Source organism: Micromonospora sp. A3M-1-15, from assembly GCF_024213425.1.
GTDB lineage: Bacteria > Actinomycetota > Actinomycetes > Mycobacteriales > Micromonosporaceae > Micromonospora > Micromonospora chersina.
Window position 1 is genome coordinate 512,119 of record NZ_JANAVK010000001.1, and the last position, 57,671, is coordinate 569,789.

A 57,671-nucleotide genomic window follows, 5' to 3' on the forward strand; every position below is an offset into this window, starting at 1 on the left:
AGCTGCTCCGGGCGGTTGATCCGGTCCCAGTAGCGGGAGACCGGCCGCAGCGCGTCGGTGACGCTGACGTCGTAGGAGCGGGGGTCCTCCAGCTCCTGGAGCACCGGGTTCGCCACCCGGGTGGCGAAGATGTCGCCGGGCAGCAGCAGCACCGGCAGCCGGTTGATGGTGGCGCCGGCGGCGCCGGTGACCAGGTTCGTCGCGCCGGGGCCGATCGAGGTGGTGCAGGCCAGGGTGCTGAGCCGGTCGGTCATCCGGGCGTACGCCGCCGCCGTGTGCACCATCCCCTGCTCGGTGCGGCAGAGGTGGTACGGCAGGTCGGCGCCCGCGCCGGCCAGGGCCTCGCCCAGTCCGGCGACGTTGCCGTGGCCGAAGATGCCGAAGCAGGCGGGGATGAGCCGTTGCCGCCGCCCGTCGCGTTCGGAGAACTGCCGGGACAGGAACGCCACCAGCGCCTGCGCGACCGTCAACCTGGGCATCACGCCTCTTTCGTTCCGGGCCGGGTCAGCGGCAGCCGCGGGTCCACCGGCTGGGCGGCCCAGCTGCCCCGGATCCAGCCGTGCCGGGGATCGTCCACACAGGCCATGGTCCGGGTGGCGCCCGGCCCGGCCAGCACGTTCAGGTAGTACAGGTCGTAGCCGGGGGCGGCCATCGACGGCCCGTGGTAGCCGTACGGGACGAGCACCACGTCACCGGTGCGCACCTCGGCGAGCACGTCGACGGGCCGCTCGGCGGTGCCGTAGACCCGCTGGTAGCCGACCGGGCCCTCGCCCGGCTCACCGCCGGCCACCTCGAAGTAGTAGACCTCCTCCAGCGCGGCCTCCACCCGCCCGTCGTCGTACGTGCGGTCCTGCTCGTGCTTGTGCGGCGGGTACGACGACCAGTTCCCGCCCGGCGTGAGCACCTCCACGGCGACCAGCCGGTCGCAGTCGAAGGCGGCCGGCGCGCAGAAGTTGTTGACCTGCCGGCTGGCCGGCCCGGCGCCGCGCAGTTCCACCGGCACGTCCCGGGCCGCGCCGTAGCGCGGCGACAGCCGGCGGGTGGCCCGCGCCGACGGCAGCGCGAAGCGTCCCGCGCCGCGGATCGTCACGTCGGCGTCCCGGGGCAGGTAGGCGAAGTCGGTGACCGCGGCGAACACCGACTCCCGCCCGGTCAGCGCGAGCAGCAACCCGTCACAGTGCACGGTGGCGGCGCCGGCCAGTGGCAGGACCAGCATCTCCTCGTCGCCGGTGGCGAAGCTGACCTCGCCGCCGGCCGGCAGGGTGAGCACCCGCAGGCCGGCGTAGGTCCAGCCGGCCCGCTCGGGCGTGACCTCCAGCGCCCACGGCGCCCGGGCCGTGCCGCCCCAGGGCAGGTGCCCGTCGCCGGTCCTCACGCGTCCTGCCCGGTGGGCAGCAGCGAGCCGGCCAGGTCGACGGCGGCGGCCACGTCGTCGTCGGGCGGGTAGAGCAGCGCCCGGCCGACCACCAGGCCGCGCACGCCGGGCAGCCGCAGCGCCCGCGCCCACCGGGCGTAGACCACGTCGGGCGCCTCCACCGGGTCGCCGCCGAGCAGCAGGACCGGCAGCGTGGTCGCGGCCACGACCTGCTCCATCTCGTCGACGGCCGGCAGCTTCAGCCAGGTGTACGCGCTTGTCGCGCCGAGCGCCTGCCCGACGCTGACGCCCTTGATGACCGCCTCGGGGCGCAGGTCGGCGCTGACCCGGCGGCCGTCACGGGCCACCCAGAGCGGCTCGACCAGGGCCACGGTGCGGTGCGCGGCGAGGGCGGTGACCGCCTGGGCGCAGGCCTGGAGGGTGGAGGCGGTGCCCGGGTCGTCCGGGTCGATCCGGCAGAGCATCTTGCCGCCGTCGTAGCGCATGGCGGCGATGCTGTCGGCGTCGTAGGCGGTGAACCGGTCGTCGAGTTCGAAGGTGGCGCCGGAGAGGCCGCCGCGGTTCATCGAGCCGATGGCCAGGAGGTTCTCCAGCGCACCGAGCAGCAGCAGGTCCTCCAGGATGTCCGGGGTGCCGAGCACGCCGTCGACGCCGGGCCGGGACAGCGCCACGCGCAGGCGGTCGAGCAGGTCGGCCCGCCCGGCCATGGCCATCGGCCGGTCCCGCACCCCGAGGGCGCCGCGGGCCGGGTGGTCGGCGGCGATGACGAACAGCGGCCGTCCCGGTTCGGGCCAGGGCCGGCGGGTACGGCGGGCGGCGGCTTCGGCGATCGCCTGCGGCCGGTGCGCGCGGGTGCGGGTCAGCGCCTCGTACTCGGTGCTCACCGGTCTTCTCCTGTCAGGACGGCGGTCGACGACGCCGGACCCGGCGCGGCGTTCCCGGCCAGCGCCTCGGTCTCGGCGTAGTCGGGCATGGCGGCGGAGCAGGCCAGGCGGGAGGCCACGATCGCACCGGCGGCGTTGGCGAAGCGCAGGGTCCGCTCCAGCGGCCAGCCACGCAGCAGCCCGAGGCAGAGCGCGCCGCCGAACGCGTCGCCGGCGCCGAGCCCGTTGACCACGTCGACCGGGACCGGCGGCACCCGTACGCTCTGCTCCGCGGTGCGGGCGAGCACGCCCGCCGGTCCGAGCTTGACCACGGCGAGCCGGGGCCCGCGTTCGAGCAGCAGGTCGGCGGCCCGGTCCGGGTCGCGGGTGCCGACGGCGATCTCCACCTCGTCGAGGTTGCCGACGGCGACGGTGACCCGGGGCAGCGCCTCGGCGACGGCCGCGGTCGCGGCCGCAGGGTCGGGCCAGAACATCGGCCGGTAGTCCAGGTCCAGCACGGTGTGCGGGCGGCCGGCCCGGGCGGCCAGCGCGGCCGTGTGCGCGTCGCGGCTGGGCTGCTGGCACAGGCCGGTGCCGGTGAGCCAGAAGACGCGGGCCGAGACGATCGCGTCGAGGTCCAGTTCCTCGGGACGGATCTGGAGGTCCGGGGCGGTGGGGGTGCGGTAGAACCAGAGCGGGAAGTGATCCGGCGGGAAGATCTCGCAGAAGGTGATCGGGGTGGGCAGCCCGTCGACCGGGCGGACGTGGCTGTCGTCCACACCGAACTCGCGCAGCGCCCGGTGCACGTAGTCGGCGAACGCGTCGGCGCCGGTGCGGGTGATCACGCCGGCGCGCAGCCCCTGCCGGCTGGCCGCGACCGCCACGTTGGTGGGGCTGCCGCCGAGGAACCTGCCGAACGTCTCGACCTCGGCCAGCGGCGTGGCGACCTGCAACGGATAGATGTCCACCCCGACCCGGCCGATGGTGAGCACATCGAGCATGCGGCGCCCTCCGTTCCGGCCGGCGTCGGCGTTCCGCCAGCTCGATCCCGTCCCTGATTGGTAACAGTGCTTCATGAGTTGTGTCAATGTGTTGTCATGACATCTACCCTCTGCGCTGGGTGATCGCTTCGGTACAGTGACGCCCGTCAGCACGCCCGATCCCCGCAGCCGCAGCGAGGAGGTTTCCGTGACCGGCCCCGAGATCGCGGTCGACCGCAGCAGCCCGGTCCCGCTCTACTTCCAGGTCGCGGAGCAGTTCGCCGCGGCGATCCAGCGCGGTGACCTGGCCCCGGGTGACCGCCTGGACAGCGAGTTGCAACTGGCCGACCGGCTGGGGTTGTCCCGGCCCACCGTGCGGCAGGCGATCCAGCACCTGGTCGACAAGGGACTGATCGTGCGCCGGCGCGGCGTGGGCACCCAGGTGGTCCGGGGTGAGGTGCGCCGGGCCGTCGAGCTGACCAGCCTGCACGACGACCTGGTCCGCGCCGGCCAGCGGCCGTCCACCTCGGTGCTGGAACTGGCGACGGTGGCCTGCCCGCCGGCGGTCGCCGAGGCGCTCGGCCTGCCGCCCGGCGGCGAGGTGCAGCACCTGCGCCGGCTGCGCTTCTCCGACGGGGAGCCCCTCGCGCTCATGGAGAACTGGCTCCCGGTCGACCTGCCGCGGCTCACCATGGCGGCCCTCCAGGCCGACGGCCTCTACGCGATCCTGCGCGCCGGCGGGCGCCGGATCCGCGGTGCCCACCAGCGGATCGGGGCGCGGGCCGCCACCGCCGCCGAGGCGCAGATGCTCGGTGAGCGGCGCGGCGCGCCGCTGCTCACCATGACCCGCACGGCGTACGACGACCAGGGCCGCTACGTCGAGCACGGCGCGCACATCTACCGGGCCAGCCGCTACTCCCTCGAGGTCACCGTCGCCGAGCGGTGACGGTGGATGTTTCGCGCTCATTTCAGTGACAGGTATTTACGTCGTCAGGCTGTCATGACATTGTGGCCGCAAGCACCGCCGGCAGCGGACGTGCGGCCGGCGGGGCGACCCCGCGAGTCTCTTCGAAGTCACTCCTTGCGAAGGGAAACAGCCCATGTCAGCCATGTCGAGACGCGCGACGGGCGCGCTCGCCGCGCTCACCGCCGTCGCCCTCGCCGCCACGGCCTGCGGCGGCTCGGACGAGCCCGCCGCCAAGGACGCCAAGAACATCACCCTGACCATCTCCGCGAACTCCATCGTGGGCGGCAAGAACTCCGCCGGCGCCGAGTGGATCGAGAAGTGGGTCATCCCCAAGTTCGTCGAGGCGCAGAAGGCCAAGGGCGTCACCGCCAAGGTGACGTTCGTGCCCAGCGGCGTCGACGACGAGCAGTACAAGACCAAGCTCGCCCTGGACCTGCGTTCCAAGGGCGGCGCCGACGTGATCGCCGTGGACGGCATCTGGGTCGGCGAGTTCGTCCAGGCCGGTTACCTCAAGCCGCTGTCCGAGGTGGCCGGGAAGCAGGTCGACTCCTGGGAGGGCTGGTCCCAGATCCCGGAGACCGTGCAGGGCCTTGGCTCGTTCGAGGACAAGCGCTACGGCATCCCGCTCGGCACCGACGGGCGGGTCCTCTACTACAACAAGAAGCTCTTCGCCCAAGCCGGCCTGCCCGCGGACTGGCAGCCGAAGAGCTGGCAGGAGATCCTCGACGCCGGCACGAAGCTCAAGGCGCTGCCCGGCGTGACCCCGATCCAGATCAACGCCGGCACCGCGATGGGCGAGGCCACCTCCATGCAGGGCGCGCTGCCGCTGCTGGTGGGCGCGGGCGGCGAGATCTACAAGGACGGCAAGTGGGCCGGCGCCACCCAGCCGGTCAAGGACATGCTCGACTTCTACACCAAGGTCTACGGCGGTGGCCTGGGCGACCCGAAGCTCCAGCAGGAGGCCAAGGGACGCGACAAGTCGTTCGCCGAGTTCGCCGCCGGCAAGATCGGCATCCTTGGCGAGGGTGACTACTTCTGGCGCAGCGTCATCAACCCGAAGACCGGCATCGCCAAGATGGCCGACCGGGACACCACCGTCGGTTATGCGATGATCCCCGCCAAGCAGCCCGGCGCGGGCATCCGCGGCCAGGACTTCGTCAGCATGTCCGGTGGCGGCGTCCGGGTGCTCAACCCCAACTCCAAGTTCCCCTCGCAGGCGTGGGAACTGCTGTCGTTCATGCACTCCGCCGAGGCGGTCAAGGCCGAACTCGCCGGCGAGGCGCGCATCACCGCCCGGCAGGACGTCAACAAGGAGGTCCTCGCGGGCGACCCGATGCTCAGCTTCGTCACCGAGAAGGTGCTGCCGCTGACCGCGTACCGGCCGCCGCTGGCGGTGTACCCGCAGGTGTCCGTGGCGCTCCAGGAGGCGACCGCCGCGGCCGCCTCAGGCAAGAGCGCCGACGAGGCGGCCGCCGCGTACCAGAAGAAGGTCGAAGGGTTCGTCGGTGGTCCAGGTAACGTCACCTCCTGACGAGGTGGTCGAGGGAGCGCGCCCGGTCACGGGCGCCTCCCCCGCCCCCGACGCCGCCGGCCTCGGCCGGGCCCGGGCCACCGGATTCCTCGTCCCGGCCATGGTGCTCATCCTGGTCTTCCTCGTGGTGCCGGCCGCCTGGACGATCTACCTGGGCGTCACGAACTACCGGCTGACCGGCCTGGCCGCCGCCCACCCCGAGGTCGTCGGCCTGGACAACTACACCCAGGCCCTCGGCGACGAACGGTTCCGCACCTCGCTGCTGCTCACCCTGCAGTTCGTCCTCGGCTCGGCGGTCATCGGCCAGGCCGGGCTCGGCTTCGCCATCGCGTTCGCGCTGCGCGACCGCCGCGGCCCGCTGCGCCGGGTGGTCGAGGGGTTCGTCCTGCTCTCCTGGATCCTGCCCAGCTCGGTGGTCGCCTTCCTGTGGATCGCCCTGCTCGACCGGGACGCCGGCACGCTCAACGCGCTGCTCGGCATTCCCGGGACGGCCTGGCTGCTGGACCACCCGATGCTGTCGATCATCGTCTTCAACACCTGGCGCGGCACGGCGTTCTCGATGATGCTCTACGCGGCCGCACTGGAGAACGTCCCCCGCTCCCACCTGGAGACCGCCCGGCTGGCCGGCGCCTCGACCTGGCAGCAACTGCGCGACGTGGTCTTCCCCCGCATCCGCGGGCACGTGCTGACCAACCTGCTGCTGATCAGCCTCTGGACCTTCAACGACTTCGCGCCGTTCCTGATCACCGCCGGCGGGCCCGAGCAGCGCTCGGAGATCCTGCCGGTCTACGTCTACAAGGTGGCGCTCTCCGGCGGCGAACTCGGCTTCGGCGCCGCCATCTCGTTCATCATGCTGCTGATCAACCTGTTCATAGCGCTGGTCTACCTGCGCATGCTGGGCCGGCGGAAGGAGGCGGCGTGACCACCGACACGGCGCCCGCGCCCACCACCGGGCCGACCCGGCCCACCGTCGCCGTACGCCACCTGCTCGCGCAGATCGGCCGCTACACCTTCCTCTGCGTCGTACTGGGCTTCTTCGCGCTGCCGCTGCTGTGGCTGGCCACCGCCCCGTTCGACGACACCCCGACCGTCACGGCCTCGCTGCCGCGGTTCACCCTGGACAACTTCCGCGCGCTGCTCGACAACCCGTACGCGCTGAGCTCCCTGCTCAACTCGGTCTACCTGGCGGCCGGCACCGCGGCGCTGGTGGTGACGTTCGCCGCGCTCGCCGCGTACGCGCTGAGCCGGGTTCGGGTGCCGGGCCGCGACGCGCTGCTCTACGGGCTGCTGCTGCTGTCGTCGATCGTCACCGGCACGGCCACCATGGTGCCGCTGTTCGAGCTGGCCTTCCGGCTGAACCTGATCGACTCCCGGCTCGGCGTCATCCTGATCCTCAGCGGCGGGCTGCTGCCGGCGGCCATCTTCATCCTCAAGGACTTCATGGACTCGACCCCGACGTCCTACGAGGAGTCGGCCCGGGTCTTCGGCGCCAGCCCGTTGCAGATCATGCGGCACATCGTGGTGCCGCTGGTCCGGCCCGGCCTGGCCACCGTCGGGGTCTGGGCGGTGGCCAACGTCTGGGGCAACTTCCTGGTGCCGTTCCTGCTGCTGCGCGGGCCCGACAAGGCCCCCGCCGCCGTGATCATGTACACGCTCTACACCGAGGGCGGGCAGGCCGACCTGCGGCTGCTCTCCACCTTCTCGCTGCTCTACTCGCTGCCGGTGGCGCTCATGTTCGTCTTCGTCAGCAGCCGGTACGGGTTCCGCTTCCACGGAGGGATCAAGCGCTGATGTCCGCCATCACCATGCGCGAGCTGACCAAGGTCTACCCCAACGGGGTACGCGCCCTGGACGCCCTCGACCTGGAGATCGCCGACGGGGAGTTCTTCGCCCTGCTCGGCCCGTCCGGCTGCGGCAAGACCACCCTGCTGCGCACAATCGCCGGGCTGGAGGTCGCCTCCGGCGGCAGCGTGCGGATCGGCGAGCGCGACGTCACCTCCCTGCCGCCGGGCAAGCGGGACGTGGCCATGGTCTTCCAGGACTACGCCCTCTTCCCGCACATGACCGTGCGGGACAACATCGCCTACCCGCTGCGGATCAAGAAGGTCGACCGGCGCAGCCGCGCCGGCAAGGCCGCCGACACCGCCGAGGAACTCGGCCTCTCCGGGCTGCTGGAGCGCCGCCCGGGTCAGCTCTCCGGCGGCCAGCAGCAACGCGTCGCCCTGGCCCGGGCGATGGCCTGCCACCCGCAGGTGTTCCTGCTCGACGAGCCGCTGTCCAACCTGGACGCCCGGCTGCGGCTGGAGGCCCGGACCTTCCTCAAGCGCCTCCAGCGAGAACTCGGCGTCACGACCGTCTTCGTCACCCACGACCAGGCCGAGGCGCTCGCCCTGGCCGACCGGATCGCCGTGATGGAGGGCGGCCGGATCCGCCAGGTCGGCACCCCCACCGAGGTGTTCCGCCGCCCCGCCAACACCTTCGTGGCCGGCTTCATCGGCTCCACCCCGATGAACCTCGTCGACGCGCGGGTACACGGCGACGAGCTGGCCGTGGGCCCGGCCCGGCTGCCGCTGCCGGACGACGCGCAGGGCCAGGTCACCGACGGCGAGCGCCTGGTCTACGGCATCCGCCCCGAATACCTCGACTACTCCCCCACCGCGGTCCCGGGATCGCTGACCGGCGAGGTCGTCGTCGTGGAGAACCTGGGCAGCGTCTCCCTCGTCTCGTTGGACGTGCCCGCCGACGACACCGGCGCGGGCGACGCCGCCGGCGCGGAGCGGACCAGCGTGCAGGTCGTCGTGGCCGAGGGCGCCGAGCCCGAACCGGGCGACACCGGCTGGGTGGCGCCCCGCCCCGGCCGGTCGCTGCTCTACCGGGACGGGTCCCTGGTGACCGCCACCGCCACGGCCGAGGTCCCGGCCCCCCGCGCCGGCGCCGCCGTCCGGAGCTGAGCATGGTCGTGCACCGCGGCAGGTGGACCCTGCAGGACCGCGTCGACGGCGTGCTGCGCAGCCTGCCGGTCACCGTGGCGCCCGGCACCGCCGCGCTCACCGTCCGGCTGGACTACTCCCGCGAGGCCGGGGTGCTCGACCTCGGCTGCGTCGGACCGGACGGCTTCCGCGGCTGGTCGGGCGGGGCCCGCGACGGCTACACCGTGGCCGCCGACTGGGCCACCCCCGGCTACCTGCCGGGCGAGCTGGAGCCCGGCGAATGGCAGGTGCTGCTGCGGTTGCACCGCATCCCACCCGAGGGTCTGGACTACGAGGTCACCGCCACCACCAGCACCACGCCGCAGCCCGCGCCACCCGCCCCGGCGGCGCCACCCCGTCCCGACCGCCCACCGCGCCGCGACCTGCCCGACGTCGACGGCCGGCGCTGGCTCGCCGGTGACCTGCACGCGCACACCGTGCACAGCGACGGCGCGCAGACCATCGACGAGCTGGCCGCCCTCGCCGCCGGACGTGGCCTGGACTTCCTCGCCGTCACCGACCACAACACCGTGAGCCACCACCCGTGGCTGCCGGACGCCTCCGCCCGCTACGGCATCGCCCTGCTGCCCGGCCAGGAGGTGACCACCGACCGGGGGCACGCCAACGTGTTCGGCCCGGTGGGCTGGGTCGACTTCCGCCGGCCGCCGGACGAGTGGCTCGCCGCCGCCCGGCGCGACGGCGGGCTCATGTCGGTCAACCACCCCCTCGGCGGCGACTGCGCCTGGCGCCAGCCGCTGGCCGAACGCACCCGACTCGTCGAGGTGTGGCACTCCGGCTGGTGGGACCGCACCTGGGGCGCCCCCCTGTCCTGGGCGCGGGCGTGGCGGCCGGACGTCGTGCCGATCGGCGGCAGCGACTTCCACCGCCCCGGCGACGACGCGCCGCCCGGGTCCCCCACCACCTGGGTGCTCGCCGACCGCGACACCGCACCCGGCGACGCCGTGCTGGACGCACTGCGCGGCGGCCGTACCGCCGTCTCCGCCGACCCCGGCGGGCCGCTCCTGCTGCGCGTCGGCGACGAACTGCTGGCGCTCGACGCCGACGGCGCGCTGCTGGCCTACCCGGACGGGCGGCACCGGCTGGTCCGTGGCGACCGGTGCCTGCTGCCGGCCGGCGACGGACTGCACGTCCTGGAGTCCCACCGCATGGAGGTGATCGCACTGTGCAGCTGACCGGACGCACCCGGGTGGCCGGCGCCCCCGTCAACTACGGCATCTACCGGACCACCGACGCACCCGTCGGCCCCGACGACCTGCTCGCGGCACTGGCCCGCGACGGCTACACCGGGGTGGACTCCGGCCCCATCGGCTATCTCGGCACCGGCGAGACCCTCGCGCGACGACTGGCCACCAACGGCATCGGGCTCGCCGGCGGCTGGGTCGACCTGCGCTTCGCCGACCCGGCCGGCTTCGCCGCCGACCTGGTCCAGCTCGACGCCGCGCTCGACGTGTTCACCGCCGCGCCGGCCGACGACGCCCGGTTCGCGCCCCGGCCGACCCTGGCCTGCCCCGGCAACCCGGCCCGGATGGCCCGGCCGGGAACCCCGACCGACCTGCCGTCGGCGCTGCCCGCCGCGGCCTGGCCGGACTTCGCCGCCCGGGTGCAGCAGGCCGTCGACCGGTGCCGCGACCGGGGCCTGGAACCGGTGTTCCACTACCACCTGGGCACCGACGTGGAGACCGAGGCGGAGGCCGACCGGCTGCTCGACCTGACCGACATCGCCATCTGCCTGGACACCGGGCACCTGGCGCTGGCCGGCGGCGACCCGGTGGCCGCGGTGCACCGCTGGGCCGGCCGGATCGGCCAGGTGCACCTCAAGGACGCCGACCTCGCCGCCCACGCCCGGGTCCGCGCGGCCGGCGGCGGGCTGATGGACGTGGTCGCCGCCGGCGGCTTCTGCGCGCTGGGCCGCGGCGACGTCGACCTGGCCGGGGTGCTCGCGGGCCTCGACGAGATCGGCTACACCGGCTGGCTGGTGGTCGAGCAGGACGCCCCGGAGGACGGCCGGGACCTCGACCGGATCCGCGCCGACCAGCACGCCAACCGGCGGTGGCTCGAGGAGGCGCTGGGATGACCGAGCCGGGCAAGCGGATCCGGATCGCGGTGGCCGGGCTGGGCATCATCGCCCGCGCCGTACACCTGCCCTTGCTGCAACGCCGCGGCGACCTGTTCGAGATCGTCGCGCTGGCCGACCTGTCCCCGTCCCGGGTGACCGAGCTGGGCGAGCGGTACGGCGTCGAGCCCGCCCGCCGCTACACCGACGCGACGCGGATGGTGACCGACGGCGGCTGCGACGCCGTGCTGCTGGCCACCTCCGGCTCGCACGGCGAGCTGGCCGCCCTGGCGCTGCGCGCCGGCCTGCCGGTGCTCTGCGAGAAGCCGCTGGCCTACACGCTCGCCGAGACGGCCCGGCTGGCCGAGCCCGGCGCCGGCGGCGCCGCGCTGATGGTCGGCTACATGAAGCAGTACGACCCGGCGGTGGCGGAGGCCGCCCGGCTGCTGGCGGAACTCGGCGGCGCGGAGCGGGTGCACGCCGTGGAGGTGACCGTGCTGCACGCCGGCGGCGACCGGCAGCTGCGCTTCGCCAACCTGTCCCCGGCCGCCGGCGACGTGCCGGCCGAGGAGGTGGCCCGGCTGTCCGCCGACGACCGGCGGCTGCTCGACGCCGCCGTCGGCACCGACCCGGGCGCGCGCACCCTCTACCAGATCCTGATCAACAGCATCTCGCACGACCTGTCCCTGCTGCGGCTGTTCACCGGCGCACCGGCCACCGTGGACCAGGTCGCCACCTGGCCGCTGGCTCCCGACGGCCCGGCCGAGCCGTCGGTGGAGATCAGCGGGCGGCTGCCCGGCGGCGCCCGCTACGGCATCCGGTGGCTCAACCTGCCGGACTATCCCGCCTACCGGGAGACGGTCACCCTGCACCACGCCCGCGGCTCGCTGGAGCTGGTGTTCCCCTCGCCGTACCTGCTGAACGCGCCGACCACGCTGACCGTGGTGGACGAGCACGGCGGCGGCGAGCGGCGGGCCGCGTACCGGTCGGTGACCGAGGCGTTCGAGCAGGAGCTGGTCGCGTTCCACGCGATGGTCACGGCGGGCACCGCCCCGCTGACCGGCATCGCCGAGGGCGCGGCCGACGTACGGACCAGCCAGCAGGTGGTACGCCGCTACGGTGAGCTGACCGGGGCGGCGATCGGCGGAGAGGCGGCGAGCTGATGACGCGACCGACCGAGATCATCGTGGTGCCCCACACCCACTGGGACCGGGAGTGGTACGAGCCGTTCCAGCGGTTCCGGCTGCGGCTGGTGGCGCTGCTCGACGACGTCTTCGACCGGATGGCGCACGACCCGCGGCAGCGGTTCACCCTGGACGGGCAGCTCGCCGCGGTCGACGACTACCTGGAGGTCCGCCCGGAACGGCGGGAGCAGGTGATCGAGCTGGTCCGCGCCGGCCGGCTGTCGGTGGGCCCCTGGCAGATCCTGCTCGACGAGTTCCTCTGCTCCGGCGAGAACATCGTCCGCAACCTGGAACGGGGGCTGGCCCGCAGCGCCGACCTGGGCGGCGCCATGCCGGTCGGCTACCTGCCCGACATGTTCGGCCACATCGCCCAGATGCCGCAGATCCTGGCCGGCGCCGGGCTCGCCCACGCCTGCGTGTTCCGCGGCGTGCCCGAGCGAATGCACCAGCACGCCTTCGCCTGGCAGGCGCCCGACGGCACCACCGTCCGCACCCAGTACCTGCCCGGCGGCTACGGCAACGCGGCCGGCCTCATGGACGACGCCGCGCACGTCACCCGCCGGGCCGGCGACCTCGCCGACCGGCTGGCCGGGTGGCGCCCGGCCGGCGACGACACCCCGGTCCTGGCCATGTACGGCACCGACCACGCCGCCCCGGCGCCGGACGCCCCCGACCTGCTGGCCACCGCCGACCTCGACGGCACCCGGCTACGACTGGGCACCCTGGCCGAGTACTTCGCCACCCAGCCGGCCACTGTCGACGGCCTGCCGGTGGTCCGCGGCGAACTGCGCTCGCACGCCCGGGCCAACATCCTGCCCGGCGTGATCTCCGTCCGCGCCCACCTCAAGCAGGCCATGAACCGCGCCGAGCGGCGCGTCGAGCGGTACGCCGAACCGCTCGCCGCCCTGACCCACGACGGGTCGGTGCAGCGCTTCCTCGACATGGCCTGGACCCGGCTGATCGACGCGAGCTGCCACGACTCGGTGACCGGCTGCGGCTGCGACGAGACCGCCGAGCAGGTCGCCGCCCGGCTCGCCGAGGCCGACCAGCTCGGCCGGGCGGTCTGCGACCTGGTCGGCGCGCGGCTGTCCGCCGCCGTGCCCCGGGACGGCTACCTGCTGTTCAACCCGACCCCGGCGGCCCGTACCGCCCTGGTGCGCCTGGACGTCGAGGTGCCGGCCGACGGCGGCGTGGCGCTCACCGATGCCGCCGGCCGCAGCGTGGCCGCGCAGGTCCTCGACCGGAGCCGCACGGTGCTCGCCGACGACGTGGTGCCGGCGGCCGACCTGCCGGCCGTGCTCACCCGGGTGCACGGCCGGGAGCTCTACGGCCAGGAGGTCACCGCCTGGTCGGTGTCACCCGACGAGGCCACCCTCACCTTCGAGGTGGCCCGGCACGGCGACCCGGCCTTCGACGTGGCGGACGTGCAACTGGCGCTCGCCGCCGCCGGGCCGGCCGACCGGTGGCGGGTACGGATCCTCGCCGGTCCCCGGGCCACCGTCGCCGCGCTCGTCGACGTGCCACCGCTCGGGCACGCCGCGGTCCGCCCGGCGCCGCTCCCGGCGACCGCGACGCCCGCGTCCGACCCGGTCACGGTGGCCGGCCGCGGCCTCGACAACGGCCTGCTCCGGGTCGAGGTCGCCGAGGACGGCACCCTGGCGCTGTCCACCCCGGACGGGGTGACCGTGGACGGGGTGGGCCGGATCGTCGACGGCGGCGACGTGGGCGACAGCTACAACTACGCCCCGCCGGCCGCCGACGAACTGGTCGACAAGCCACGGGCGGTGCGGACCGTGGTGCGCCACGACGGCCCGCTCGTGGCCATCCTCGACGTGGTGCGCGAGTACCGGTGGCCGGTCGCCGCGGACGTCGACGCCGGCTCCCGCGCCGTGGACCGCGAGCCGATCACCGTGACCACCCGGGTCGAGCTGCGCCGCGGCGAGCCCTTCGTCCGGCTGCGCGTCGAGTTCGACAACCGCTGCGACGACCACCGGGTCCGGCTGCACCTGCCGCTGCCGTCACCGGCCGACACCTCGTACGCCGAGGGCCAGTTCGCCGTCGTGGCGCGCGGCCTGACCGCGGAGGGCGGTGGCGGTGAGGTGCCGCTGCCCACCTTCCCGGCCAACGGGTTCGTCGCCGCCGGCGGTCCGGACGGGGCGCTCGCCGTGCTGCTGACCCAGCCCACCGAGTACGAGCTGACCGACTCCGGCCGCGAGCTGGCGGTCACCGTGCTGCGGTCGATCGGGATGCTGTCGCGCAACCGGCACGCCCTGCGCGACGAGCCGGCCGGGCCGCAGCTACCGACGCCCGAGGCGCAGTGCCGCGGCGCCCGCAGCGTCGAGCTGGCGGTGCTGCCCTATCGGGGGGCCTGGCACGAGGCCGGGGTGCTGGCGGCGGCCGAGGCGTACCGGCACGAGCTGTTGGCATTCCCCGGCACCGCCGACCCGGACGCCGCGCTGCCCGCGCCGGCGGTCGGGCTCTCCGTGGACGGGGCCGGCGTCGCGCTGACCAGCGTCCGGGACCGGGCCGGCCGCACCGAGGTGCGGCTGGTGGCCCAGACCCCGGCGGACACCACGGCCGTGCTGGGCGGCGCGACCGTCCGGGGCGCATGGCGGGCCGACCTGCTCGGCCGGGCCGGCGAGCCGCTCGCGGTCGGCGGCGACGGGCTGGTCCGGCTGCCGCTGCGGGCCTGGGAGATCGCCACGGTGCAACTCGACAGGTCCTGACTCACCGCACCTCGAACAGGCCGCGGGCGCCGCGCTCGGCGTCGACCATCACGTGGCTGACGAAGGGGTAGTGCCCGGCGGCGGGGAACGTCAGCTCGACGAACCCCCCGGCCGCCGGGCCGAGCTGGAGCGCCTGGGCGCCGCCCGGGTCCGCCGGCCGGCTCTCCCAGCGGCCCTCGCGGTAGACGGTGTCGAACTGGGCACCCACCACGTGGAAGGAGCTGTCCCGGTTGGGCCCGGCGTCGAGCAGCCAGACGCGCACCCGTTCAGCGGTCCGGGCGGGCAGCGGCCGGTGGGCGTACTGGGCGACGTAGCCGTTGAAGACGACCGCGTCGGGCCGCTCGGCCTGCATCTTGGCGAGGTCGCCGGGCTCCCCGTCCGGACCCAGGTACAGCTCGGACTGCACGAGGACGTACTCGCGGTCGACCGGCGGCAGGTCGGGCGGGTCGATGATGACCGCTCCGTACATGCCGTTGCCGATGTGGTGCAGCATCGGCATGGTCGAGCAGTGGTACATCCAGATGCCGGCGCGGGTGGCGGTGAACCGGTAGGTGAGGCGCTGCCCCGGGTCGATGGGGCGCATCACCTCGTCGGGGGCGACGGCGCCGGCGTGGAAGTCGATGCCGTGGTCCACGGTGCCGTCGTTGACCAGGGTGATCTCGAAGGTGTCGCCGACCCGGCCGCGCAGCACCGGGCCGGGCACGGTGCCGTCGAAGGTCCACAGCCGCTGCCGTACGCCCGGCGCGACGTCCCGCTGGACCTCCCTGACGTGCAGCTCGCGCCGGTGCAGCCGGCCGGGTGGGACGGCCGGCGCGGCGGCGTCGCGGGCGGTGAACGCGGGCCCGGGGTCGGCCATCGCGTCGAAATGCGGCGTGGCCGCGGCGGGCGCGCCGGCGGAAGGGTCCGCTGCCACCGGTCCGGTGGGGACGATCCGGAGGGTCATGCCGCTCTGCCGGTGACCGGGCAGTGAACACCAGCCCTGGACCACCGCCCCGATGACGCCCGCGTCGAGCCGGGCGGTGCCGCCCGTCGCGACCCGTGCGGTCCTCGCCCCGGAGTCGAGGACGAGGTCGTGCCGGCGGTGGTCCCGGTTGGTCAGCTCGATGACCAGCCGGTCGCCCGGTGACACGTCGATCCGGTCGGGGTGGAAGCGCATCCCGTCGGCGACCACGGCGACCGTGGTGGTGTGCCCGGTGGGCGTGACGCCGGTCGCGGCGGCCGGGACCGGCGCGCCGTCGGAGGCGCTCTGCGCGGCGACCCCGGCGACGACCGCGACGAGGACGAGGGCGAGACCGGCGGCGACCCCGCGGAAGGGCCGGGCGCCGGCGGCCTCGCGGAGGGTGCGGGGATCGGCGGCCTCGGGGTGCGCGGCGCGGTCCGGGCTGCGGGCGGTGAGCAGGATCCGGGCCGCCGGCACGAGGAACTGCACCAGCGCGGCGAGGATCAGCAGCGAGGTGGTGATGCGGACGAAGGGTGGGCCGGGCAGGACGAAGACCGCGAGGGCGGCGTTGGCCGTCACGACCCGTTGCGCACCGTGCCGTTGCAGCAGGGCGGTGCGGCGGCGCACGGGCCCGGGTCCGCCGCCGAGCGCCATGGGCAGCAGGTGGCTCAGCGACCCGACGAGGACCTGCGCGACGAAACCGACGAGCAGGGGCAGCAGCACGGCGTCGAACCGGTCGGCGGCGGCGTTCGGATTGCCGGCGGACAGCAGCGTCACGGCGTCCACGGCGAGGGCGACCAGGAGCCAGCCGGAGGCCGCCGCGAGGGACCAGCCGGCGAAGGTGTCCGGTGGCCGGCGGCGCGCGACGGCCAGCGCGGGCCGCAGGGCGAGCAGCGCGGCGAGCACGAACAGGGCCAGCCCGGCCGCGGCGACGACGCGCCACCAGGCGAGCACGCCGACGCCGAGCAGGAGCAGACCGGCCACCGCCGGCGGGAGCGCGACGGTGGCGGCCCGGACCGCCCCGTCGGCCATCCGGGCGCGCAGCACGGTGGGCCAGAGGGTCAGCAGGGTGCCGAGGACGGTCAGCGTCACCCAGCCGAGCACGTTGACGTGCGCGTGGAACAGCAGCAGCCGGGGGCGCAGCGCGTCGTCGACCACCAGCATCCAGGCGCCGACCGGCACGCCGGCGAGCAGGGCGACGGCCGCCGCCAGGTAGTAGTGGACGGTGACGGCGAAGCGGGCCGGGAGGGCGCGCCGGAGCCGCCGGGCGAGGCCGGCGAGGTGCGCGGCGACCGCGGCGAAGACCAGCGCGGCGCCGCCCACGCCCAGCCACGGCCGGTCCGCCGTCCCGCCGGCGAGGACCGCCAGCACCCCCGCGTTGAGAACGCCGAGCCGGGCCGCCTCGGCGCGGCGACGGTCGGGAGCCGGGGAGCGCAGCACCGCCGCCGCGAAGTGGGCGCTCCACACCAGGACGGCGTTGCTGACCGCGCCGAGCAGCAGCAGGTGGATCGCCGTCCACCGCCAGGCCGGCAGCAACGGATGGGCGAGGCCCAGCACGACGAGCCCCGCGAGGTAGCCCAGCGGCAGCGCCGCGACCCTGCGGTGCCAGCCGGCCCGCCCGGTCGGCGTCCCCCCGGCGGCCGGCGGAGCGGAGCCCTCCGGCAACGCCCGGGCCGGCCCGGGGTTCATGCCGGTACGTCGGCGGTGGCCGGCAGGGTCAGCCGGACCACGCAGGCGTCGGGCGCGCCGAACGGCTCCAGCACCGCGCCGGCCGGCGGGGCGCCGGCCTGGTCGAGCACGCCGCGGACCACGCCGACGTGCAGCGCGCAGATCGCGTCGGGGTTGCGGTTGACCAGCTCCAGGAAGGGACAGGTGTGCAGGCGTACCTCGGTCGTCCCGTCGGCCGTCTCGTGCCGGCGGGGGTTGAAGCCCAGCCCGCGCAGCACGTCGAGCAGGGTGTCGACCGGGTTCCCGCCGGGGGGCGTGGCGGCGGCGAGGTGGCGTCCCCACTGGTGGCCGGCGCGGGTGGCCTCCGCCCGCGCGTCGCCGGGGTCGCGGCGGGACAGGTGGTCCAGCAGCGCGGCGGCGAGCGCCCGGTACGGCGCCGGGGCGGGGGCTTCGGTCGTGGCCGCCCGGTAGCGCCACGCCGGTCGGCCCGGCTGCCCGCCGCTGGCCCGCGCCTTGGCCAGCAGCCCGGCGTCGACCAGCCGGTCGAGGTGGGCGCGGGCGGTCGACGGGTGCAGCCCGGTCCGCTCCACCACGTCGGCGATGGTTGCGCCGGCGCCCGCGGTGCGCACGATCTCCAGGATCGAGGCCCGGCTCGCGGTGCCCAGCGCCCGGTGGCGGTGCAGGTCGATGGTCTCGCCGGTCGGCCCGGTTCTCGGGGTTTCCACGCTAGGCAACGTTACAACGTCGTTTGACCACAAAACCCGGCGCCCTGCCCCCCGCCGGGCCGTTCGGCCCTGCCCGCGGCGGTTACCGGGCCGCAGGCTGGAACCGTCACCAACGGAGGAGGAGCCGTGTGCAACTACTGCGGCTGTCGTGAGTTTCCCCTGATCGGCCGGCTCTCCGGCGAGCACGAGGCGATCACGGACGCCGCCGGCCGGCTGCGCTCGGCGGTACGCGGCGGCGGCGCCGACCCCCTGGTCGCGCTCGACGCCCTGCTCGCCCTGCTCCTGCCGCACACCAAGACGGAGGAGGACGGCCTCTTCGCGGAACTGCGTGCCGAGGGCAGCCTGGCCGAGGCGGTGCGGCGGCTCTGCGCCGAACACGACGACATCCACGGCGTGCTCGGCGCCGTCGACCGGGCCGCCCCGGACTGGCCGCCGGTGCTGGCCGCCCTCGACCGGCTGCACCGGCACGTCGACAACGAGGAGCACGGCCTCTTCCCCGCCGCGGTGATCGCGCTGCCGATCCCGGCCTGGGACCGGATCACCCCGACCGCCGACGCCGCCCGGTGAACCGTCCGGGGCGGCGGGTGCCGGGCCCGCCGATGATCTCGGGACCTTCGGCCCGGTTCGGCGGCGGTATCGCCCCGGCAGGATGACCGCGACGCCCCACTCCGGTTGCGCCCCGGCGCACCTGCCGAGAACGTAGGGCAACGGCAGAAGCTATCGAAGGAATGAGGCGTATGTCGCGAGCGACCGAGAGTGCGGAGCGGGCGCTGCTGGCGGTGGGCGGCCTGGTGCGCCGGGCCGAGGTGTCCGCCGACGGCCGGACGCTGCACCAGATCGGCGGCCGGGAGGCGGACGCCTTCTACCGGGACCGCTGGTCCTACGACAAGGTCGTGCGGTCCACGCACGGGGTCAACTGCACGGGCTCGTGCTCCTGGAAGGTGTACGTCAAGGACGGCATCATCACCTGGGAGCAGCAGCAGACCGACTACCCGAGCGTCGGGCCGGACCGGCCGGAGTACGAGCCGCGCGGCTGCCCCCGGGGCGCCGCCTTCTCCTGGTACACCTACTCCCCCACCCGGGTGCGCTACCCGTACGCGCGGGGCGTGCTGGTGGAGATGTACCGGGAGGCCAAGGGCCGCCTCGGCGACCCGGTGGCCGCGTGGGCGGACATCCAGGCCGACCCGGAACGCCGCCGCCGCTACCAGAAGGCGCGCGGCAAGGGCGGCCTGGTGCGGATCACCTGGGACGAGGCGCAGGAGATGATCGCCGCCGCCCACGTGCACACGATCGGCGCGTACGGCCCGGACCGGATCGCTGGCTTCTCCCCCATCCCGGCCATGTCGATGGTGTCGCACGCCGTGGGCGCGCGGTTCGTGTCGCTGCTCGGCGGGTCGATGCTGTCCTTCTACGACTGGTACGCCGACCTGCCCGTGGCCTCCCCGCAGGTGTTCGGGGACCAGACCGACGTGCCCGAGTCCGGCGACTGGTGGGACGCCTCCTACCTCGTCATGTGGGGCTCCAACGTCCCGGTGACCCGTACCCCGGACGCGCACTGGATGGCCGAGGCGCGCTACCGCGGGCAGAAGGTCGTGGTGGTCAGCCCCGACTTCGCCGACAACGTGAAGTTCGCCGACGAGTGGATGCCCGCCCAGCCCGGCACCGACGGCGCCCTCGCCATGGCGATGGGGCACGTCGTGCTCAAGGAGTTCTTCGTCGACCGGCGCACCCCGCGGTTCGTGGACTACGTGCGCCGCTTCACCGACCTGCCGTTCCTGGTGACCCTGGAGCCGGGCGCGGACGGCGCCTACCGGCCGGGCAAGTTCCTCACCGCGGCGGACCTCGGCGAGACCGGGAAGGAGTCGGCCTTCAAGACGGTGCTCTGGGACTCCGCCACCGACGCCCCGGCCGTGCCGCGCGGCAGCCTCGGCCACCGGTGGGGCGAGCAGGACGGCCAGTGGAACCTCGACCTCGGCGACCTGGAGCCGGCGCTGACCTGCCTCGGTGCCGGCGCGACGGTCGAGGTGGAGCTGCCCCGCTTCGACACCGACACCCCGGAGGTGCTGCGTCGTGGCGTGCCGACCCGGACGGTGGACGGCCAGCTGGTGACAAGCGTGTTCGACCTGCTGCTCGCCCAGTACGGGGTGGCCCGCGACGGACTGCCCGGCCAGTGGCCGACCGGATACGACGACGTCGCGACGCCGTACACGCCGGCCTGGCAGGAGCCGATCACCGGGGTGCCCGCGGCACAGGTGACCCGGGTGGCCCGGGAGTTCGCCGACAATGCCGAGCGCTCCGGCGGCCGGTCGATGATCCTGCTCGGCGCCGGCACGAACCACTGGTTCCACTCCGACGCCACCTACCGCGCGATCCTGGCCCTGGTGACGCTCACCGGCTGCCAGGGGGTCAACGGTGGCGGCTGGGCGCACTACGTCGGGCAGGAGAAGTGCCGGCCGGTGACCGGCTGGCAGCAGCTCGCGTTCGGGCTGGACTGGGTGCGCCCGCCACGGCAGATGATCGGCACCGCCTTCTGGTACGTGCACACCGACCAGTGGCGCTACGACACGTACTCGGCGGACGTGGTGGCCTCGCCGACCGGCACGGGCGCCTTCGCCGGGAAGCACACCATGGACCTGCTGGCCCAGTCGGCCCGCTCGGGCTGGATGCCGTCCATGCCGACCTTCGACCGCAGCCCGCTGGACCTGGCCGACGAGGCCCTGGCGGCCCGTCCGGACGACCCGGCCGGCTGGGTGGCCGAGCAGGTCGGGGCGGGGCGGGTGCGCTTCGCCTGCACCGACCCGGACGCGCCGGAGAACTGGCCGCGGGTGCTCACCGTGTGGCGGGCCAACCTGCTCGGCTCGTCGGCCAAGGGCAACGAGTACTTCCTGCGCCACCTGCTCGGCACCGACGCCAACCTGCGCGCGTCGGAGGCGCCGGAGGAACTGCGGCCCCGGGACGTGACCTGGCGGGACGAGGCGCCCGAGGGCAAGCTGGACCTGCTCCTGTCGCTGGACTTCCGGATGACCTCCACGACGCTCTTCTCCGACATCGTGCTGCCCGCCGCCACCTGGTACGAGAAGCACGACCTGAGCAGCACGGACATGCACCCGTTCGTGCACGCGTTCACCCCGGCCATCAACCCGCCGTGGCAGACCCGGACCGACTTCCAGGCGTTCCACGGCATCGCCAAGGCGTTCTCCGCGCTGGCCGCCACGCACCTGGGCGTCCGCAAGGACCTGGTCGCGGCGCCGCTGCTGCACGACACGCCGGACGCCATGGCCACCCCGCACGGCCGGGTGCGCGACTGGGCGGTGACCGGTGAGCCGCCGGTGCCCGGCCGCACCATGCCGAAGCTGCTGGTGGTGGAGCGGGACTACGGCGCGGTCGCCGACCGGATGGCGGCCCTCGGGCCGCTCATGGACACCCTGGGCACCACCGGCAAGGGGGTGGCGGTCGACGTCCGCCCCGAGGTGGCGTACCTGCGCGGCAAGAACGGCGAGGTGCGCGGCGGGACCGCCGCCGGGCGGCCGTCGCTGGCCACCGACGTGCACGCCTGCGAGGCGATCCTCGCCCTCTCCGGCACCACCAACGGCCGGGTGGCCACCGCCGGCTTCCACGACGTGGAGAAGCGCACCGGGGTACGCCTGGCCGACCTGGCCGCCGAGCACGAGGGCAAGCAGATCACCTTCGCCGACACCCAGGCCCGCCCGGTGCCGGTGATCACCAGTCCGGAGTGGTCGGGCAGCGAGCACGGCGGCCGCCGCTACTCGCCGTTCACCATCAACACCGAGCGGCTCAAGCCCTGGCACACGTTGACCGGCCGGCAGCACTTCTTCCTCGACCACGACTGGATGCACGAGGCGGGCGAGGCGCTGCCGATCTTCCGCCCGCCGCTGGACATGCACCGGCTCTTCGGCGAGCCGCGGCTGGGCCGCAACGGGGAGCTGGAGATCACCGTCCGGTACCTCACCCCGCACTCGAAGTGGTCCATCCACTCCGAGTACCAGGACAACCTGATCATGCTGACGCTGTCCCGCGGCGGGCCGACGATGTGGATGAGCGAGGCCGACGCGGCGAAGATCGGCGTGCGGGACAACGACTGGATCGAGGCGGTCAACCGCAACGGCGTGGTGGTCTGCCGGGCCGTGGTGACGCACAAGATGCCCGAGGGCACGGTCTACATGTACCACGCCCAGGAGCGGGTGATCGACGTGCCGAAGGCCGAGGTCAACGGCCGGCGCGGCGGCATCCACAACTCGCTGACCCGGCTGCTGGTCAAGCCCACCCACCTGATCGGCGGGTACGCGCAGCTGTCCTTCGCGTTCAACTACCTCGGCCCCACCGGCAACCAGCGCGACGAGGTCACCGTGATCCGCCGCCGCTCCCAGGAGGTGCAGTACTGATGCGGGTCATGGCGCAGGTCGCGATGGTCATGAACCTCGACAAGTGCATCGGCTGCCACACCTGCTCGGTCACCTGCAAGCAGGCGTGGACGAACCGGTCCGGCGTCGAGTACGTCTGGTTCAACAACGTGGAGACCCGCCCCGGGCAGGGCTACCCCCGCACGTACGAGGACCAGGACCGGTGGCAGGGCGGCTGGACGCGGACGCGCTCCGGCCGGCTCAAGCCCCGCTCGGGCGGCCGGGTGAAGAAGCTGTTCAGCATCTTCGCCAACCCGAAGCTGCCGTCCATGCAGGACTACTACGAGCCCTGGACGTACGACTACGAGCACCTGCTGACCGCGCCGGCCGGCGACGACATCCCGGTGGCCCGGCCGAAGTCGCTGCTCACCGGCCAGGACACGAAGATCACCTGGAGTGCCAACTGGGACGACTCGCTCGCCGGCGGCAACGAGATCGCCGCCGGGGACCCGGTGCTCGCCAAGGTCTCCGACCAGGTGAAGCAGGAGTTCGAGAAGACGTTCATGTTCTTCCTGCCGCGCATCTGCGAGCACTGCCTCAACCCGTCGTGCGCGGCCTCCTGCCCGTCCGGGGCGATCTACAAGCGGGCCGAGGACGGCATCGTGCTCGTCGACCAGGACCGCTGCCGCGGCTGGCGGATGTGCGTCACCGGCTGCCCGTACAAGAAGGTGTACTTCAACCACCGCACCGGCAAGGCGGAGAAGTGCACCTTCTGCTTCCCGCGCATCGAGATCGGCCAGCCGACCATCTGCTCCGAGACCTGCGTCGGTCGGCTGCGCTACCTCGGCCTGATGCTCTACGACGCCGACCGGGTCGCCGAGGCAGCCGCCGTCGAGGACGAGCACGACCTCTACGACGCGCAGCGGTCGGTCTTCCTCGACCCGCACGACCCGCAGGTGGTCGCCGCGGCACGCGAGGCGGGCATCCCCGACGACTGGATCGACGGGGCCCAGCGCTCGCCGATCTGGGACCTGGTCATGCGGTACGAGGTGGCGCTCCCCCTGCACCCGGAGTACCGGACCATGCCGATGGTCTGGTACATCCCGCCGCTGTCGCCGGTGGCCGACGTGCTCCGAGAGACCGGCCACGACGCGGAGGAGGCCGGCAACCTCTTCGGCGCCATCGACGCGCTGCGCATCCCCGTGGAGTACCTCGCCGAGCTGTTCACCGCGGGCGACCCGGAGCCGGTGCGCGGGGTGTTGAACCGCCTCGCCGCGATGCGCGCCTACCAGCGCCGGATCAACCTGGGCGAGGCCCGCGACGAGTCCATCGCCGCCGCCGTCGGCATGACCGGCGCCGAGATGGACGAGATGTACCGGCTGCTCGCCATCGCCAAGTACGAGCAGCGCTACGTCATCCCCGCCGCGCACGCCGAGGACGCTCACCGGCTGGAGCGGCTCGCCACCGAGTGCAGCCTCGACTACGAGGGCGGCCCGGGCATGGGCGGCGGCGGCCCGTACGGCCAGGGTCCCTTCGGGGAGTCCTCCGGCACGCCGGTGCCCGTGCAGGTGGAGACGTTCCACATGCTGCGCGACCGGCAGACCGCCGAGGGCTTCACCGATCCGGGCGACGAGCCGCGGCGGGTCAACCTGCTCAACTGGGACGGCAAGGGCAGCCCGAGAGGGCTCTTCCCGCCCCGCCGCCCCGAGTCCGACCACACCGACGGAGGTGCCCGGTGAGCCAGCCGACCTGGCGGCGGGTGGCCGCCCGCGCGGCGTCCCTGCTGCTGCGCTATCCCGACGACGAGGTGCTCGCCGCGCTGCCCACCGTGCGCGCCGCCCTCGACGGCCTGCCGGCCGAGGTGGCCGCCCCGCTGCGCGAGGTGGTCACCCACCGGGAGGCGACCGGGGCCGTCGAGCTGCGGGCCGCGTACGTGGAGCTGTTCGACTTCCGCCGCCGCTGCTGCCTGCACCTCACGTACTACACCTGCGGCGACACCCGCCGGCGCGGCGAGGCGCTCGTCGGCTTCTCCGGCGCCTACAAGCGGGCCGGGCTCGCCGTCGTCGACGGGGAACTGCCCGACTTCCTCCCCGCCGTGCTCGACCTGGCCGCCGCCGACGACGGTGGCTGGCGACTGCTGCGGGACAACCGCGTCGGCCTGGACCTGCTGGTCGAGGCGCTGGGGCGGGAGAGGTCGGTCTACCGGCACGCCGCGGTCGCCGTACGCGAGATGCTGCCGCCGGCCCAGCCGGCGGACCTCGCCGCCGCCGCCCGCCTGGCCCGCACCGGCCCGCCGGCGGAGCAGGTCGGCCTGGAACCGTTCGGACTCGTCGACACCACACCGGGAGGCCGCCGATGAACATCCTGCTGTGGGTCGTGTACCCGTACCTGGCCCTGGCCGTCCTGGTCGGTGGCCTGATCTGGCGCTACCGGTACGACAAGTTCGGCTGGACCACCCGCTCGTCCCAGCTCTACGAGAGCACGATCCTGCGGTGGGGCAGCCCGCTGTTCCACTTCGGGGTGCTGATGGTGCTGGTCGGTCACGTCGGTGGCCTGCTGGTGCCGAAGTCCTGGACCGAGGCGGTCGGCGTCACCGAGCACGCCTACCACCTGACGGCCGTGTTCGTCGGCACGGTGGCCGGGCTCTGCACGCTGATCGGGCTGGGCATCCTGATCGCCCGGCGGCGGCTGACCGGGCCGGTCTTCGCCGCCACCACCCGCAACGACAAGGCCATGTACGTGGTGCTCGCCGGGGTCATCGTGCTGGGGTTGCTGGCCACCGTGCGGGCCAACGTGGTCGGCGACGGCTACGACTACCGGGAGACCGTGTCCCCGTGGTTCCGGTCGCTGTTCTACCTCAGCCCGGACCCGGGGGTCATGGCGAACGTCCCGGTCGGCTTCCAGATCCACGTCCTGGCCGCCTTCGCGCTCTTCGCGTTCTGGCCGTTCACCCGGCTCGTCCACGCCTTCAGCGCCCCGGTCGGCTACGCCACCCGGCCGTACGTGGTCTACCGCAGCCGCGACGACCGGCCCGGCCTGCGGCCGACCCGGCCCGGCTGGGAGGGCCCGCCGCGGCTACCCACCCCGCGCGGCGACCGCAGCCGCTCGCGCCGCTGACATCACGACGACCCCACGGAGGGCAGCGATGAGTATCGCCCGTGACAGCACAGCATCCGACACCACGCCGGCGCCCGGTGCGGTCCGCGCCGGCACGGCCACCCCGGGCAGCTCGCGGGCGACGCTCCAACTCGCCCTGGCGACGCTCGGCTTCCTGGTCAACTTCTGGGCGTGGGCCCTGCTGGGTCCGCTCGGCCCTGGCATCAAGGAGCGCCTCGACCTCAGCTTCGCGGCGCAGTCGCTGCTGGTGGCCGTGCCGGTGGTGGTCGGTTCGCTGGGGCGCGTACCGGTCGGCGCCCTCACCGACCGGTACGGAGCGCGCGTGGTGTTCCCGCTGGTCACCCTCGCCACGATCGTGCCGGTGCTGACCTTGAGCGTGGTCTCCTCCTACTCCGCGCTGATCATCACGGGGTTCTTCCTCGGCATCGGAGGCACCGCCTTCGCCGTCGGGGTGCCCCTGGTCTCCGGCTGGTACCCGCCGGCGCGGCGCGGCTTCGCCATCGGTGTGTTCGGCGTCGGCATGGGCGGCACCGCGATCGCCAACTTCACCACGGTCCGGCTCGCCGACTCCTACGGCGCGCGGACGCCGTTCCTGCTCGTCGCGGCGATCCTCGCCGGCTACGCGATCCTGTCGTTCCTGCTGCTGCGCGACGCGCCGGGGCGGGCCCGCCCGACCGGGTCGGCCTGGCAGCGCCTCAGCACGGTCGGCCGGCTCACGGTCACCTGGCAGCTGTGCTTCCTGTACGCGGTGGGCTTCGGCGGGTTCGTGGCCTTCAGCGTGTACCTGCCCGCCTACCTGCGCACCGCCTACGGCCTCGACGCCGGGGACGGCGCGCTGCGTACCGCCGGGTTCGTGGTCCTCGCCGTGGCCGCCCGGCCGCTGGGCGGCTGGCTCTCCGACCGGCTGCACCCGGTGCCGGTTCTGGTGTGGTGCTTCGGCGGGGTGGCGGCCTTCGCGGTGGTCCAGGCGTTCGAGCCCGCCCTGATGCCGGTGGGGACCGTCGCGTTGCTCGGGATGGCGGTGCTGCTGGGCGCGGCCAGCGGCGCGGTGTTCGCCCTGGTCGGCAAGGTCGCACCCGCCGACCAGGTGGGTGCGGTCACGGGTCTGGTCGGCGCAGCCGGCGGCCTCGGCGGATTCGTCCCGCCGCTGGTGATGGGCTGGGTCTACGGGTCGCAGGGCTCCTACGCCATCGGCCTCATGCTGCTCTCCGACGTCGCGCTGGCCGCCGCGGTGTTCACCGCCGTGAAGATGGCCGGCCTGGCGGCGCGCGAGTCATGAGCGCCGCGGCGATGTCGGCGAGCGCGCTGGAACGCCACCTCGCGCAACCCGCCGGATCCGCCGTGTTCGGCCCGGCGGAGCTCGACGGGTTGCCCGACCCCGTCCGTCGCTACCTGCGCACGGCCATCGGTCCGGGAACACCGCTGGCGACGGCCGCCGCCCTCCGGATGCGCGGAACGATCAAGCTCGGCCGGTGGCTGCCGTTCCGCGCCACGGAACTGCTGGCCCCGCAACGCGGCTTCCGCTGGTCGGCGCGGGTGGCCGGTGTCGTCTCCGGCTCCGACTCGTACGCGGCCGGGCAGGGGCGGATGGACTGGCGGCTGCTGGGCGTGCTCCCGGTGATGCGGGCCGACGGCCCGGACGTGGCCCGCAGCGCGGCCGGTCGGGCCGCCGGGGAGGCCTGCTGGGTGCCGACCGCGCTCCTGCCCCGGTTCGGGACCCGGTGGTCGGCCGTCGACGAGCGGCACATCCGCGCCCGGACGACCATCGACGGCACCTCCTGCGACGTCGACTACACGCTCGACGAGCAGGCCCGCCCCACCCGGATCGTCCTGGACCGGTGGGGCGACCCGGACGGCACCGGCGCCTGGGGCTGGCATCCCTTCGGCTTCGAGGTCACCGCCCACGCCACCTTCGGTGGGCTCACCGTGCCCGCCGCCGGGCGGGCCGGGTGGTTCGTCGGGACCGATCGTCGGGAGCGGGGCGAGTTCTTCCGGGTCACGCTCACCGCGCTGCGGCCCGTGACCTGAGGACCGGCCGGCATCCCGCTCGCCCCGGCGCCGTCACCTACCGCGGGCGCGGCGCGGCGTTGTCGAGGTTGAGCAGTCCGGCGTCGACCACAGCCCGGCTCATCGGCCGGGTCAGCTCGGCGAGGCGGGCGCACCCGTCGGCGCCCAGCACCGCGTACGCGGGCGTGGCGAGCCGGTCGGTGGCGGCCTCGAGCCACGCGCGCTGGGCCCGCCCACCGGCGGTCAGGGTCGGCTCCTCGCCCTCGACCAACCCGCGCCCGCGCAGCCGCTCGACCGCGCCCGCCCACTGCTCGGCGCTCCAGCCCCGCGTGCGGCGCAGGAAGCGGACCGACGCCTCGCCGGACGCGGCGTGCAGCACCAGCGCCTCCAACCCGGTCAGGCCCGCCAGCACCAGGGCGGCGACGTGCCCGTCGCCGCGAAACTCCCGCAGCACCGTCTGGGCCTGCCAGAGGACCAGGTGCGGCCGCTCCGGCCAGGGCAGCGCGGCGTGGGCGGCGAACAGCGGCCGCCCCTCGGGGTACGCGGCGGCGGACTCGGCGGCGCGGCGGGCCAGTTCGGCGGCCTCGGCCATCTCCGGGCCGTGCACCAGGTCGCCGAGCGCTCGGGTCAGGGCCGCGTCGGCGGCACCCAGCCGGGCGGCCAGCACGGCGGCCGGCGTGGCCCGCTCCCAGGCGGCGGGCAGCACCCGGGCCACGAGGGCGGGGTTGAAGTTGAAGAAGGTGGCGGCCACCGGGGCCGGGCCGACCGGTCCCAGGGCGGCCGCGCGGGAGGCGAAGTAGCCGGCCGGCTCCGCGAGGCCGAGGGCCGCGTACCGCTCGTGCGCCTCCGGCACGAAGTAGATCATCGCGTGCAGGGGTTCGGTCACCCGCCAGGCGCGGCGGACGACGGCCGGGTCGAGCGCCGCCGGCTGCGGCGAGTCGGGGTCCAGCTCGTCCGTCATGTCCGCCATGTCGCTGCCTTCCGCCGGGAACGTTACCGACGGGTAGGTTCCCATGCCGACGGCGGCCGTGTCACCTGCCGGGCAAAGGATGCCCTGTCGGGTCCTGTTGCTCAGGTCAACGACGTGGTCTCATACCGGGACGACGATGTCACCGACCTGCGCACGGCGACCCCGTCCCAGCCGCTCGGTGACTCCAATCCCCCGGCGTGAAAGGTGCAAGGATGCACAGAAGACCAACCTTCCAACTCGCGGTCCTGACCGCCACGGCGGCGACCTTCCTGGCGGCCGGCGGAGCGTCGGCGGCGGCGGGCACGACGCCGTCCTTCACCGCCTCCGCGGGCGCGGCGGCGTGTGAGCCGGGTGCCGCGGGGAACAGCGCGGCGCGCGTGGCCGAAGGCGCCACCGCACAGGAGCCGGAGCTGTACTCCAAGAACGAGGCGAACGCCTACGGCGTCATCAAGGACTCGCCGCGCCTGCCCAACGGCAGCGTCACCATCCCCACGGTCTTCCACATGGTCTCCGACCACCCGCTCACCGCGGCGGAGACGACCCGGTGGAACACCCTGATCGCGGCGCAGATGACGGTGCTCAACGACTCGTTCGGGGGCCGCACGGCGGCGGACGCCGCCGACACGCCGTTCCGCTTCTCGCTCGTCGACACCACGTGGACGGTGAACAGCGACTGGTACACCGTGGTGCCCGGCAAGAACGAGCGGGACATGAAGCAGGCGTTGTACACCGGCGACGCCCGCACCCTGAACGTGTACGCGGCCAACATCGGCGGCGGACTCCTCGGCTGGGCGTACTTCCCGAAGGGCTACAACAACGGCCGGGACTACATCGACGGCGTCGTGATGCTCGACGAGTCGATGCCGGGCGGGACGGCGGGCAAGTACGCCCTGGGTGACACCCTGACGCACGAGGTCGGGCACTGGCTCATGCTGGAGCACACCTTCGCGCACGGGTGCTCCGCCTCCGGCGACTACGTCGCGGACACCCCGCGCGAGGCGGCGCCGCAGTTCAACTGCCCGGTGGGTGCGGACACCTGCACGGCGCCCGGGCTCGACCCGATCCACAACTTCATGGACTACACGCAGGACTCCTGCATGAACATGTTCACCGCCGGACAGGCGGACCGGATGAGTGACGCCTGGGTGGCCTTCCGGGCCGGCGGCGGCAAGCAGTAACCGGTTTCCGGACGTACGAGTCGGGGTCGGCGGGCCGCGCGAGCGGCCCGCCGGCCCCGACGGCTTTCGAGGCCCGCGGGGTCAGCCGGTGAAGGACTCCGGGCCGAAGCGGCCCCACGCCACGAAGGCGGCCAGGGCGAGATAGACCAGGTCCGGCACGATGGTCGCCCGCTCGCCGCGGCGGAGGCGCATGGTCGCCGCGCCGGCGAACAGCAACGCCACGCAGGTGGCGGTCACGGGCACCAGAACCGGGGCGACGTCGGCCACGGCGGGCAGGACCAGGCCCGCGGCGGCCAGGATTTCGAGGGCTCCGATGGCCCTGAGGGCGCCGGGACTGAAGTCCAGGACCCATTCCGCGGCGTGACCCACCGAGGCGATCTTCTCCCTGGGCACGAACATCTTGCTGGTGCTGACCAGGAGGACGGCGGACAGCAGTCCGGTGACGAGCCACAGCGCGAGGTTCACGAGCATCTCCTTGAGGGTTGTCGGTCTCCGGTCCGGTCGAACATGGAGATGCCGGCGACCCGGTCCTCGTGACACGGCGGGCCTGTGGCCTGCACCACGGAGCGCGGGTGTCCGCCGCGACCGCCGCCGACGGAGCCCGCCGGGGACAACGGCCCGACCCGTCCCGCCGTATCCTCCGCCGGTGCCGTTCCTCCTCTCCTCGACCGCGACCCACCCCCGCCGCAGCGCCCTCACCGCGCCGGTACCGTTCCGGGTGGTCGCCGGGCTCGTGGCCACGCTGCTGCTCGCCGGCTGCGGCCTCGTCACCCCACCCCGCCCCGCCTCCCTGCTGCGGTTCGAGTTCGCGGCCACCACGGGCGACGGGTACATGAACCAGCTCCTGACCATCTACAACGACGGCACCCGGTTGCTCGCGCCGACCCTGGAGTTCACCGCGCTGGACGCCGCCCGGAGCCCGCTGCCGGCGGTGCAGGTCACGACGCTGTACGGCAGTGACCGCGGGCGGCTGGTCGTCCCGCCGGGCGGTGGCGTCGACGTGCTGGTCTTCGCCGGCGAGGGAGCCGAGTTGGCCGAGGACGTGGCGGTGTCCGTACGCACCGCGGAGGCGGTCGAGGCTCCGGTCGTCGACGTCGAGCCGGTGGTCACCCCGATGGACGACTCCGGCCGGGTGCTCGACCGCAACAGCCCGTTCACGGCCGTGTCGCTGCGCAACGACGACAGCGAGCCGATGAGTGTCCGGCTGGTCTACATCGTCTGGACCGAGCCGGAGGGAGACCAGCGGCAGCAGGCCGAGAAGGTCGTACCGGTGGGCGACCTGATCGTCGTCCCGCCGAAGCAGAGCACGCTGGTGCCGGTCACCGGAGCGGCACGGACCGCCGTGGCGGGGGCGGCGGGGCGCGTCCCGGCCAGCATCAAGGCGTACCTCTCCCGGTGACCCGCCGGTCGGCGGCCGTCGCGGTCCAGAACGCACCCCACAGCAGGAAGAACGGCGACCACAGCAGCAGGTCCCAGCGCGCCAGGTCCCGGGCCAGGGCCGCCTCCCCGGCGGGCGGCGGGCGCACGTCGGCCAGCAGCAGCGCGTCGCCGACGAAGCCGAACCCCAGCACCCCGATCGCCCGGGCGATCATGAAGATCCCCAGCACCCACGTGATGGCGCGCAGCAACCGACGCGGGGCTGCCGCGCCCCAGGGACGGACGGTGGCCAGCGCGACGACGACGCCGACCACGGCGGCGCCGGCCAGCACCCAGTGGCTGGCCACGAAGAGCGGATCACGTGCCAGCAACCGCTCGCGCAGCTCCGGGGGCAGCGGGTCCTTGTCGGCGAGCGCCTCGGCTCCCAGCGCCTGCGCGAGCTTCATCGACCCGTAGGCCGCCGCGCACACCGCCGCCCCGTACGGCGCGAGCCTCGCCCGTTCAGCCCGCGGCACGTCGCCTCGTCGCCGTCTCGTAGGACCGGATCATCGCCAGCAGCAGCCCGATCACGACGAGCCCGAGGATGCCGTGGTACCACCGCCAGCCGATGCCGGTGCCAACGAACCCGTCCAGGATCAGGATCCCGGCGCCGCCGCCGACCGCGAGCAGCATCCCGGCCAGCGCGAGCAGCATCAGTGCTCTCGGCAGCCGCCGACCGATGCGCGTGACAGTGGCGAGGGCGAGGCCCGCGCCCAGCACGCCGGTCGCGGCGGCGCTCCACTGTGCCGTGGCCGGGTCCAGGAAGTAGCGTTCGGCCTCCTCGGCCGGGACGGGCGGGCCGCCCGGGAACCCGAGCCGGGCCTGCAGGGCGAAGGCGGCCTTACCGGCGGCGTAACCGAGGAAGAGCACCGCCATCGCGTGAGCCGGCCAGCGATGCGGCTGCGGAGTGTCGACCATGATCGCGACGGTAGCCGGGCGCGCAGCCGCCCCCACTCCCGAAGGGAAGGGAGACCTCTCCCCCGTAGGAGGGAGCACCTTCCACCGGAGCGAGCGGGGGCCGGACGCCCGAGGCGCGGTGGGTGACGGCAGTGGGTGGGGTGCCGGCCCACCGACGGCACCCCACCCACGCGTCAGGTCAGCCGGTCGCGCAGCTCGCGGTGGGTGTCGTGTTGTTGCCGTTCTTGTAGAGCGTGATGCCGAAATTGTTCCCGTTGCCGTTGGGGCGGGCCGTGAGCGTGCCGCTGGTGCCGCTGATCGAGGCGTTCCAGCTGTTCTGCAGGGTCTGGCCGCCGTTCGTGCGGATGGTCACCACCCAGTTGCTGGTGCCGCTGACCGAGAAGGTCACGTTGAACCGGTCGCTCCACTCCTCGGCGCGGTTGACGCTGACCGTGCAGCCCCCGGAGGGCGGTGGGGTGGTGGGGCCGGGCGCCGCGCCGCCCACCGTGATGTTGGAGCTTCCGCTGCTCTGGTAGCCCTCGGTGGCCAGGATCTGGTAGTCGTGGCTGCCCAGGTTCATCCCGTAGCGGGCCCACGCGTCGAAGTGGTTGCCGGCGGTGATGGTGCCGCCCACCCGCTTCGACTGCCGGACGCTCCAGTACTGGTAGAAGGTCCGGGTGCCCTCGATGGAGGGCGCGTTGACCCGCTGGGTCCGGTAGATGTCGTACGTGCCGCCGTCGGTGGTGACGGTGCCCATGTACCCCTGGCCGCCCGGCGGCCGGTAGGTGCCCCAGCTGTCGACGATGTAGTACTCGACGAGCGGGTTCCTCGTCCACCCGTAGAGGGTCAGGTAGGCGTTTCCGGACGGGCTGAAGGTGCCGGAGTAGGTCACGGTCCGGCGCGCGCCGGGATTCCAGCCCTTGCCGGCGACGAAGTTGTTGATGTTGCTCCACTGGGTGCTGTACTGGCCGCCGCTACCCATGTTCATGGAGACGTTGCCACTGTCCTTCCAGAAGGAATAGAAGTAGCCGTTGTTGGTTCCGGTCGAGTTCGTCGTCACGGTCTCGGCGTGGGCCGGGCTGGGCAGGAGGGCCGTGGTACCGGCCGTGACCAGGGCGACGGCGCAGGCGCCGCCGATGAGCATCCTGAGGCGTCCGCGTCTGGGGATCCTCGAGCGGACGGGGGCGTCGTTCATCTACGTGCTTCCTCCTCGTGAGGGCTGGCGGAGGCCAGCAGCGGTACGACCCGGCGCGGTTCGCATCGACGGAAGTAGATAGGTCCCGCCAGCGCCAGCATCGATCGCGCCGCCGCAGGTTGTCAACAACTTCCGGAAGTCAAGCGGAAGAACCTCGTCGCGGACGAGCCCGCCAGAAAGAACGCCATCCCTGGTCAGGAACCGCGCTCAGCCGCCATCGGCCCGGGCGTCTTCACCGCATACCGAGGCAGCGACGAACCACGATCATCGGCGAGTTCCGGAAGGTTTCGAGAAGGTCAGCCGTCGAGGGCGGTCCGGAGGAAGTCGAGGGCCGCCGCGTCGTCGTCGATGCCGCCCGCCTCGTGGCCGTTGTACCGCCACACGGCCAGCTCGACCGGCCCCCGGTAGGCGTTGACCGCGGCGAAGACCGTGGACGGGGGCACGATCTCGTCCATCAGCGCGACGGAGAAGCGCGCCGGCACGCCCGCCCGCCGGGCGAAGGCGACCCCGTCGACGTAGCCGAGCGTGCGCAGCACGGCCTCCTCCCGGTCCCGGTGCACCGCCAGATAGTCCCGGATCTCCCGGTACGGGTGGGCGTCGGTGACCGTCACCGCGCGCGGGATGTCGCACAGGAACGGCACGTACGCCACGGCGGCCCGCAGGTCCGGCACCAGGGCGGCGGCGGCCAGCGCGGCCCCGCCGCCCTGGCTGTGGCCGAGCACCGCCACCCGGCCCGGGTCGACGGCGGGCAGCCGGCGGGCCGCGTCGACGGCCCGGACCGCGTCGGTGAGGAAGCGGCGGTAGTAGTACCGGCGCGGGTCCTCGATGCCCCGGGTGGCCATGCCGGGCGCCTGCGGACCGGCCCCGGCCAGGTCGGGGGTGTCGCCCCGGCTCCACCCGGAGCCCTGGCCGCGGGTGTCCATCTGGAGGTGCGCGAAGCCGGCGGCGGCCCAGAGCAGGTTCTCCAGCGGGTGGCCCCGCCCGCCGCCGTAGCCGACGTACTGCACGATCGTGGGCAGCGGGCCGGTGGCGCCGCGCGGTACGCGCAGCCAGGCCCGGACCGACTGGCCGGCGAAGCCGGGAAACGCCACGTCGAACACGTCCAGGCCGGTCAACGGGGTGTCCTGCGGGGTCACGACGAGTTCGCCGTCGCAGGCGCGAGCCTCGGCGAGCGTCTCGGCCCAGAACGCGTCGAAGTCGTCCGGTTCGCGCAGGGCGCTACGGTAGGTGCGCAGCTCAGCCTCGGGCAGGTCGGTGTACACGGTGGTCGCTCAACTCCTCGAAACGTGCGGGCCGGTCGGCGCTGTCGTCAACCCTCGGCAGGTGCGGCAAGATGGCTCGGAGCCGGCCGGGTGAAGGAGACGCGGGTGAACGCGGACGACGAGCGCAGGGTGACCATCACCGTGATCGCGCGGGAGGCCGGGGTCTCGGTGCCCACCGTGTCGCGCGTGCTCAACGGCCGTTCGGACGTGGCCCCGGACACCCGGGAACGGGTGGAGGAGCTGCTGCGCCACCACGGCTACCGGCGGCGGGGTACCCGTGCCGTACAGCGCGCGGCCCTGCTCGACCTGGTCTTTCCCGACCTGGACAGCCCGTGGGCGCTGGAGATCATCCGTGGGGTGGAGGACGTCGGGCACGCGGCCGGGGTGGGCACCGTGGTGTCGGCGATCCACAGTGAGTCGAGCTCGACCCGGCAGTGGTTGCAGAACCTGCGGGCCCGGGCCTCGGACGGCGTCATCGTGGTGACCTCGCACCTCAGCCAGCCGGTGCACGCCCAGCTGCGCCGGCTCAACGTGCCCGTGGTGGTGGTCGACCCGGCCGGAGCGCCCGCGACCGGCGTACCGACGATCGGCGCCACCAACTGGTCCGGCGGTCTCGCGGCGACCGAGCACCTGCTCGGCCTCGGGCACCGCCGCATCGGGTTCGTGACCGGCCCGACGCGTCTGCTGTGCAGCCGCGCCCGGCTCGACGGCTACCGGGCGGCCCTGGAGCACGCCGGGGTGCCGCTGGACGACCGGCTCGTGCAGCCCGGCGACTTCTACCACGCCTCCGGCTTCGCCGCCGGCAGCACGCTGCTCGACCTCGACGACCCGCCGACCGCCATCTTCGCCGCCAGCGACCAGATGGCCTTCGGCGTCTACGAGGCCGTCCGCCGCCGCGGGCTCCGGGTCGCCGACGACGTCAGCATCGTGGGCTTCGACGACCTGCCGGAGGCCCGGTGGGCGTCCCCGCCGCTGACCACCGTCCGCCAGCCGCTGGTGGAGATGGGACGGCTCGCCGCCCGCACGGTGCTGCGCCTGGCCCAGGGCGAGGAGATCGAGTCGCCCCGGGTCGAACTGGCCACCGAACTCGTGGTCCGGGACAGCTCGGCCCGCCACGACTAGCCGTCCGGCGCGCGTCACCACGGGCGCGCCCTTGACGGCCGGCCGGTGTCCGGCGTGCCGAGCACCCCGGCCAGCCAGCGGAGCTGCCGCCGCACCTGCACGGCCTCGCCGCCCTCGTGCTGGTTGAACGGGTAGACGTGGATCTCCCGGTCGACCGGTCCCGGCCGGCCGTTGGCGGCGCCGTACTGGTTGTAGGCGGCGAAACCGGTGCTCGGTGGACACACCCGGTCCCGCAGGCCGATCCCGAAGTGCGCGGGGGCAGCCGCCCTGCGGGCGAAGGCGACGCCGTCGACGTAGGACAGGGTGTGGCGCACCCGCTCCTCCGCCTCCCGATCGACCGCCAGGTACCGCGCGATCTCGCCGTACGGCTCGGCGTCGGTGATCTCGATGGCGCGCTGGATGTCGCAGAGGAACGGCGCCGTGGTGAGCACCGCCGCGAGATCGGGGACGAGCCCCGCCACGGCGAGGGCGAGGCCGCCGCCCTGGCTGTTGCCGACCGCGACGACCCGGGCGGGATCGACCCCGTTCAGCGCCCGGGCCGCCTGGACGGCGCGGACCGCGTCGGTGACGAGGCGGCGGTAGTAGTAGCCCTGCGGGTCCAGGACTCCCCAGGTCACCGGCGAGGGGCCACCGGCGGGTCCGGCGTGCGGATCGGCGGTGTCCCCGCTGCCGTACCGGCCGGACTGGCCCCGGGCGTCCATCAGCAGGTGGGCGTAGCCGGCCACCGGCCAGGTCAGCCGCTCGTGCGGCAGGCCGCGCCCGCGCCCGTAGCCGACGTATTCCACGACCACGGGCAGCGGTCCGTCCATTCCGGCGGGTCGGGTGTACCAGGCCTTGACCGGGTCGCCGCCGAAGCCGGCGAACGTCACGTCCCAGGAGTCGACCAGGCGCAGGTCGGTCGGTTCGGGTTGGACGTCGAGGAGCACCGGGCGGGGCGCCTCCGCCGCCAGCGTCGCCCGCCAGAAAGCGTCGAAGTCGGCCGGCTCCCGCACGGCGGGCGCGTACCGGCGCAGTTCGTCGAGGGGAAGATCGAACATGGCCATGGCTCCTCGCTGGCTCAGCCGCGGTACGCGGGCGGCGCGGTGCTCTCGCGCACGACCAGTTCCGTCACGAGGTCGACGCGGCTCGCCGGCAGGTCCACCCCGCGCGCCAGCTCCAGGAGCATCTGGGCGGCCGTGCCCGCCATGTCCCGCAGCGGCTGGTTGACCGTGGTCAGGGCGGGGCCGATCCACGCGGCGACCGGCAGGTTGTCGTACCCGATGACCGACAGGTCGCCGGGGACGTCCAGGCCGAGCTGCCGCGCCGCCCGCAACACCCCCATGGCCTGCATGTCCGAGCCGGCGAAGATCGCCGTCGGGCGGTCCGCGGAGGTCAGCAGCTCCATCCCGTACGCGTAGCCGGCGTCGACGTAGAAGCTGCCGAACCGCACCAGGTCGGGGTCCACCGGTAGGCCCATCTCCTCGTGCGCGGACCGGAAGCCGGCCGCCCGGGCCCGGCTGCACAGGACGTCCTGCGGCCCGGAGATGATCCCGATCCGGCGGTGGCCGAGTTCCAGCAGGTGGCGGGTGGCGAGCAGGCCGCCGTTCCAGTTGTTCGAGCCGACCGTGGGCACCGGGGCCGACGTGGCGCTGTCGGTGTCCAGCACGACGAACGGGATCATCTCGCGGTGCAACTGCCGTTGCTGCGGCTCGGTCAGGTGGCACAGCACGAGCAGCACCCCGCGCGGGGGGCGGGCGAGCAGCTCGTCCAGCCACTGTTGGGAGGGGCGGTGCGCTCCGCCCAGCTGGGACAGGACCACGGTGGCCCCGGCCGGCCTGGTCACCGACTCCACGCCGCGGATGATCTCCATGGCCCACTCGTTGTCGAACTCGTGGAAGACCAGGTGGACCTGGCCCGCGGCCGTCGACCGCCGCCGGGAGCGGCGGCGGTAGCGGTGGCGCTCGAGGCTGGCCTCGACCCGCGCCCGGGTCTCGGCGGCGACGTCCGACCGGCCGTTGAGGACCTTCGAGACGGTCGCCATGGAGACGCCGACCTCTTCGGCGATGGTGGCGATCGTCGCGGCGCCGGGTGCGTCGGCAGGGCGGGACGGTGTCATAGGGCCTCATCCACGGCTTCCGAAAATTTCGGCGCACGTTACCACAGGACCTGACGGCGAACGAAGGCCCGACCGGCGCCGCAAGCGCGCGAGCAGATGACATCCTTCGATGCCGGCAAGCGCTTGCCAGCGTGATAAGCGCTCGTCCACGCCCTCTTGACACGTCGATGGACGGCCCCTAGATTCCCGCAGCAAGTATCGCCGAGTTACCGAAACTTTCGAAACAGACCAGCGCATCCCGGACGCCCGGACGGGACGGCTGCCGGTCGGATCCAGGGGGCCCGCATGACCGACCAGGTGCCCGTCGACGGCCCGGTGGTCGCCGTGGACGCCGACGAGTGGCGGGATCCGCGGCGGTCGCCGGCCCGGCGCGCCGCGGCCCTGCTCCCACTGATGTCGCTGGAGGAGAAGGTCGCCCAGCTCGTCGGGGTGTGGGTCGGCGCGGACGCCTCCGGCGACGGCGTCGCCCCGCACCAGACCGACCTGGTCGACGGCGCGCCGGAGTGGGACGCCGTGATCCGGCACGGGTTGGGCCAGCTCACCCGCCCGTTCGGGACGGCGCCGGTCGACCCGGTCCGCGGCGCGCGCTCGCTGGCCGCGTCCCAGGCGCAGATCGCGGCGGCGAGCCGGTTCGGCATCCCGGCTCAGGTGCACGAGGAGTGTCTCACCGGCTTCGCCGCCTGGCGGGCCACCGTCTACCCGTCGCCGCTGAGCTGGGGAGCGACCTTCGACCCGGAACTGGTGCGGGAGATGGCGGGGCGGATCGGCCGGTCCCTGCGGGCGGCCGGCGTCCATCAGGGCCTGGCGCCGGTGCTGGACGTGACCCGGGACTACCGCTGGGGCCGCACCGAGGAGACGATCGGCGAGGACCCGTACCTGGTCGGGACGGTCGGCGCGGCGTACGTGCGGGGCCTGGAACAGGCCGGCGTGGTCGCCACCCTGAAGCACTTCGCCGGCTACTCGACCTCACGGGGCGGCCGGAACCTCGCCCCGGCGCAGCTGGGCCCCCGGGAGCTGGCCGACGTCATCCTGCCTCCGTTCGAGATGGCCCTGCGGCTGGGCGGCGCCCGGTCGGTGATGAACTCCTACGCCGAGATCGACGGCGTCCCGGTGGCCGCCGACGAGCGCCTGCTGACCGGCCTCCTGCGGGAAGCGTGGGGCTTCACCGGAACCGTCGTCGCGGACTACTTCGCGGTGCGCTTCCTGCAGACCCTGCACGGCGTCGCCGCCGGGGGTGCGGACGCGGCCCGGCTCGCCCTCACCGCCGGGATCGACGTCGAACTGCCCAGCGTGGACGCGTACGGCCCGCCCCTGGTGTCCGCGGTCCGGTCCGGGGCGGTCGACGAGGCACTTGTCGACCGCGCCCTGCACCGCGTGCTGACCCAGAAGATCGAACTCGGCCTGCTCGACGACGGCTGGCAGCCGCTGCCCCCCGACGTCGACCAGTTGCGCCTCGACGACGAGCGCGGCCGGGACGTCGCGCTGCGGCTGGCCCGGGAGGGCGTCGTCCTGCTGCGTAACAAGGCCGCGCTGCTGCCGCTCACCGTGCACCAGCGGATCGCCCTGGTGGGGCCGGTCGCGGACGACCCCCTGGCGATGCTCGGCTGCTACTCGTTCCCCCTGCACGTCGGCGTCCGGCATCCCGAGCACGGGCTCGGCGTGGAGATCCCCTCGCTGCGCGACTGCCTCGGCCGGCTGTTCCCCCGGCTGACCCACGTGCCGGGCTGCGCCGTCACCGGCGAGGACACCTCCGGCATCCCCGCCGCGGTGGCGGCGGCCGCCGCGGCCGACGTCTGCGTGCTGGCGGTCGGCGACCGGGCCGGCCTGTTCGGGCGCGGCACCTCCGGTGAGGGGTGCGACGCCACCGACCTGCGGCTGCCCGGCGTGCAGGCGGAACTGGTCCGGGCCGTCCTGGCGACCGGCACCCCGGTCGTCCTCGTCCTGCTGACCGGACGGCCGTACGCCCTCGGGGCGGAGTACGACCGGGCGGGCGCCGTCGTCCAGGCCTTCTTCCCCGGCCAGCGGGGCGGGCAGGCGCTGGCCGAGGTGCTCGCCGGCCTGGTGAACCCCTCCGGCCGGCTGCCGGTCAGCGTGCCCCGCGACGCCGGCGGCCTGCCCGGCACCTACCTCTCCCCGCCGCTGGGGCGCCGCTCGCAGGTGTCCTCGGTGGACCCGACGCCGGCCTTCCCCTTCGGCCACGGGCTGAGCTACACGACGTTCGAATGGGCTGCCGCGGGGGTTTGCGGGGCCGGCACGCAGCCCGGCGAACCGGCCGCCTGGCCGGTCGACGGCGAGGTGAGCGTCCACGTCACGGTCCGCAACACCGGTTCGCGCGCCGGCACCGAGGTCGTCCAGCTCTACCTGCACGATCCGGTCGCGCAGACGACCCGGCCGGTGGTCCGGCTCATCGGGTTCGCGCGGATGCCCCTGCAACCCGGCGAGGCCGCCCGGGTCAGCTTCGAGGTCCCGGCCGACCTCACGTCCTTCATCGGTGTCGACGGCCGGCGGGTCGTGGAGCCCGGCGACGTGGAGCTACGGCTCGCGCGGTCGAGCGCCGAGGTGGCGGCCGTCCTGCCGCTGCGCCTGGTGGGCGTCGAACGGGAGGTCGGCCACCACCGGCGACTCCAGCCGTCGGTCCGCGTCGAGTCGGGCGCCGCTCCGCCGCACCCTCGCCAAGGAGGCCGATGATGAGCACTTCCGAAACCCTGCGCCCGCCACCCGAGGCGAACGATCTCCCCACGACCACGACCGCCTCCGCGCCCGCCCGACGGCGCAAGCACCACCGCACCTGGCGCCGGGCGCTGCGTCGGGACTGGCAACTCTATTCGCTCGCGATCCTGCCGTTGCTGTTCTTCGTGGTCTTCCGGTACCTGCCGATGCTCGGCAACGTGATCGCCTTCCGGCGGTTCCGACCCGGCGGCAGCATTTTCGGTGAGTACTGGGTCGGCCTGCGGTACGTCAAGATGTTCCTCGCTGATCCGACGTTCTGGCACGTGTTCACCAACACCGTGGTGCTGGGCACGCTGACCCTGTTGTTCTGCTTTCCCCTGCCGGTCGTCCTGGCGCTGCTGCTGAACGAGGTCCGCGCCCGCAAGCTCAAGCGGCTCGTCCAGTCCGTGTCCTACCTGCCGCACTTCCTGTCGATCGTCATCGTGGCGGCCATGGTCATGCAGATGGTGTCTGTGGACGGGACGGTGAACCAGCTCGTGCGCGCCGTCGGCGGCGAGGCCGTTCCGTTCATCCAACGGCCGGAGTGGTTCCGGACGATCTACGTCTCGTCGGAGGTCTGGCAGACCGTCGGCTGGGGCACCATCCTCTACCTCGCCGCGCTCACCACCATCGACGACGACCTCTACGAGGCGGCCCGGATCGACGGCGCCAACCGGTGGCGCCAGACCTGGCACATCACGCTGCCCGGCATCCGCCCGACAATGGTGACGCTGTTGATCCTCAACATCGGCGCCTTCATGGCGGTCGGTTTCGAGAAGATCCTGCTGTTGTACAACCCGTTGACGTACCCGACCGGCGACGTGATCTCCACGTACCTGTACCGGATGGGCTTCGAGTCCAGCAACTTCAGCTATGCCGCCGCGATCGGACTCTTCGAGTCCCTGATCGGGCTCACTCTGGTCCTGTCGGCGAACGCCATCTCTCGTCGAGCGGTGGGGACGAGCCTGTGGTGACCCTGGACAGCGCCACCGCCGCGCCGACGACCAAGGGGCCGCGGGGGCCTCGGGACACCCGGGGCTACCGCATCTTCCGGATGGTCAACGCCGTCATCCTGACCGCCGTCGTGGTCGTGACGCTCTATCCGTTCGTCAACATCGTGGCCCGGTCGCTCAGCGACGAGGCGTACATCATCGCCGGCAAGGTCAACCTCGTGCCCCGCGGGTTCAACGCGGACACCTACAAGCTCGTGATGTCCGACTCGGCATTCTGGACCAACTACCGGAACACCGTGGTGTACACCCTCGTCGCCACGCTCATCTCGATCGTGCTCACCACCTGCTACGCATACGTGCTGTCCAAGAAGCACCTCAAGGGTCGCAACGCGCTCGTCGGGATCGCCGTGTTCACCATGTTCTTCTCCGGTGGTCTGATCCCCAACTACGTGCTGATCACCAGCCTGGGCCTGAAGAACACCATCTGGGCGATCGTCCTGCCCAACGCCATCAACGTCTTCAACCTCCTGGTCATGAAGGCGTTCTTCGAGAGCCTTCCCGTCGAACTGGAGGAGGCAGCCGCCGTCGACGGCCTGAACACGTACGGGATCCTGCTCCGGATCGTGCTGCCGCTGTCCAAGGCCCTGATCGCCACGATGGTGCTGTTCTACGCCGTGGCCTTCTGGAACTCGTGGTTCAGCGCGTTCCTCTACCTGGACCAGCAGGACCTGTGGCCGGTGACGATCTACCTGCGCAACCTCATCGCCGGGGCCACCGGCGCGGAGAACGTCGGCGCCATCGCCGAGGCCGACGAGGTACAGGCCGAGGCGACGCTGAAGGCCGTCACCATCGTGCTCACCACCCTGCCGATCCTGCTGGTCTACCCGTTCGTCCAGCGCTATTTCGTGTCCGGGGTCATGCTCGGCGCCGTCAAGGGCTGACCGCCGGTCCCATCCGACCTACCACCGAAGTGAAAGGACTCGCCGTGTTTCAGAAAGCGTGGCGTCCAATGGCGATGGTCGTCGCCGGTCTGCTCACCGTCACCCTCGCCGCCTGCGGTGACGACTCCCCGGAGGGCAAGGACCTCAAGGAGAACCGGGCCGGCGCGATGGCGAACTACAACCTCGGGGACCAGTTCAAGGCCACCGAGCCGGTGAAGTTCTCGATGTTGTACAACAACCACCCGAACTACCCGTTGAAGAACGACTGGCTGTTCTGGTCAGAGCTGACGAAGCGGACCAACGTCTCGATCGAGCCGGTCGCCGTGCCGCTGAGCGACTACGAGTCGAAGCGCAGCCTGCTGATCGGCGCCGGCGACGCGCCGTTCATCATCCCGAAGACGTACCCGGGCCAGGAGGACGCCTTCGTCTCCTCGGGCGCGATCCTCCCGGTCAGCGACTACCTCGACCTGATGCCCAACCTCAAGGACAAGATCTCGAAGTGGAACCTCCAGTCCGAGATCAACACGCTCCGCCAGGCCGACGGTAAGTACTACCTGCTGCCCGGGCTGCACGAGAAGCCCTGGCAGGACTACACCCTGGCAGTGCGAACCGACATCCTCGATCAGCTCCACCTTTCGGCCCCGAAGACCTGGGACGAGCTGTACACCGTGCTCAAGGCGATGAAGAAGGCCTATCCCAACTCCTACCCGTTCTCGGATCGGTGGAGCAAGCCCAACCCGGGCGGCAACCTGCTGAACATCCTCGCCTTTTCCTACGGGCTCGAGGGCGCCGGCTGGAACTTCCAGCACACCAGCTGGGACGCGAACGCCAAGAAGTTCGTCTACACCGGGGCCAGCGACCCGTACCGGCAGATGCTGACGTACCTCAACAAGCTGGTGAGGGAAGGGCTGCTCGACCCGGAGAGCTTCACCCAGACCGACGACCAGGCGCGCCAGAAGCTGGCCAACGGCAAGTCGTTCGTGATCAGCGCCAACGCGCAGACCCTGGTGAACGAGAACCGGCCGGACCTGGCGAAGACCATCCCGAGCGCGAAGATCAGCAAGATCACGCTGCCGATCGGCCCGGCCGGCGAGATCAACCCCGCCAGCCGGCTGGAGAACGGCATCATGATCTCCAAGAAGGCCCGGGACAGCAAGAACTTCGTGGCCATGATGCAGTTCATCGACTGGCTCTGGTACTCCGACGCGGGGCAGGAGTTCGCCCGGTGGGGCGTCGAGGGGACGACGTTCGCCCGGGACGCGTCCGGCAAGATCACCCTGGCTGACGACGTCAACGTCGTCGGGCTCCACCCCAACGCCAGCAAGCACCTGCAGAAGGACTTCGGCTTCTACAACGGCATCTTCGCCTACGGCGGCAGGCCGGAGTTGGTGCAGGCGTTCTTCTCCCCGGAGGAGCAGGACTTCCAGAAGGTGATGAACGCCCGGACGCCGAAGGCCGTGCCTCCGCCGTACCCCTTCACGGACGAGGAGCGCGAGCAGGTGTCGCTGTGGGAGACGCCGCTGAAGGACTTCGTCTACCAGTCGACGCTCCAGTTCATCCTCGGCCAGCGGGACCTCTCCCAGTGGGACGCCTACGTGACCGAACTGAAGGCAAAGAACATGGACAAGTACATGGACGTGGTCAACAAGGCGTACGAGCGCTACCAGAAGGAACACAGCTGACCGCTGCGCCCGTCCGGTCCGGTCGCGCCCGCCGTCGGGCCCGACCGGGCCGGCCGTCAGCGGCCCGGCCACCCGCACAGGGAGAAGCTCATGTACATCCCCGTTTCCCAACACCCGTCGGGCCGGCTGACCGACGCGTGGCGCACCTGCGTCGGCACCGGCCGGTTCGATCTGGCGCTGCGGCGCGACTACCAGGAGTCGCTGGCGCTGGTCCAGCGGGAGATCGGCTTCCGGCACATCCGGGGCCACGGGCTGCTCAGCGACGGCACGGGCGTCCACCGGCCCTACGAGCACCGCGGGGCACGCCAGGTTCGGCACGCCTTCACGTACGTAGACCAGGTGGTCGACGCCTACCTCGACCTCGGCATCCGGCCGTTCCTGGAGCTGGGCTTCATGCCGTCCGGCCTCGCCTCGGGTGACCAGACGGTGTTCTGGTGGCGCGGCAACGTCACGCCGCCCGCGTCCTTACCCGAATGGGCCGACCTGGTCCGCGCGACGATCGGCCACCTCGTCGACCGCTACGGCCTCGACGAGGTGCGGGGCTGGCCGATCGAGGTGTGGAACGAGCCCAACCTCACGGCGTTCTGGCAGGACGCCGACGAGGCCGCCTACCACCGGCTCTACGAGGTGACCGCACGCGCCGTGAAGGAGGTCGACGCCGAACTCCAGGTCGGCGGTCCGGCGCTCTCCCCCGGGGCCGACGACTGGCTGCCCCGCTTCGCCGACTTCGTCGCCGCCCGGTCGGTCCCGGTCGACTTCGTCAGCAAACACGCCTACGCCTCCGGGCCGGCCCAGCACGTGCCGTTCGGGGTCCACCAGACGCTGACCCCGGCCTCCGGGCTCCTGGACCAGTTCGCCACCCCGCGCGAACTGCTGCGGGACACCGCGCTGGCCGGGCTGCCCGTGCACATCACCGAGTTCAACTCCTCCTACCGGCCGGACAATCCGATCCACGACACCGCGTTCCACGCCGCGTACCTGGCCCCGGTGGTTGCCTCCGGCGGTGACCTCGTCGACTCCTTCTCCTACTGGACCTTCTGCGACGTCTTCGAGGAGGAGGGGGTGCCGACGTCGCTGTTCCACGGCGGCTTCGGCCTGCTCACCCACCGCCAGATCAAGAAACCCACCTACCATCTGTACGCCTTCCTGGCGCGCATGGGCGACCAGGTCCTCGCGCGCGGCGCCGACCACCTGGTGACCCGCGACGCCACCGGCCGGGTCACCGTGCTGGCCTGGGCGCCGGTGGACGTCACCGGACGCGAGCCGGTCCCCGAGAAGCACCCCGTACGCCTGTCCCTGCCACTGGGCCCGCCGGGAACCGCGAGGGCCTTCCTGCTGCGCTCGTCGGTCAGCGAGGACGAGGGCAACGCCTGGCGGGCGTGGTGCGAGCTGGGGCGGCCCCGCTCCCCCGACCGCCGCCAGCTGGACGTCCTGCGGGAGGCGGCCGAGCCGGCCCGGCGGCACGCCGGCGTGCCGGTCGTGGCCGGCCGCGTCGAGCTGGACCTGCACCTGTCCCGCCACGAGGTGACCCTGGTCGAGCTCACCGCCGTCACCGACGAGACCCCGCCGTGGTGGGACGACGCGCGGCTGCTCGGGCAGCCCGCCGGAGCGGAGTCCCCGTGACCGGCGCCGCCACCCCGTCCCGGTTCGGTGAGGGTCCGCTGTCCCGCGCCGCCGCGCTGGTCTACACCCTCCTGGTGGTCGAGCTGCTGCTGGTCCTCACCACCGCGCCGGGTCTCGTGGCGCTGGCGTTGCTGGACCGGGACGTCAGCAACCTCCCGCTGGTCGCGCTCTGCGCGGTGCCGCTCGGCCCGGCCCTGTCCGCCGCGGTGTACGCGCTGCACCACCAGCGCCCCGACCTCACCGACCTGCACCCGGCCCGCGTCTTCTGGCGCGGCTACCGGCGCAATGTCGCCGACGCCCTACTGGTCTGGGTGCCGTTGCTGGTGTGGCTGACCGTCCTCGCGGTGAACCTGGCCCACCTGCCGTCCGCCGGCGTGCCGCGCTGGTGGGCGGTGCCGCTGGTGCTGGTCGGGGCGGGGTCGGCCGTGCTGGGCGCCCACGCGCTGGTGATCACCTCGCTGTTCGCCTTCCGGCTGCGCGACGTCGTCCGGCTGGCCCGGTTCTTCGTCCTGCGTACCCCGGTCGTCACGCTCGGCACGGCGGGCCTGCTGGGCGCGGCGACCGCGCTGCTGGCCACCTCCCCGGCGCTGCTGGTGGCGCTGGCCGCGGTGCTGGCGCTCGCCCTGCTGCGCGGCGGCGATCCGATGATCGCGCAGATCCGGAAGGAGTTCACGGCGTGAGCCTGCCGGTCACCACCGAGGGAGGACGGGCGACGGGCACGGGGCCGACCGACGTCCACCCGGCGTGGCTGCCCCCGGAGGCGTTCCGCGCCGTCGGCTCGCGGCGTGCCCTGGTGTGCGGCGCCGGGACCCTGGTCGGGACGGTGCGGCACGAGCTGGCGCAGGCGTGCGCCCGGTACGGCGGCACGGTGGCGTGGCAGCCCGGGTCCGGACCGGTGGACGCGGCCGCGGAGGAGCGGACCGGCGGCGTCGACCTGGTGCTCGCGCTGTCCACCGCCGTTCCCCTGTCCGCCCCGGCGGCGGAGGTGGCCGCGGAGTGCCTGCGGCGCTACGGGGCCGGGGCGCTCGGCGCCGAGGGCTTCGCGCTGGCCCGGAGCGGCGACGTGACGGTGGTGCTGGCCGAGGAGCCCGCGGGCCTGCTCCACGGCCTGTTCCACGTGGTCCGGCTCGGCGGGTCGGCGTTCGGGGCCGCCCGGGGGCCGGAGCGGCACCGTCCGGCCGTGCGGCTGCGGATGCTGGACCACTGGGACAACGTGGACGTGCACCCGGTCATGGGGCAGGTCGAGCGCGGCTACGCCGGCGGGTCGATCTTCTGGCGCGACGGCTCCCCGCGGGGCGACCTGACCCGGGTGCGGGACTACGGCCGGCTGCTGGCGGCGTGCGGCGTCAACGCGGTGTCGGTCAACAACGTCAACGTCCACGCCACGGAGGCCCGGCTGCTGACCGACCGGCTCGGCGACGTCGCGGCGATCGCGGACGTCCTGCGGCCATACGGGATCCGGGTCCACCTGTCGGTCACCTTCGCCGCGCCCGTCGTGCTCGGTGGCCTGCCGACCGCCGATCCGCTCGACGCCGACGTGCGGGCCTGGTGGGCCGCGACCACCCGCCAGGTGTACGACCGCATCCCGGACTTCGGCGGCTACGTGGTCAAGGCGGACTCCGAGGGGCAGCCGGGCCCGTTCACCTACGGGCGGAGCCACGCCGACGGCGCGAACCTGCTCGCCGACGCGCTGGCGCCGTTCCGGGGGGTGGTGCACTGGCGGGCCTTCGTCTACGACCACCGGCAGGACTGGCGGGACCGGTCGACGGACCGGGCCCGCGCCGCCTTCGACCACTTCGCCCCGCTCGACGGCCGGTTCCGGTCCAACGTGGTCCTCCAGGTGAAGCACGGCCCGATGGACTTCCAGGCGCGGGAACCGGTCTCACCGGCGCTCGCGGCCATGCCGGCCACCAGGCTGGCGATGGAGGTGCAGGTGACCCAGGAGTACACGGGCCAGCAGCGGCACGTGTGCTACCTGGCGCCGTGGTGGAGCGAGGTGCTCGGGTTCGCCCCGTGGGGCGACCACCGCACCGTCGCCACGCTGGCCGCCGGAGATGGCGGCGGGCTGGTCGGCGTCTCCAACGCCGGTGACGACCCCTTCTGGACCGGGCACCCGCTGGCCCAGGCCAACCTGTACGCCTTCGGACGGCTGGCCTGGGACCCCCGGCTGGACCCGGCGGCGGTGCTCGACGAGTGGATCGGGTTGACCTTCCCGCCGGGGCCGGCCGGCGGCCACGACCTGGTGCGGCGGACCCTGCACGAGATGATGGACGACTCGTGGCGCACCTACGAGCGGTACACCGCGCCGCTGGGCGTGGGCTTCATGGTCCGCCCCGGCCACCACTACGGTCCCGACGTCGACGGGTACGAGTACACGCCGTGGGGCACCTACCACTTCGCCGACCGGGACGGCGTGGGCGTCGACCGCACCCGGGCCTCGGGCACCGGTTTCACCGGGCAGTACCCGCAGCCGTGGCGCGACGTGTACGAGTCCCTCGACCGGTGTCCCGACGAACTGCTGCTCTTCTTCCACCACGTGCCGTACGGGCACGTGCTGCACGACGGCTCGACCGTCATCCAGCACATCTACGACACCCACTTCGCCGGGGCCGAACAGGTGGCCGCCCTGCGCCGGCGGTGGGACCGGCTCGCCGGGCTGCTCGACCCGGGGCTGCACGCCCGGGTACGCGAGCGGCTGGACGAGCAGGTGCGCTGCGCCGAGGAGTGGCGGGATCAGGTCAACGCGTACTTCTTCCGCAAGTCCGGGGTGCCGGACGCGCAGGGCCGCCGCATCCCGTGAGGCGCGCCGCCTACCGGTCCCGGGGCGGCGTGGCGCTGTCCCGGACGACGAGTTCGGTGGCCAGTTCGACCCGCCGGCTCTCCACGTCCTCACCCTTGGCCAGCCGCAGCACGGTGCGGGCCGCGAGCATGCCCATCTCCGCCAGCGGCTGCCGCACCGTGGTCAGCGGCGGGGAACACCAGCGGACCTCGGGCAGGTCGTCGAAGCCGACGACGCTTATGTCGTCGGGCACCCGCAGGCCCCGCTGCCGGACCGCCTCGTAGACCCCGAGCGCCATCTGGTCGCACGCCGCGAAGATCGCGGTGGGCGGCTCGGGCAGCGCGAGCAGCCGGTTGGCGCAGGCGAACCCGGACTCGTGGTAGAAGTCGCCCTGCTGGACGAGGCTGTCGTCGACGGGCAGGCCGGCCGACTCCAGGGCGGCGCGGTAGCCGTCCATCCGGGCCCGGCTGCACATGAGCCGCGGTGGGCCGGAGATGAACCCGATCCGCCGGTGACCGAGGCCGATCAGGTATTCCGTGGCGCTGAGCCCGCCCGCCCAGTTGGTGGCGCCGATGGTGCAGGCGTCCTGCTGCGGGATGCCGTCGGCGTCGACGAGGACCAGGGGAATGTTGAGGCGTCGCAGGCCGCCCTGCAACGACGGCTCCACCATCGAGTTGACGAAGATGACGCCCTCGGTGGAGCGCCCGCGCAGGCTGTCGAGCCACTGCCGGGCCGAGGAGGCTCGCCGGTGGATGGCCGAGACGACGGTGCCGATCCCCGCCTCGTGGGCGACGTCCTCGACACCACGGATGATCTCGACGGCCCAGGGGCTGTCGAGGTCGTTGAAGACCAGGTCGACGAGCCCCGAGGTGGGGCGGGCGGCGACCATCCGGCGGCGGTAGCCGTGCCGGTTGAGCAGTTCCTCGACCCGTTCGCGGGTCTGCACGGCGACGTCGGAGCGGCCGTTGATGACCCGCGACACCGTCGGCACCGAGACGCCCGCCAGGTCGGCGATCGTGGCGATGGTGACCCGGGGGGTGTTGTTCACCGTCACACTCAGCTCCCTGGAGGTCCGGTCGCGACGAGAGGCGCGTCGCCCGCGCGCAGCCGTGCCGGTGAGGTCTTCCGGCGGCCTGACCTCAGTCTAGCTCCGAAAGTTTCGGGCACGCGCCGGCGGTGTTACCGGACAGGTCCCGGTCGTCCGTACGCGCCGGGACGGGGGGCGGGTCAGGCCGCCCGGGCGGCGCTGTCGCGGACGACCAGCTCGGTGGCGAGTTCGATGCGCGGGCTCTCGATGCGCTCGCCGTGGGCCAGCCGCAGCACCGTCCGGGCGGCGAGCAGGCCCATCTCCGCCAGCGGCTGCCGCACCGTGGTCAGCGGCGGCGAGCACCAGCGGACCTCGGGCAGGTCGTCGAAGCCGACGACGCTTATGTCGTCGGGCACCCGCAGGCCCCGCTGCCGGACCGCCTCGTAGACCCCGAGCGCCATCTGGTCGCTGGAGGCGAAGATGGCGGTCGGTGGCTCGGGCAACCGCAGCAGGTGGCTGCCGCCGGCGAAGCCGGCCTCGTGGTAGAAGTTGCCGGGGTAGATGAGCCGGTCGTCGACGGGCACGCCGGCCGACTCCAGCGCCGTCCGGTAGCCGTCGAGGCGGGCCCGGCTGCACATCAGTTGCGGCAGGCCGGCGATGAAGCCGATCCGGCGGTGGCCGAGGCCGAGCAGGTATTCGGTGGCGCGCAGGCTGCCCGCCCAGTTCGTGGCGCCGATCGTCGGCGCCTCCTGCGGCGGCACCCCGGCCGGGTCGACGATGACGACGGGGATGTTGAGGCGGCGCAGCTCGGCCTGCAGCGGCGGTTCCAGGGTGGAGGTCACGAAGATGACCCCCTCGGTCGAGCGGGTACGCAGGTTGTCCAACCACTGCTTGGCCGCCGAGGTGCGCCGGTGGATGGCGGAGACGACCGTGCCGATGCCGGCCGCGTGGGCGACGTCCTCGACCCCGCGGATGATCTCCACGGCCCAGGGGCTGTCGAGGTCGTTGAAGACCAGGTCGATCAGCCCGGAACTGGCCCGCATGCTGGGCGGGCGGCGGCGGTAGCCGTGCCGGGCGAGCAGTTCCTCGACGCGCTCCCGGGTCTGCGCGGACACGTCGGAGCGACCGTTGACGACCCGCGACACGGTCGGCACGGACACCCCGGCCATGCGCGCGATCGTCGCGATGGTGACTTTCCGGCTGTCGTCGGAGACCACGGCCCGCCCTTTCGTCGTCGCCCGGGCACCCGGGCCCGCTCAGCCCTTGACGCTGCCCGCCAGGCCCCCGATGAGCTGGCGTTCGGCCACCGCGTAGAAGCCCAGCGCCGGCACCATGGAGAGCACCACGTACGCGAGCACCCGCGCGGTGTCGTCGGAGTACTGCCCCTGGAAGGCCTGCACCCCCACGGGCAACGTCCACCAGCTCTGGTCGGTGAAGACCACCAGCGGCAGCATGAAGTTGTTCCAGCTCGCCACGATCGCCAGCACCGAGACGGTGGCCAGCGCCGGGCGGGCCATCGGCAGCAGCACCCGCCAGAAGAACCCGAACGGGCTGCAGCCGTCCAGCGTCGCGGCCTCCTCGACCTCGGCGGGGATGGTGCGGAAGAACTGCCGCAGGATGATGATGGTGACCGGCAGCCCGAACGCGGCCTGCGGCAGGATGACGCCGAGCGGGTTGTCCAGCAGGCCCATGGTCCGCAGCAGGATGAACAGCGGCAGGATGGCCACCGCGAACGGGAACATCAGTCCCACCGCGAAGAGGGTGAACAGGAACTCCCGGCCCCGGAAGGAGAACCGGGCGAACACGAAGGCGGCCATCGCCGCGGCGCCGACCACGACGAGCGTGGTGGCGAGGGCGATCAGCGTGCTGTTGCCGAGCTGCCGCCAGAACACGCCGGAGGCCAGGATGCCGGTGTAGTTCTCCGGCACCCACGGGTCGGGCCAGCCGAGCGGGTTGCTCGACAGCTGGCCGTTGTCCTTGAACCCGCCGAGCACCCCGAAGCCGATGGGCACCACGATGAGCGCGCCCACCGCGATCGAGATCAGGTGCAGGACGAGGGAACGGGTCCGCTCGCCGGGCTTCTGCCTGGTGGTCATCCCTGGACTCCCCTGGTGGTGATCGCGCCCTCGGTGTCCCGCCGCAGCACATACCGCTGGTAGATCAGCGCGAAGACGAGGCTCAGGATGAACATGACCATGCTGATCGCGCTGGCGTAGCCGACCTCGAACCGGCGGAAGCCGTACTGGTACATGGTCACGGCCATGGTCTCGGACGAGTGGATCGGACCGCCGCCGGTGAGCACCCAGACCATGTCGAAGAGCTGGATGGTGCCGATAACCGACAGGAAGATGCTGATCCGGATGGTGGGCCCCAGCAGCGGCAGCGTGACGTGCCGGAACACCTGCCAGGCACCGGCCCCGTCGGTGGCCGCGGCCTCGGTCAGCTCCCGGGGGATGCCCTGCCGGCCGGCCAGGTACAGGACCATGTGGAAGCCGAAGTACTTCCACGAGATCACCAGGAACAGGGCGAACAGCACCGTGTCGGGGTCGGCGAAGATGGCCCCGGCGTCCGCGCCGAGCCACCGGGCAAGGCCCTCGCCGAGGCCCCGGCTCGGGGAGAACACCAACGTGAACAGCACGCCGGTGGTGACCTCGGAGAGCACGTACGGCGCGAAGAAGAGCAGCCGGTACGCGCGGCGGCCCGACAGCCGCTGGTTGAGCAGCATGGCCAGGCCCAGCGACACCGGCAGCTGGATGACCAGCGACAGCGCGATCAGCAGGAAGGCCCGCCAGAGGTCGCCCCGGAAGGTGGGATCGCCGAAGGCGCGGGTGAAGTTCTCCAGCCCGACGTTGTTCTCGGGCAGGCCGAAGCCGTTCCACTTGAACACGCTGGCGTAGCTGGCGACCAGGATCGGTGCGACGACCAGCAGCAGGAACAGCACCAGCGCCGGGGCCAGGAAGATGGCGATGGTGCTCAGGCGGCCGATCCGGGGCCGGGCCCGGCGGCCACGCGAGGGCGTGGTCGCCGGGCCCGCCGGGAGCTCGGTCGCCGTATCGGCGCGTTGCAGGCCGGGCATCGTCGACGGAGTCATCGTGCCTGCTCCACTCGGTTGTCGGCGGCGGCTTCGGGGTGGCGGGACATCGCTACTGGCTCTTCGCCACCGTGGTGATGTCCTTGACGATCTGCTCCGGCGTCTTCGAGCCGGCGATCAGCTCGGCCACGCTGTCGTTGACCTGCTGGCCGACCGCCGGCGGGTACGCCTGGTCCAGGTAGAGCTGGAACCCGGTCGCGCTCGCCAGGGTCTCCGCCACGGTCTTGTTGTTGGGGTCCTTGATCCCGTCGACCGCGTCCTTGACCGTGGGCAGCACGGCGCCGGTCGCGGCGGCCTTGCGCTGGTTGCCGACCTCCAGCAGCGTCTTGAGGAAGTCGACGGTCGCCGCGGGGGCGTCCTTGCCCACCGCGAAGCCGTTGCCGCCGCCGAACGCCTCGGCCACCGAACCCTTGCCGCCGTCGACGGCCGGGAACGGGAAGAAGCCCAGCTTGTCGCCCAGCCCCTTCTTGCTCGTGGAGGAGGAGGCCTCCACGGCCGGGGCCCACTGGCCCATCAGCTCCATGGCCGCGCCGCCGTTGCCCATCGTGGCGGCCTGCCCGTCCGGCGTGCCGTAGCCGGCGCCGAGGAAGCCCTTCTGGAACGGCTTGAGGTCGACCAGTTCCTTCAGGCGCTGGCCGGCCGCGACGAAGTCCGGGGTGTCGAAGTTGTGGTCCTTCGCGGCCTGCTGCAGGGCGCCGAGGCCGCCGATGCGCATGGCCAGGTACGCCCAGTAGTAGTGACCGGGCCACTTCTCCTTGCCGGCCAGCGCGATCGGGACCACACCGGCGGCCTTGATCCGGCTGACCGCCGCCAGCAGCTCGGTCCAGGTCTTCGGCGCGGCGGTGACACCCGCCTTGGCGAAGAGGTCCTTGTTGTACCAGAAGCCGACCATGCCGATGTCGAACGGGACACCGTAGATCTTGCCGTCGATGGTGAACGGCTGCACCGACGCCGGCAGCAGGTTGCCGATCCACGGCTTCACGTCGTCGGTGAGGTCCTTGACCAGGCCGGCGTCGACCTGCTGCTTGAGCACGCCACCGCCCCAGGACTGGAACAGGTCCGGCGGCGAGCCCGCCTGCGTGGCGGTTGTCAGCTTCGCCTTGAACGCCTCGTTCTCCAGCGGCTGGACGGTGACCTTGACGTTGCTGTGCGCGGCCTCGTACTCCTTGGCCATGGCCGCCCAGACCGGCAGCATCGGCTCGGTGTTCTGGATGTGCCACCAGTTGATGGTCTGCGGCGCGTTCGGATCTTCGGCCTTGTCATCGCCGCAGGCGCCGAGCAGGAGCGCGCCGGCGCCGGCGCCGGCCAGACCCAGCAGCGATCTGCGGGAGAGGTGCGCTGTCATGTGCCATCCCTTCGAGGACTCAACGAGGTGCTCGGACGCGGAACCGATCAGCGGACCGCGGAAGCGCGGCCCCGGAAGTTTCGGTCAACCTGCCGGTATTTTCAGGTGATGGCGGGCACGTTACGACGCCTCAACTTCGCGGTCAAGGCCCTGTCGCAACTCGACTTCAACCGTTACGGTGGGCGGGATTTCTGAAAGTTCCGGGCGAGTGCTTCCGGAAATTTGACGGAGGACCGATCAAAAGGAGCCGTACATGTCGACCGAGATCGCAGACGTGGCCACCGCCGCCCGGTCGATCCGCAACCCGGTCCTCACCGGGTTCCACCCGGATCCCTCGATCCTGCGCGTGGGGGACGACTACTACCTGGCCACGTCGACCTTCGAGTGGTATCCGGGGGTGCGCGTCCACCACTCCCGCGACCTCGTGCACTGGCGCGCGCTGGGCGGGATCATCACCGACCGCCGCCTGCTGGACCTGCACGGCTGCGGGGACTCCAACGGGGTGTGGGCCCCGGACCTGTCCTACCACGACGGGCTCTTCCACCTGGTGTACAGCGACGTGGCCAGCTTCGCCAGCGGCTACTGGGACCCGCAGAACTACCTCACCACCGCGCCGGACATCACCGGCCCCTGGTCGGATCCCGTGCCGCTGCACGCGCACGGCTTCGACGCCTCGCTCTTCCACGACTCCGACGGCACGAGCTGGCTGCTGAGCATGAGCGCGGACTGGCGGCCGGGCCGGGACCGTTTCGGCGGCATCGAGATCCAGCGCTACGACCGGGACCGGCGCCAGCTCGTCGGCAAGGCCGAGATCATCTTCCGGGGCACCTCGGCGGGCCTGACCGAGGGGCCGCACCTCTACCGCCGCGACGGCTGGTACTGGCTGGTCACGGCCGAGGGCGGCACCAGCTGGGAGCACCAGGTGACGGTCGCCCGCTCGCGCCACCTGCACGGTCCCTACCTGGCCGACCCGGCCGGGCCGCTGCTGACCTCCGTCGGCCACCCGGACCTGCGGCTGCAGAAGGCCGGCCACGGCAGCCTGGTCCAGACCCAGCACGGCGACTGGTACCTCGCCCACCTCGTCGCCCGTCCGTACACGACCCGGGGCAACTGCGTGCTCGGCCGGGAGACCGCGATCCAGAAGGTCGACTGGCCCGCCGCCGGCTGGCCCCGGATCCCCGGCGGGGTGCCCGCCGAGGAGATCCCGGCGCCGGGCCTGCCCGAGCACCCCTGGCCGGACGAGCCCGCCACCGACGACTTCGACGACCCCGAGCTGGGCACCTGCTGGTCGACGCTGCGCCGCCCGGCCAGCGTGGACTGGCTGGACCTGCGCGCCCGCCCCTCGTACCTGCGGGTGCACGGCGGGCAGTCCCCGGTCGGCCGGCAGCGGCCCAGCCTGGTCGCCCGCCGGGTGGGCGCCGAGCGCTGCTCGCTGGAGACCGTCGTCGAGTTCGACCCCGTCGACCACCGGCACCTGGCCGGCGTCACCGCCTACTACAACACCCTCAACTGGCACTACCTCTACCTCACCCGGGACGACGAGGGCCGGGTGGTGCTGGAACTGCTCAGCTCCGACCAGGGCCGGCGGAAGACGTACCCGGAACTCACCGTCGACGTCGGCGGCGCGTCGCGGGTCGGCCTGCGGGCGGTGTTCGACGGGCCCGTGGTGCGCTTCGGCTACGACGCCGGCGACGGGTGGCGCCAACTGCCGGTCGGGCTCGACGCGACGATCCTGTCCGACGAGCACGCCGCGCTGATCATCGACGGCGAGCCCGCGGCCTGGGGCTTCACCGGCGCGTTCCTCGGCCTGTGGGTGCAGGACCTCGGCAACGACGGGGTGTACGCCGACTTCGACCGGGCCACCTACCTCGAGCACTGACCGTCCGCGCGCCGTCCGTGGCCGGACCGGTCTCCGGAAGTTCCGGAGGTTGACGGGGCCAGATCGACGACCGTAACGTTCCGGCTCAGTACCGGAAATTGTCTCGGAAGTATCGGCGCCGGCCGCGTCCGGTCCGTCCTCCGGCCACCCGCCCGGGGACCGACCCGCCGCCCCACGGGCGCCGTTTCACCGCATCGCACGATCCCTGCCTCGTCGACCCTGTCGACCCTCCATCCGGGAAGGAACGCAGATGAAACTCAGACGGTGGATAGCCGCCGGCGCGGTCGCCATCGCGACCGTCGGGGCGCTCAACGTCGCGCCGGCCACGGCCGGCCGCTCGTACAACCCGGCCGACCAGAGCCTGCGCAACCTCGCGCTGCGCCACGGCCTGGCCATCGGCACGGCCGTCGACCTGGCGGCCCTCGACGACCCTGCCGACCCCCGGTACCGCCAGCTCGCGGCGTCGGAGTTCTCCACGGTCACCGCCGAGAACGCGATGAAGTGGGAGAGCCTGGAGCCGACCCGCGGCAGCTACAACTGGGGGCCGGCGGACCAGCTCGTCGCCTTCGCCAAGCAGAACAACCAGCGCGTACGCGGGCACGTCCTGGTCTGGCACAACCAGCTGCCCGGCTGGCTGACCAGCGGCGTGTCCGACGGCTCCATCAGCGACACCGAGCTGCGCGACATCCTGCGGAACCACATCACCGCCGTGGTCACCCACTTCAAGGGCCGGATCTGGCAGTGGGACGTGGTCAACGAGGCGGTCAGCGACCCCTGGGACACGCCGTCGACCCTGCACTACAAGGGGTTCTGGGCCCAGCACCTCGGTCCCGGCTACATCGCCGACGCCTTCCGCTGGGCGCGCGCGGCCGACCCGCACGCCCTGCTGTTCTACAACGACTACAACATCGAGGCGTTCGGCTCCGGCGACCCGGCCAACGACAAGACCCAGTTCGTGTACGACATGGCCAAGGACCTGCTGGCCCAGGGCGTGCCGATCGACGGTGTCGGCAGCCAGGGCCACCTCGGCACCCAGTACGGCAACTTCGACACCCTCCAGGTCGCCGGGGCGCTGCGGAAGTTCGCCGCGCTGGGGCTGGCCACGGCGTTCACCGAGGTCGACGTGCGCAGCCAGCTGACCGCGGGCGTCCAGGCGGGCGACTCCAACGAGATCAACCCGCGGTTGCAGGCGTCGGCGGCGAACTTCAGCGTGCTGCTGCAGGCGTGCCTGGCCGAGCGGCACTGCCTGTCGTTCACCGTCTGGGGGTTCACCGACAAGCACTCCTGGGTGCCCGGCTGGTTCTCCGACCCGCCGGAGGGCCTGGCCACGATCTACGACGAGAACTACCAGCCCAAGCGGGCGTACCAGGAGATGAAGGCCGACCTGATCTACAGCGGCCCGCCGTACGTCCTGCCGCGCGTCCCGCAGCGGCCGCGCCGCTAGACGCACCTCCACCCGAGCGGGGCCGGTCGGTCGACCGGCCCCGTTCGGCGCGTCCGGGACCCGCCACGCCGTCGCGCCATCGGGCCCCTTCGGTGGCATTGATAGTTCGAAATTGTTCCGGTACTTTTTCGAGAGATGCACTTCGATTGACTCACGGTGGGACCGGGACATGGTCCCGATCCGCGTGGCTCCGGGCGGCCGCGCACCGAGCCGACCACCGTGGCGGGCAGTCGTCGAGGTAGCCGTCCTCATCGGTACAGACATCGAAAGGCTCCCTCATGGACAAGGTGCTCGCCCGCGGCAGCGGGAGTTCGACGGGTCGACGGCGAACCCGGGTCGCGCTGGTGTCGGCAGCGGCCGGGGTGGCGCTGGTCGCCGCGTCGGTGGCGGTGGCGACCAGCGCCAGCGCCGGCACGACGCTCGGGGCGTCGGCGGCGGAGAAGGGCCGGTACTTCGGCACCGCGGTGGCCGCGAACAAGCTGTCGGACGCCACCTACGTCGGCATCCTGAACCGCGAGTTCAACATGGTCACCCCCGAGAACGAGATGAAGTGGGACGCCACCGAGCCGTCCCAGA

The 57,671-nt window shown here is 73.0% G+C and carries 48 protein-coding genes (2 of these 48 only partly in view); 29 read left to right on the forward strand and 19 right to left on the reverse strand.

The features are described 5' to 3' along the window. The 4 genes in view from iolD to iolC are tightly spaced (each overlapping or abutting the next) and all read right to left on the reverse strand, a layout consistent with a single transcriptional unit that may run on beyond the window. On the reverse strand, nt 1-479 hold the beginning of the coding sequence (gene iolD / locus NLX85_RS02260; protein ID WP_254331358.1) for a 3D-(3,5/4)-trihydroxycyclohexane-1,2-dione acylhydrolase (decyclizing). 1,366 nt of this gene lie to the left of the window's left edge; 479 of the gene's 1,845 nt are visible here — the first part of the coding sequence; its start codon is at nt 477-479; the stop codon falls past the left edge of the window. Beyond that, nucleotides 479-1,375 (reverse strand): 5-deoxy-glucuronate isomerase, encoded by an 897-nt coding sequence (iolB, locus tag NLX85_RS02265; RefSeq protein ID WP_254331359.1) that lies wholly within the window; start codon nt 1,373-1,375, stop codon nt 479-481. The genes iolD and iolB overlap by 1 nt, the downstream gene beginning before the upstream one ends. Beyond that, nucleotides 1,372-2,259, reverse strand: coding sequence for an aldolase (locus tag NLX85_RS02270; protein WP_254331360.1), 888 nt, complete (start codon nt 2,257-2,259; stop codon nt 1,372-1,374). Before NLX85_RS02270 ends, iolB begins: the two co-directional genes overlap by 4 nt. Beyond that, nucleotides 2,256-3,239 (reverse strand): 5-dehydro-2-deoxygluconokinase, encoded by a 984-nt coding sequence (gene iolC / locus NLX85_RS02275; protein WP_254331361.1) that lies wholly within the window; start codon nt 3,237-3,239, stop codon nt 2,256-2,258. Before iolC ends, NLX85_RS02270 begins: the two co-directional genes overlap by 4 nt. A gap of 187 nt (nt 3,240-3,426) precedes the next feature. Between iolC and NLX85_RS02280 the strand changes: the two genes are divergently transcribed. From NLX85_RS02280 to NLX85_RS02320, 9 genes are all read left to right on the forward strand, one after another. Then, nucleotides 3,427-4,164: a GntR family transcriptional regulator gene (locus tag NLX85_RS02280; protein ID WP_148431078.1), complete on the forward strand. Its 738-nt coding sequence runs from the start codon at nt 3,427-3,429 to the stop codon at nt 4,162-4,164. A gap of 163 nt (nt 4,165-4,327) precedes the next feature. Then, nucleotides 4,328-5,716, forward strand: a complete 1,389-nt coding sequence (locus NLX85_RS02285; protein ID WP_254331362.1) for an extracellular solute-binding protein — start codon at nt 4,328-4,330, stop codon at nt 5,714-5,716. Between the two features lie 4 nt (nt 5,717-5,720). Next, nucleotides 5,721-6,638 carry a carbohydrate ABC transporter permease gene (locus NLX85_RS02290; RefSeq protein WP_254331363.1) on the forward strand — a complete coding sequence of 306 codons (918 nt, stop codon included), beginning with the start codon at nt 5,721-5,723 and terminating at the stop codon, nt 6,636-6,638. After that, nucleotides 6,635-7,507, forward strand: a complete 873-nt coding sequence (locus tag NLX85_RS33350; protein WP_254331364.1) for a carbohydrate ABC transporter permease — start codon at nt 6,635-6,637, stop codon at nt 7,505-7,507. Before NLX85_RS02290 ends, NLX85_RS33350 begins: the two co-directional genes overlap by 4 nt. Continuing rightward, on the forward strand, nt 7,507-8,667 hold the full coding sequence (locus tag NLX85_RS02300; RefSeq protein ID WP_254331365.1) for an ABC transporter ATP-binding protein: 1,161 nt from the start codon (nt 7,507-7,509) through the stop codon (nt 8,665-8,667). Before NLX85_RS33350 ends, NLX85_RS02300 begins: the two co-directional genes overlap by 1 nt. A 2-nt stretch (nt 8,668-8,669) precedes the next feature. Beyond that, on the forward strand, nt 8,670-9,878 hold the full coding sequence (locus tag NLX85_RS02305) for a CehA/McbA family metallohydrolase (protein WP_254331366.1): 1,209 nt from the start codon (nt 8,670-8,672) through the stop codon (nt 9,876-9,878). After that, the gene (locus NLX85_RS02310) at nt 9,869-10,780 is read left to right on the forward strand and encodes a sugar phosphate isomerase/epimerase (protein ID WP_254331367.1); all 912 of its coding nucleotides are present in this window, start codon (nt 9,869-9,871) and stop codon (nt 10,778-10,780) included. The genes NLX85_RS02305 and NLX85_RS02310 overlap by 10 nt, the downstream gene beginning before the upstream one ends. After that, nucleotides 10,777-11,922: a Gfo/Idh/MocA family protein gene (locus tag NLX85_RS02315; protein WP_254331368.1), complete on the forward strand. Its 1,146-nt coding sequence runs from the start codon at nt 10,777-10,779 to the stop codon at nt 11,920-11,922. Before NLX85_RS02310 ends, NLX85_RS02315 begins: the two co-directional genes overlap by 4 nt. Next, entirely contained in the window at nt 11,922-14,669 is a 2,748-nt protein-coding gene (locus tag NLX85_RS02320) for a glycoside hydrolase family 38 C-terminal domain-containing protein (protein WP_254331369.1), read from the forward strand. Before NLX85_RS02315 ends, NLX85_RS02320 begins: the two co-directional genes overlap by 1 nt. A 1-nt stretch (nt 14,670) precedes the next feature. On the opposite strand, the gene NLX85_RS02325 is transcribed toward NLX85_RS02320, so the two are convergent. Both NLX85_RS02325 and NLX85_RS02330 read right to left on the reverse strand, forming a co-directional pair. After that, on the reverse strand, nt 14,671-17,298 hold the full coding sequence (locus NLX85_RS02325) for a multicopper oxidase domain-containing protein (protein ID WP_254331370.1): 2,628 nt from the start codon (nt 17,296-17,298) through the stop codon (nt 14,671-14,673). Then, nucleotides 17,295-18,002, reverse strand: a complete 708-nt coding sequence (locus NLX85_RS02330) for a metalloregulator ArsR/SmtB family transcription factor (RefSeq protein ID WP_254331371.1) — start codon at nt 18,000-18,002, stop codon at nt 17,295-17,297. Before NLX85_RS02330 ends, NLX85_RS02325 begins: the two co-directional genes overlap by 4 nt. A 126-nt stretch (nt 18,003-18,128) precedes the next feature. On the opposite strand from NLX85_RS02330, the gene NLX85_RS02335 reads away from it, so the two are divergent. The 7 genes from NLX85_RS02335 (at nt 18,129) to NLX85_RS02365 (ending at nt 27,508) form a co-directional block, all read left to right on the forward strand. Continuing rightward, a complete protein-coding gene (locus tag NLX85_RS02335) occupies nt 18,129-18,569 on the forward strand; it encodes a hemerythrin domain-containing protein (RefSeq protein WP_254331372.1) in 441 nt (146 codons plus the stop codon). Between the two features lie 170 nt (nt 18,570-18,739). Continuing rightward, entirely contained in the window at nt 18,740-22,405 is a 3,666-nt protein-coding gene (locus NLX85_RS02340; RefSeq protein WP_254331373.1) for a nitrate reductase subunit alpha, read from the forward strand. Continuing rightward, nucleotides 22,405-24,102, forward strand: a complete 1,698-nt coding sequence (narH, locus tag NLX85_RS02345; RefSeq protein WP_254331374.1) for a nitrate reductase subunit beta — start codon at nt 22,405-22,407, stop codon at nt 24,100-24,102. Before NLX85_RS02340 ends, narH begins: the two co-directional genes overlap by 1 nt. Next, nucleotides 24,099-24,722 (forward strand): nitrate reductase molybdenum cofactor assembly chaperone, encoded by a 624-nt coding sequence (gene narJ, locus NLX85_RS02350; RefSeq protein WP_254331375.1) that lies wholly within the window; start codon nt 24,099-24,101, stop codon nt 24,720-24,722. The genes narH and narJ overlap by 4 nt, the downstream gene beginning before the upstream one ends. Further along, entirely contained in the window at nt 24,719-25,480 is a 762-nt protein-coding gene (gene narI, locus NLX85_RS02355) for a respiratory nitrate reductase subunit gamma (RefSeq protein ID WP_254331376.1), read from the forward strand. Before narJ ends, narI begins: the two co-directional genes overlap by 4 nt. Nucleotides 25,481-25,508: 28 nt before the next feature. Continuing rightward, on the forward strand, nt 25,509-26,759 hold the full coding sequence (locus NLX85_RS02360; RefSeq protein ID WP_254331377.1) for a nitrate/nitrite transporter: 1,251 nt from the start codon (nt 25,509-25,511) through the stop codon (nt 26,757-26,759). Further along, nucleotides 26,756-27,508: a DUF6544 family protein gene (locus NLX85_RS02365; RefSeq protein ID WP_254331378.1), complete on the forward strand. Its 753-nt coding sequence runs from the start codon at nt 26,756-26,758 to the stop codon at nt 27,506-27,508. Before NLX85_RS02360 ends, NLX85_RS02365 begins: the two co-directional genes overlap by 4 nt. Before the next feature lie 37 nt (nt 27,509-27,545). Here NLX85_RS02365 and NLX85_RS02370 read toward each other — a convergent pair whose 3' ends face one another. Beyond that, complete coding sequence (locus NLX85_RS02370) at nt 27,546-28,457, reverse strand: hypothetical protein (RefSeq protein WP_254331379.1); 912 nt, start codon at nt 28,455-28,457, stop codon at nt 27,546-27,548. Nucleotides 28,458-28,669: 212 nt separating this feature from the next. On the opposite strand from NLX85_RS02370, the gene NLX85_RS02375 reads away from it, so the two are divergent. Beyond that, a complete protein-coding gene (locus NLX85_RS02375; protein ID WP_254331380.1) occupies nt 28,670-29,635 on the forward strand; it encodes a zinc metalloprotease in 966 nt (321 codons plus the stop codon). 81 nt (nt 29,636-29,716) lie between these two features. Here NLX85_RS02375 and NLX85_RS02380 read toward each other — a convergent pair whose 3' ends face one another. Beyond that, nucleotides 29,717-30,100, reverse strand: coding sequence for a DoxX family protein (locus tag NLX85_RS02380; RefSeq protein ID WP_254331381.1), 384 nt, complete (start codon nt 30,098-30,100; stop codon nt 29,717-29,719). Nucleotides 30,101-30,281: 181 nt separating this feature from the next. Between NLX85_RS02380 and NLX85_RS02385 the strand changes: the two genes are divergently transcribed. Further along, a complete protein-coding gene (locus NLX85_RS02385; RefSeq protein WP_254331382.1) occupies nt 30,282-31,034 on the forward strand; it encodes a hypothetical protein in 753 nt (250 codons plus the stop codon). Here NLX85_RS02385 and NLX85_RS02390 read toward each other — a convergent pair. From NLX85_RS02390 to NLX85_RS02405, 4 genes are all read right to left on the reverse strand, one after another. After that, nucleotides 31,012-31,527 (reverse strand): DUF3995 domain-containing protein, encoded by a 516-nt coding sequence (locus NLX85_RS02390; protein ID WP_254331383.1) that lies wholly within the window; start codon nt 31,525-31,527, stop codon nt 31,012-31,014. The two genes, NLX85_RS02385 and NLX85_RS02390, sit on opposite strands and share 23 nt — an antisense overlap. Continuing rightward, on the reverse strand, nt 31,514-31,969 hold the full coding sequence (locus NLX85_RS02395; RefSeq protein ID WP_254331384.1) for a hypothetical protein: 456 nt from the start codon (nt 31,967-31,969) through the stop codon (nt 31,514-31,516). Before NLX85_RS02395 ends, NLX85_RS02390 begins: the two co-directional genes overlap by 14 nt. Before the next feature lie 178 nt (nt 31,970-32,147). Further along, on the reverse strand, nt 32,148-33,143 hold the full coding sequence (locus tag NLX85_RS02400) for a glycoside hydrolase family 11 protein (protein ID WP_254331385.1): 996 nt from the start codon (nt 33,141-33,143) through the stop codon (nt 32,148-32,150). Nucleotides 33,144-33,439: 296 nt separating this feature from the next. Further along, nucleotides 33,440-34,405: an acetylxylan esterase gene (locus tag NLX85_RS02405; protein WP_254331386.1), complete on the reverse strand. Its 966-nt coding sequence runs from the start codon at nt 34,403-34,405 to the stop codon at nt 33,440-33,442. A gap of 105 nt (nt 34,406-34,510) precedes the next feature. Between NLX85_RS02405 and NLX85_RS02410 the strand changes: the two genes are divergently transcribed. Then, nucleotides 34,511-35,527 carry a LacI family DNA-binding transcriptional regulator gene (locus NLX85_RS02410; RefSeq protein ID WP_254331387.1) on the forward strand — a complete coding sequence of 339 codons (1,017 nt, stop codon included), beginning with the start codon at nt 34,511-34,513 and terminating at the stop codon, nt 35,525-35,527. 14 nt (nt 35,528-35,541) lie between these two features. On the opposite strand, the gene NLX85_RS02415 is transcribed toward NLX85_RS02410, so the two are convergent. Together NLX85_RS02415 and NLX85_RS02420 are read right to left on the reverse strand one after the other, a co-directional pair. Then, nucleotides 35,542-36,570 (reverse strand): acetylxylan esterase, encoded by a 1,029-nt coding sequence (locus NLX85_RS02415; RefSeq protein WP_254331388.1) that lies wholly within the window; start codon nt 36,568-36,570, stop codon nt 35,542-35,544. 14 nt (nt 36,571-36,584) lie between these two features. After that, complete coding sequence (locus NLX85_RS02420; protein ID WP_254331389.1) at nt 36,585-37,622, reverse strand: LacI family DNA-binding transcriptional regulator; 1,038 nt, start codon at nt 37,620-37,622, stop codon at nt 36,585-36,587. A 285-nt stretch (nt 37,623-37,907) separates the two neighbouring features. Between NLX85_RS02420 and NLX85_RS02425 the strand changes: the two genes are divergently transcribed. From NLX85_RS02425 to NLX85_RS02455, 7 genes are all read left to right on the forward strand, one after another. Next, nucleotides 37,908-40,310, forward strand: a complete 2,403-nt coding sequence (locus NLX85_RS02425; RefSeq protein ID WP_254331390.1) for a beta-glucosidase — start codon at nt 37,908-37,910, stop codon at nt 40,308-40,310. After that, on the forward strand, nt 40,310-41,305 hold the full coding sequence (locus NLX85_RS02430) for a sugar ABC transporter permease (protein WP_254331391.1): 996 nt from the start codon (nt 40,310-40,312) through the stop codon (nt 41,303-41,305). The genes NLX85_RS02425 and NLX85_RS02430 overlap by 1 nt, the downstream gene beginning before the upstream one ends. Then, nucleotides 41,302-42,225, forward strand: coding sequence for a carbohydrate ABC transporter permease (locus tag NLX85_RS02435; protein WP_254331392.1), 924 nt, complete (start codon nt 41,302-41,304; stop codon nt 42,223-42,225). Before NLX85_RS02430 ends, NLX85_RS02435 begins: the two co-directional genes overlap by 4 nt. A 68-nt stretch (nt 42,226-42,293) precedes the next feature. Beyond that, nucleotides 42,294-43,907, forward strand: a complete 1,614-nt coding sequence (locus NLX85_RS02440; protein ID WP_254331393.1) for an extracellular solute-binding protein — start codon at nt 42,294-42,296, stop codon at nt 43,905-43,907. Nucleotides 43,908-43,997: 90 nt separating this feature from the next. Then, nucleotides 43,998-45,530 (forward strand): xylan 1,4-beta-xylosidase, encoded by a 1,533-nt coding sequence (locus NLX85_RS02445; protein WP_254331394.1) that lies wholly within the window; start codon nt 43,998-44,000, stop codon nt 45,528-45,530. Next, a complete protein-coding gene (locus NLX85_RS02450) occupies nt 45,527-46,210 on the forward strand; it encodes a DUF624 domain-containing protein (RefSeq protein ID WP_254331395.1) in 684 nt (227 codons plus the stop codon). The genes NLX85_RS02445 and NLX85_RS02450 overlap by 4 nt, the downstream gene beginning before the upstream one ends. Next, nucleotides 46,207-48,330 carry an alpha-glucuronidase gene (locus tag NLX85_RS02455; RefSeq protein ID WP_254331396.1) on the forward strand — a complete coding sequence of 708 codons (2,124 nt, stop codon included), beginning with the start codon at nt 46,207-46,209 and terminating at the stop codon, nt 48,328-48,330. Before NLX85_RS02450 ends, NLX85_RS02455 begins: the two co-directional genes overlap by 4 nt. A gap of 10 nt (nt 48,331-48,340) precedes the next feature. On the opposite strand, the gene NLX85_RS02460 is transcribed toward NLX85_RS02455, so the two are convergent. The 5 genes from NLX85_RS02460 to NLX85_RS02480 all read right to left on the reverse strand — a co-directional run bounded on the left by NLX85_RS02460 (nt 48,341) and on the right by NLX85_RS02480 (nt 53,772). Then, nucleotides 48,341-49,363 (reverse strand): LacI family DNA-binding transcriptional regulator, encoded by a 1,023-nt coding sequence (locus tag NLX85_RS02460; RefSeq protein WP_254331397.1) that lies wholly within the window; start codon nt 49,361-49,363, stop codon nt 48,341-48,343. 173 nt (nt 49,364-49,536) lie between these two features. Beyond that, entirely contained in the window at nt 49,537-50,553 is a 1,017-nt protein-coding gene (locus NLX85_RS02465; protein WP_254331398.1) for a LacI family DNA-binding transcriptional regulator, read from the reverse strand. 39 nt (nt 50,554-50,592) lie between these two features. Then, nucleotides 50,593-51,432 carry a carbohydrate ABC transporter permease gene (locus tag NLX85_RS02470; protein ID WP_254331399.1) on the reverse strand — a complete coding sequence of 280 codons (840 nt, stop codon included), beginning with the start codon at nt 51,430-51,432 and terminating at the stop codon, nt 50,593-50,595. After that, the gene (locus NLX85_RS02475; protein WP_254331400.1) at nt 51,429-52,427 is read right to left on the reverse strand and encodes a carbohydrate ABC transporter permease; all 999 of its coding nucleotides are present in this window, start codon (nt 52,425-52,427) and stop codon (nt 51,429-51,431) included. Before NLX85_RS02475 ends, NLX85_RS02470 begins: the two co-directional genes overlap by 4 nt. A gap of 52 nt (nt 52,428-52,479) precedes the next feature. Continuing rightward, complete coding sequence (locus NLX85_RS02480) at nt 52,480-53,772, reverse strand: extracellular solute-binding protein (RefSeq protein ID WP_254331401.1); 1,293 nt, start codon at nt 53,770-53,772, stop codon at nt 52,480-52,482. A 253-nt stretch (nt 53,773-54,025) separates the two neighbouring features. Here NLX85_RS02480 and NLX85_RS02485 point away from each other — a divergent pair, with 253 nt between their 5' ends. The 3 genes from NLX85_RS02485 to NLX85_RS02495 form a co-directional block, all read left to right on the forward strand. Beyond that, entirely contained in the window at nt 54,026-55,651 is a 1,626-nt protein-coding gene (locus tag NLX85_RS02485; RefSeq protein WP_254331402.1) for a glycoside hydrolase family 43 protein, read from the forward strand. A 250-nt stretch (nt 55,652-55,901) separates the two neighbouring features. Continuing rightward, complete coding sequence (locus NLX85_RS02490) at nt 55,902-57,095, forward strand: endo-1,4-beta-xylanase (protein WP_254331403.1); 1,194 nt, start codon at nt 55,902-55,904, stop codon at nt 57,093-57,095. A 278-nt stretch (nt 57,096-57,373) separates the two neighbouring features. Continuing rightward, nucleotides 57,374-57,671: the start of an endo-1,4-beta-xylanase gene (locus NLX85_RS02495; RefSeq protein ID WP_254331404.1), read on the forward strand. It continues 1,112 nt past the right edge of the window; only the first 298 of its 1,410 coding nucleotides appear in the window; it begins with the start codon at nt 57,374-57,376; the stop codon falls past the right edge of the window.

Coding starts and splice junctions, on each gene's coding strand:
- iolC (WP_254331361.1), bottom strand. CDS start 3,239: ATGCTCGATGTGCTCACCATCGGCCGGGTCGGGGTGGACATCTATCCG.
- NLX85_RS02285 (WP_254331362.1), top strand. CDS start 4,328: ATGTCGAGACGCGCGACGGGCGCGCTCGCCGCGCTCACCGCCGTCGCC.
- NLX85_RS02300 (WP_254331365.1), top strand. CDS start 7,507: ATGTCCGCCATCACCATGCGCGAGCTGACCAAGGTCTACCCCAACGGG.
- NLX85_RS02305 (WP_254331366.1), top strand. CDS start 8,670: ATGGTCGTGCACCGCGGCAGGTGGACCCTGCAGGACCGCGTCGACGGC.
- NLX85_RS02315 (WP_254331368.1), top strand. CDS start 10,777: ATGACCGAGCCGGGCAAGCGGATCCGGATCGCGGTGGCCGGGCTGGGC.
- NLX85_RS02320 (WP_254331369.1), top strand. CDS start 11,922: ATGACGCGACCGACCGAGATCATCGTGGTGCCCCACACCCACTGGGAC.
- NLX85_RS02325 (WP_254331370.1), bottom strand. CDS start 17,298: ATGAACCCCGGGCCGGCCCGGGCGTTGCCGGAGGGCTCCGCTCCGCCG.
- NLX85_RS02340 (WP_254331373.1), top strand. CDS start 18,740: ATGTCGCGAGCGACCGAGAGTGCGGAGCGGGCGCTGCTGGCGGTGGGC.
- narH (WP_254331374.1), top strand. CDS start 22,405: ATGCGGGTCATGGCGCAGGTCGCGATGGTCATGAACCTCGACAAGTGC.
- narI (WP_254331376.1), top strand. CDS start 24,719: ATGAACATCCTGCTGTGGGTCGTGTACCCGTACCTGGCCCTGGCCGTC.
- NLX85_RS02360 (WP_254331377.1), top strand. CDS start 25,509: ATGAGTATCGCCCGTGACAGCACAGCATCCGACACCACGCCGGCGCCC.
- NLX85_RS02365 (WP_254331378.1), top strand. CDS start 26,756: ATGAGCGCCGCGGCGATGTCGGCGAGCGCGCTGGAACGCCACCTCGCG.
- NLX85_RS02370 (WP_254331379.1), bottom strand. CDS start 28,457: ATGGCGGACATGACGGACGAGCTGGACCCCGACTCGCCGCAGCCGGCG.
- NLX85_RS02375 (WP_254331380.1), top strand. CDS start 28,670: ATGCACAGAAGACCAACCTTCCAACTCGCGGTCCTGACCGCCACGGCG.
- NLX85_RS02395 (WP_254331384.1), bottom strand. CDS start 31,969: ATGGTCGACACTCCGCAGCCGCATCGCTGGCCGGCTCACGCGATGGCG.
- NLX85_RS02400 (WP_254331385.1), bottom strand. CDS start 33,143: ATGAACGACGCCCCCGTCCGCTCGAGGATCCCCAGACGCGGACGCCTC.
- NLX85_RS02415 (WP_254331388.1), bottom strand. CDS start 36,570: ATGGCCATGTTCGATCTTCCCCTCGACGAACTGCGCCGGTACGCGCCC.
- NLX85_RS02420 (WP_254331389.1), bottom strand. CDS start 37,622: ATGACACCGTCCCGCCCTGCCGACGCACCCGGCGCCGCGACGATCGCC.
- NLX85_RS02425 (WP_254331390.1), top strand. CDS start 37,908: ATGACCGACCAGGTGCCCGTCGACGGCCCGGTGGTCGCCGTGGACGCC.
- NLX85_RS02430 (WP_254331391.1), top strand. CDS start 40,310: ATGAGCACTTCCGAAACCCTGCGCCCGCCACCCGAGGCGAACGATCTC.
- NLX85_RS02440 (WP_254331393.1), top strand. CDS start 42,294: ATGGCGATGGTCGTCGCCGGTCTGCTCACCGTCACCCTCGCCGCCTGC.
- NLX85_RS02445 (WP_254331394.1), top strand. CDS start 43,998: ATGTACATCCCCGTTTCCCAACACCCGTCGGGCCGGCTGACCGACGCG.
- NLX85_RS02470 (WP_254331399.1), bottom strand. CDS start 51,432: ATGACCACCAGGCAGAAGCCCGGCGAGCGGACCCGTTCCCTCGTCCTG.
- NLX85_RS02475 (WP_254331400.1), bottom strand. CDS start 52,427: ATGACTCCGTCGACGATGCCCGGCCTGCAACGCGCCGATACGGCGACC.
- NLX85_RS02480 (WP_254331401.1), bottom strand. CDS start 53,772: ATGACAGCGCACCTCTCCCGCAGATCGCTGCTGGGTCTGGCCGGCGCC.
- NLX85_RS02485 (WP_254331402.1), top strand. CDS start 54,026: ATGTCGACCGAGATCGCAGACGTGGCCACCGCCGCCCGGTCGATCCGC.
- NLX85_RS02490 (WP_254331403.1), top strand. CDS start 55,902: ATGAAACTCAGACGGTGGATAGCCGCCGGCGCGGTCGCCATCGCGACC.